The sequence below is a fragment of the Nonomuraea sp. NPDC051941 genome (assembly GCF_044593615.1).
Genome location: NZ_JBIUCF010000004.1, coordinates 282,321 through 339,991 on the forward strand (window position 1 = coordinate 282,321; position 57,671 = coordinate 339,991).

General features: G+C 70.8%; 42 protein-coding genes (2 of these 42 cut by a window edge). 14 read left to right on the forward strand and 28 right to left on the reverse strand.

All coding sequences use genetic code 11. The features are described from left to right. Positions 1–373, forward strand: the end of a protein-coding gene (locus ACIHFD_RS10500; RefSeq protein ID WP_397366532.1) for an NAD-dependent epimerase/dehydratase family protein. It extends 545 nt beyond the left edge of the window; only the last 373 of its 918 coding nucleotides appear in the window; its start codon lies beyond the left edge, outside the window; it ends in the stop codon at positions 371–373. Here ACIHFD_RS10500 and ACIHFD_RS10505 read toward each other — a convergent pair. The 8 genes from ACIHFD_RS10505 to ACIHFD_RS10540 all read right to left on the reverse strand — a co-directional run bounded on the left by ACIHFD_RS10505 (position 368) and on the right by ACIHFD_RS10540 (position 8,579). Beyond that, positions 368–1,453, reverse strand: a complete 1,086-nt coding sequence (locus ACIHFD_RS10505; protein WP_397366533.1) for a VWA domain-containing protein — start codon at positions 1,451–1,453, stop codon at positions 368–370. The genes ACIHFD_RS10500 and ACIHFD_RS10505 overlap by 6 nt on opposite strands. Beyond that, entirely contained in the window at positions 1,454–2,416 is a 963-nt protein-coding gene (locus ACIHFD_RS10510; protein WP_397366534.1) for a VWA domain-containing protein, read from the reverse strand. Positions 2,417–2,447: 31 nt separating this feature from the next. Beyond that, positions 2,448–3,335 carry a DUF58 domain-containing protein gene (locus tag ACIHFD_RS10515; RefSeq protein ID WP_397366535.1) on the reverse strand — a complete coding sequence of 296 codons (888 nt, stop codon included), beginning with the start codon at positions 3,333–3,335 and terminating at the stop codon, positions 2,448–2,450. 6 nt (positions 3,336–3,341) lie between these two features. Continuing rightward, on the reverse strand, positions 3,342–4,331 hold the full coding sequence (locus ACIHFD_RS10520; protein WP_397366536.1) for an AAA family ATPase: 990 nt from the start codon (positions 4,329–4,331) through the stop codon (positions 3,342–3,344). 26 nt (positions 4,332–4,357) lie between these two features. Continuing rightward, positions 4,358–5,152, reverse strand: coding sequence for a S1C family serine protease (locus tag ACIHFD_RS10525; RefSeq protein ID WP_397366537.1), 795 nt, complete (start codon positions 5,150–5,152; stop codon positions 4,358–4,360). Between the two features lie 158 nt (positions 5,153–5,310). Next, positions 5,311–6,477 (reverse strand): erythromycin esterase family protein, encoded by a 1,167-nt coding sequence (locus ACIHFD_RS10530; protein WP_397366538.1) that lies wholly within the window; start codon positions 6,475–6,477, stop codon positions 5,311–5,313. Between the two features lie 118 nt (positions 6,478–6,595). After that, positions 6,596–8,086, reverse strand: a complete 1,491-nt coding sequence (locus ACIHFD_RS10535; RefSeq protein ID WP_397366539.1) for a serine hydrolase domain-containing protein — start codon at positions 8,084–8,086, stop codon at positions 6,596–6,598. A 145-nt stretch (positions 8,087–8,231) separates the two neighbouring features. Continuing rightward, entirely contained in the window at positions 8,232–8,579 is a 348-nt protein-coding gene (locus ACIHFD_RS10540) for a DoxX family protein (protein WP_350727317.1), read from the reverse strand. A gap of 521 nt (positions 8,580–9,100) precedes the next feature. Here ACIHFD_RS10540 and ACIHFD_RS10545 point away from each other — a divergent pair. Continuing rightward, complete coding sequence (locus tag ACIHFD_RS10545; RefSeq protein ID WP_397366540.1) at positions 9,101–9,685, forward strand: hypothetical protein; 585 nt, start codon at positions 9,101–9,103, stop codon at positions 9,683–9,685. A gap of 164 nt (positions 9,686–9,849) precedes the next feature. Beyond that, on the forward strand, positions 9,850–10,644 hold the full coding sequence (locus tag ACIHFD_RS10550) for a lysostaphin resistance A-like protein (RefSeq protein ID WP_397366541.1): 795 nt from the start codon (positions 9,850–9,852) through the stop codon (positions 10,642–10,644). On the opposite strand, the gene ACIHFD_RS10555 is transcribed toward ACIHFD_RS10550, so the two are convergent. Then, complete coding sequence (locus ACIHFD_RS10555; protein WP_397366542.1) at positions 10,610–11,296, reverse strand: response regulator transcription factor; 687 nt, start codon at positions 11,294–11,296, stop codon at positions 10,610–10,612. The genes ACIHFD_RS10550 and ACIHFD_RS10555 overlap by 35 nt on opposite strands. Next, positions 11,293–12,570, reverse strand: coding sequence for a sensor histidine kinase (locus tag ACIHFD_RS10560; protein ID WP_397366543.1), 1,278 nt, complete (start codon positions 12,568–12,570; stop codon positions 11,293–11,295). The genes ACIHFD_RS10555 and ACIHFD_RS10560 overlap by 4 nt, the downstream gene beginning before the upstream one ends. A 93-nt stretch (positions 12,571–12,663) precedes the next feature. Between ACIHFD_RS10560 and ACIHFD_RS10565 the strand changes: the two genes are divergently transcribed. Both ACIHFD_RS10565 and ACIHFD_RS10570 read left to right on the forward strand, forming a co-directional pair. Beyond that, a complete protein-coding gene (locus ACIHFD_RS10565) occupies positions 12,664–13,254 on the forward strand; it encodes a DinB family protein (protein WP_363971542.1) in 591 nt (196 codons plus the stop codon). Positions 13,255–13,320: 66 nt separating this feature from the next. Further along, a complete protein-coding gene (locus ACIHFD_RS10570) occupies positions 13,321–14,010 on the forward strand; it encodes a DUF899 domain-containing protein (protein WP_397366544.1) in 690 nt (229 codons plus the stop codon). On the opposite strand, the gene ACIHFD_RS10575 is transcribed toward ACIHFD_RS10570, so the two are convergent. Together ACIHFD_RS10575 and ACIHFD_RS10580 are read right to left on the reverse strand one after the other, a co-directional pair. Further along, the gene (locus ACIHFD_RS10575) at positions 14,007–14,363 is read right to left on the reverse strand and encodes a hypothetical protein (RefSeq protein WP_350727313.1); all 357 of its coding nucleotides are present in this window, start codon (positions 14,361–14,363) and stop codon (positions 14,007–14,009) included. The two genes, ACIHFD_RS10570 and ACIHFD_RS10575, sit on opposite strands and share 4 nt — an antisense overlap. A gap of 6 nt (positions 14,364–14,369) precedes the next feature. After that, on the reverse strand, positions 14,370–23,975 hold the full coding sequence (locus tag ACIHFD_RS10580; protein WP_397366545.1) for a LamG-like jellyroll fold domain-containing protein: 9,606 nt from the start codon (positions 23,973–23,975) through the stop codon (positions 14,370–14,372). A gap of 160 nt (positions 23,976–24,135) precedes the next feature. Between ACIHFD_RS10580 and ACIHFD_RS10585 the strand changes: the two genes are divergently transcribed. Beyond that, the gene (locus ACIHFD_RS10585; RefSeq protein ID WP_397366546.1) at positions 24,136–26,826 is read left to right on the forward strand and encodes a LuxR C-terminal-related transcriptional regulator; all 2,691 of its coding nucleotides are present in this window, start codon (positions 24,136–24,138) and stop codon (positions 26,824–26,826) included. A gap of 15 nt (positions 26,827–26,841) precedes the next feature. Here ACIHFD_RS10585 and ACIHFD_RS10590 read toward each other — a convergent pair whose 3' ends face one another. Then, complete coding sequence (locus ACIHFD_RS10590) at positions 26,842–27,495, reverse strand: hypothetical protein (RefSeq protein ID WP_397366547.1); 654 nt, start codon at positions 27,493–27,495, stop codon at positions 26,842–26,844. Between the two features lie 215 nt (positions 27,496–27,710). Here ACIHFD_RS10590 and ACIHFD_RS10595 point away from each other — a divergent pair, with 215 nt between their 5' ends. The 4 genes from ACIHFD_RS10595 to ACIHFD_RS10610 all read left to right on the forward strand — a co-directional run bounded on the left by ACIHFD_RS10595 (position 27,711) and on the right by ACIHFD_RS10610 (position 33,938). Further along, positions 27,711–28,433 carry a sulfotransferase family protein gene (locus ACIHFD_RS10595; RefSeq protein WP_397366549.1) on the forward strand — a complete coding sequence of 241 codons (723 nt, stop codon included), beginning with the start codon at positions 27,711–27,713 and terminating at the stop codon, positions 28,431–28,433. Between the two features lie 49 nt (positions 28,434–28,482). Beyond that, on the forward strand, positions 28,483–29,091 hold the full coding sequence (locus tag ACIHFD_RS10600) for a TetR family transcriptional regulator (RefSeq protein WP_397366550.1): 609 nt from the start codon (positions 28,483–28,485) through the stop codon (positions 29,089–29,091). Between the two features lie 206 nt (positions 29,092–29,297). Continuing rightward, the gene (locus ACIHFD_RS10605; protein WP_397366552.1) at positions 29,298–33,479 is read left to right on the forward strand and encodes a hypothetical protein; all 4,182 of its coding nucleotides are present in this window, start codon (positions 29,298–29,300) and stop codon (positions 33,477–33,479) included. Between the two features lie 51 nt (positions 33,480–33,530). After that, entirely contained in the window at positions 33,531–33,938 is a 408-nt protein-coding gene (locus ACIHFD_RS10610; RefSeq protein WP_397366553.1) for an RNA-binding S4 domain-containing protein, read from the forward strand. Positions 33,939–34,283: 345 nt separating this feature from the next. Here the strand turns inward: ACIHFD_RS10610 and ACIHFD_RS10615 are convergent, their stop codons facing one another. Next, entirely contained in the window at positions 34,284–35,543 is a 1,260-nt protein-coding gene (locus tag ACIHFD_RS10615; RefSeq protein WP_397366555.1) for a cytochrome P450, read from the reverse strand. A 266-nt stretch (positions 35,544–35,809) separates the two neighbouring features. On the opposite strand from ACIHFD_RS10615, the gene ACIHFD_RS10620 reads away from it, so the two are divergent. Continuing rightward, entirely contained in the window at positions 35,810–36,835 is a 1,026-nt protein-coding gene (locus ACIHFD_RS10620; RefSeq protein WP_397366556.1) for a M36 family metallopeptidase, read from the forward strand. A 639-nt stretch (positions 36,836–37,474) separates the two neighbouring features. Here the strand turns inward: ACIHFD_RS10620 and ACIHFD_RS10625 are convergent. After that, a complete protein-coding gene (locus ACIHFD_RS10625) occupies positions 37,475–37,891 on the reverse strand; it encodes a DUF4189 domain-containing protein (RefSeq protein ID WP_397366557.1) in 417 nt (138 codons plus the stop codon). Positions 37,892–38,322: 431 nt separating this feature from the next. Then, on the reverse strand, positions 38,323–39,471 hold the full coding sequence (locus tag ACIHFD_RS10630) for a PucR family transcriptional regulator (protein WP_397366558.1): 1,149 nt from the start codon (positions 39,469–39,471) through the stop codon (positions 38,323–38,325). Positions 39,472–39,605: 134 nt separating this feature from the next. Between ACIHFD_RS10630 and glyA the strand changes: the two genes are divergently transcribed. The 3 genes from glyA to ACIHFD_RS10645 all read left to right on the forward strand — a co-directional run bounded on the left by glyA (position 39,606) and on the right by ACIHFD_RS10645 (position 42,853). Next, a complete protein-coding gene (gene glyA / locus ACIHFD_RS10635; protein WP_397366559.1) occupies positions 39,606–40,931 on the forward strand; it encodes a serine hydroxymethyltransferase in 1,326 nt (441 codons plus the stop codon). 35 nt (positions 40,932–40,966) lie between these two features. Beyond that, a complete protein-coding gene (locus ACIHFD_RS10640) occupies positions 40,967–42,133 on the forward strand; it encodes an acetamidase/formamidase family protein (protein ID WP_397366560.1) in 1,167 nt (388 codons plus the stop codon). A gap of 201 nt (positions 42,134–42,334) precedes the next feature. Beyond that, positions 42,335–42,853 carry a hypothetical protein gene (locus ACIHFD_RS10645; RefSeq protein WP_397366561.1) on the forward strand — a complete coding sequence of 173 codons (519 nt, stop codon included), beginning with the start codon at positions 42,335–42,337 and terminating at the stop codon, positions 42,851–42,853. Positions 42,854–43,095: 242 nt separating this feature from the next. On the opposite strand, the gene ACIHFD_RS10650 is transcribed toward ACIHFD_RS10645, so the two are convergent. From ACIHFD_RS10650 to ACIHFD_RS10705, 12 genes are all read right to left on the reverse strand, one after another. Continuing rightward, positions 43,096–45,510: a S8 family peptidase gene (locus tag ACIHFD_RS10650; RefSeq protein ID WP_397366562.1), complete on the reverse strand. Its 2,415-nt coding sequence runs from the start codon at positions 45,508–45,510 to the stop codon at positions 43,096–43,098. Between the two features lie 62 nt (positions 45,511–45,572). After that, entirely contained in the window at positions 45,573–47,183 is a 1,611-nt protein-coding gene (locus tag ACIHFD_RS10655) for a phospholipase A2 (RefSeq protein WP_397366563.1), read from the reverse strand. 53 nt (positions 47,184–47,236) lie between these two features. After that, entirely contained in the window at positions 47,237–47,641 is a 405-nt protein-coding gene (locus ACIHFD_RS10660) for a hypothetical protein (protein WP_397366564.1), read from the reverse strand. A 122-nt stretch (positions 47,642–47,763) separates the two neighbouring features. Continuing rightward, positions 47,764–47,910 carry a hypothetical protein gene (locus ACIHFD_RS10665; RefSeq protein WP_397366565.1) on the reverse strand — a complete coding sequence of 49 codons (147 nt, stop codon included), beginning with the start codon at positions 47,908–47,910 and terminating at the stop codon, positions 47,764–47,766. Positions 47,911–48,309: 399 nt separating this feature from the next. Further along, positions 48,310–49,734 carry an aldehyde dehydrogenase family protein gene (locus tag ACIHFD_RS10670; RefSeq protein WP_397366566.1) on the reverse strand — a complete coding sequence of 475 codons (1,425 nt, stop codon included), beginning with the start codon at positions 49,732–49,734 and terminating at the stop codon, positions 48,310–48,312. Continuing rightward, entirely contained in the window at positions 49,731–51,305 is a 1,575-nt protein-coding gene (locus tag ACIHFD_RS10675) for a GMC family oxidoreductase (RefSeq protein WP_397366567.1), read from the reverse strand. The genes ACIHFD_RS10670 and ACIHFD_RS10675 overlap by 4 nt, the downstream gene beginning before the upstream one ends. Then, positions 51,302–51,520 (reverse strand): hypothetical protein, encoded by a 219-nt coding sequence (locus tag ACIHFD_RS10680; protein ID WP_397366568.1) that lies wholly within the window; start codon positions 51,518–51,520, stop codon positions 51,302–51,304. Before ACIHFD_RS10680 ends, ACIHFD_RS10675 begins: the two co-directional genes overlap by 4 nt. Positions 51,521–51,571: 51 nt before the next feature. After that, positions 51,572–52,567 (reverse strand): dipeptidase, encoded by a 996-nt coding sequence (locus ACIHFD_RS10685; protein ID WP_397366569.1) that lies wholly within the window; start codon positions 52,565–52,567, stop codon positions 51,572–51,574. Beyond that, positions 52,564–54,423, reverse strand: coding sequence for a prolyl oligopeptidase family serine peptidase (locus ACIHFD_RS10690; protein ID WP_397366570.1), 1,860 nt, complete (start codon positions 54,421–54,423; stop codon positions 52,564–52,566). The genes ACIHFD_RS10685 and ACIHFD_RS10690 overlap by 4 nt, the downstream gene beginning before the upstream one ends. After that, complete coding sequence (locus ACIHFD_RS10695) at positions 54,420–55,916, reverse strand: S10 family peptidase (protein ID WP_397366571.1); 1,497 nt, start codon at positions 55,914–55,916, stop codon at positions 54,420–54,422. Before ACIHFD_RS10695 ends, ACIHFD_RS10690 begins: the two co-directional genes overlap by 4 nt. Positions 55,917–56,006: 90 nt before the next feature. Then, entirely contained in the window at positions 56,007–57,014 is a 1,008-nt protein-coding gene (locus tag ACIHFD_RS10700; RefSeq protein ID WP_397366572.1) for a dipeptidase, read from the reverse strand. A 55-nt stretch (positions 57,015–57,069) separates the two neighbouring features. After that, positions 57,070–57,671: the 3' portion of a dipeptide ABC transporter ATP-binding protein gene (locus ACIHFD_RS10705; protein ID WP_397366573.1), read on the reverse strand. Its footprint extends 1,300 nt past the window's final position; only the last 602 of its 1,902 coding nucleotides appear in the window; the start codon falls outside the window, past its right edge; it ends in the stop codon at positions 57,070–57,072.

Sequence of the window (57,671 nt, forward strand, 5' to 3'; positions counted from 1 at the left end):
GTACGCCCAGGCCCGCCACCACGTCGGCATGGTGCTCGGTCACCCCGACGGCTACGTGTCCTCCATCCATATGACCGACGCCGCCGAAGCCGTCGTCGCCGCGCTCGGGGCGCCCGCTGGCACGTACAACGTCGTCGACGACGAGCCGCTGACCAAGCGGGAGTACGCTCACACGCTGGCCCGCGCCGCCGGCACCCGCCTGTGGCTCAGCGTCCCCGGCCGCGCCGCCTACCTCTTCGGCCACCGCCTCACCTCGCTGACCCGCTCTCTCCGGGTCAGCAACGCCCGCTTCCGCGCGGCCACGGACTGGGCCCCGCGCTACCCCAGCGCCCGCGAGGGCTGGCCGGCCACCGCCGCCGTCCTCACCTCATGACGCCGACGGGGACCGACGAGGCCTGTCAGTGGTCCGGGGGCGGTTCCACCAGAGGGACAGGGACAGGGCCGCGGTGATGAGGACGGCGCCGCCGGCGGCGAAGGCGGCGGCCGTGTCGACCCGCTGGCGGATGACGGTGAAGGTGCCGGGCAGGGCGTCGAGGGCGCTCTGGAGCTGGCCGGCGTTCTCGGCGCGGTGGTAGGAGCCGCCGGTGGTCTGGGCGATCTGCTTGAGCGCGGGCTCGTCGATCAAGCGGACGTTGCGGCCGCGGTCGAATCCGCCGCGGCCACCGAAGCCGCCGCCCCAGCCGCCGAAGCCGCGGCCGTCGAACTGGGAGTTGTCGCAGACCATCGGGGCCGGGTTCGTGGTGCCGAAGCCGATGGTGAAGACGCGGACGCGGCGCAGGGCCGCCTCCTGGGCGGCGGTCTGCGGGTCGACGCCCTGGGTGTTGGCGCCGTCGGTGAGCACGACGATCGCGGCACCGGCGTAGCCTGCCCCGCCGCCGTCGGTGGGGTTCGCGCCGGTGGGGGCGACCGACGGGTCGACCTCCGCGATCGCGTCGATCGAGGTGAGCATGGCCTGCCCGATCGCGGTGCCGCGGGACACGGTGAGGCCGTCCAGCGCCTTGATCAGCGAGTCGGTGTCGTCGGTGGGAGGCACGAGCAGCCCCGCGTTGCCCGCGAAGGTGACCAGGCCGATGCGCGGCCCGCCCCGCTGCGACTCGATGAAGTCGGCGGCGGCCTTCCTCGCGGCGGTGATGCGGTTGGGGTCGACGTCCGTGGAACACATGGAGCCGGAGGTGTCGAGCGCGAGCAGGATCGTCGCCGACGTCATCGGCACCGGCACCGACGCCTGCGGTCGCGCGGCCCCGACCGCGAGCAGCGCGAGTCCGGCGATGAAGAGGGCCGCGGGGATCTTCCGCGTCCAGCGCGTACGGCCGGGCAGGGCGCTGCGTACGAGCGCGATCGAGGTGACCCGCACGGCGGCACGCCGGCGGCGGCGCCCCGCCCACCAGCGGATGGCGAAGATCAGCGGGATGATCAGGACGAACAGCAGCGCCCACGGCCATGACAACGACATTCAGATCACCCGTCCAGACCGGAGCACGGTGAGCGCCGCTCCGGCGGTGAGCAGCGCGAGGGCGAGCCCGATCAGGGCGCCGGCGAGGGGCAGCGGCTCGTCGGAGACGGTGAGCCGCAGATCGATCGTGTCGGCGATCCCGTCGAGCCGCGCGGTGTCGGAGGCGGGGTGGTAGGCGCCGCCGGTGGCCTGCGCGATCGAGGTGAGGGCGTCCTCGTCCAGCGAGGTCTGCAGGCGGTAGCCGTCGACCTGCACCGTCGCCCCTGCCGTGGTGCCGACCCCGACGGTGTGGATGTGGACGCCCGCCTTCTGGGCCACGGCGGCGGCCTGTTCGACGGCCGGATCGCCGGCCCCGCCCTGGTTCTGGCCGTCGGAGAACATCACGATCGTCGCCGACGGCCAGTAGCCGACGTCGGGCGCGGCGCCGTCGCGGCCGATGGCCACCTGCTTGCCGGTGATCAGCGTCAGCGAGGCCGTGATGGCCGTCCCCAGCGAGGTGCTGCCGGTGATCTTCAGCCGGTCGATGGCCTTGAGCGCGATGGAGTGGTCGGCATCGGGACGGGCGGCGGTGAGCCCGCCCCGTGCGAACGCGACGACTCCGACGTCGACGCTGTCCGGCTGCGCCGACACGAACGCGCGGGCCGCCCGCTGCGCTCCCGCCAGCCGGGTGGGCGTGACGTCGTCGGCGCCCATGCTGTTGGAGACGTCGATGGCGAGGATGACGGTGCCCGCGGTGCGCGGCACCGGCACCATGGCCGCCGGTCCGGCGGTGGCGACCGCGAGTACGGCGACGCCGGCGATCGTCAGGCCGCTGCCGAGGTACGCCCGCCGGGCGCCCGGTACGGCGACGCCGGCGGCGGCGAGCGCGGCCGTGCGGCGGCGCGCCGAGACGACGGCCGCCCAGGCGAGCGCCGCCGTGACGATCAGTCCGACGGCCAGCAGCAGCGGGGAGGACAGGGTCATGAGCCTCCTCCGTGCCCATGGGTGGCTTCCGTCATGACGACCGGTCCCGGGTTCGGGCGACGACCTCGACGAGCGCCTCGGCCAGGTCGCGGTCGGTGCCGACGCGGTGTACGGGCACCCCGGCCCGGCGCATGCCCGCCGCGAGCCGGGCGTCGCGGGCGTCGACGGCCTCCCGGAAGCGCACCCGCAACAGCGGGTCGGCGGAGTCGACGACGAGCTGCTCGCCGGTCTCGGCGTCCTCGACCACGATCAGCCCGGCCTCGGGCAGCACGTCGTCGGCCGTGTCCACGATGCGCAGCGCGACGACCTCGTGCCGCCGGGCCAGGCGCTGGAGCGAGCGCTCCCAGTCGCCGTCGCCGATGAAGTCCGACAGCACGACGACGAGCGCGCGGCGGCGCGCGAGCCGTCCGGCCGCATCGAGCATCTCCGCCAGGTCGGTGGTGGTGCCACCACGCGCCGTCCCGGCGGTGCGTTCCAGCTCGGCGCCGATCCGCAGCGCGTGCCGCCGGGAGGTGCCGGGCGGCACGACGCGCAGCATCCCCGTGTCGAACAGCAGGGCGCCGACGCGGTTGCCGCCCCGGCCGAACAGCCGGGCCAGGACGAGCGCGAGCCCGGCCAGCACGTCGTGCTTGCCGCGCCCCGGCCGGCCCGCCAGCATCGACGCCGACCGGTCGAGCACCAGCCACACCGTCAGCTCGCGGTCCTCGGTGAACACGCGCAGGTGCGGCTCGTCCAGCCGCGCGGTCACGTTCCAGTCGATGTGCCGGGCGTCGTCGCCGTCGCCATAGGGGCGCAACCCGGTGAAGTCGATCCCGGAGCCGCGGTGCGCGGTGCGGTGGGCGCCCTGGAGCCGGCCGTCCAGCCTGCGGACGACCTTCCACTCCAGGCGGAGCAGCAGCTTTTCGGGGGCGGTGGCCATGGCGGCTCAGCGGTTCTGCAGGACGACGTCGGGCGCCCGGACGGCCCCGAGCACCCTGGTGATGATCGTGTCGGCGTCGACGTCGTCCGCGAGGGCCTCGTACGACAGCACGAGGCGGTGGCGCAGCACGTCGAGCGCGAGCTCGGACAGGTCGTGCGGCAGGACGTAGTCGCGGCCGCGCAGGAACGCCAGCGCCCGGGCACCCGTGACCAGCGCGATCGACGCCCGCGGGCTCGCCCCGTAGGTGACGTACCGCTCCAGCTCCCCGAGCCCGGCCGTCGCGGGCGAACGCGTCACGGCGACCAGCCGGACCGCGTAGTCGACGATCGCCGGATCGACGTACACCTGCTGAGCGCGGGCCCGCATCGCGATCAGATCCTCGGCCGTCACCATCGCCTGCGGCGGCTCCGGCGGACGCAGCGCGCGTTCGACGATCGCCTGCTCCTCGGACTGCGTCGGATAGTCGACGACCACCTTCATCATGAACCGGTCGACCTGCGCTTCGGGCAGCGGGTAGGTGCCCTCCGACTCGATCGGGTTCTCCGTCGCCATGACCAGGAACGGCTCGGGCACCCGGAACGTCTCACGGCCGATCGTCACCTGATGCTCCTGCATCACCTCCAGCAGGGCGCTCTGCACCTTGGCGGGGGCACGGTTGATCTCGTCGGCCAGCAGCAGGTTGGCGAACACCGGGCCGAGCTCGGTCCTGAACTCCCCGGAGTGCTGGTGGTAGACCCGCGTGCCCACGAGGTCGGCGGGCACCAGGTCGGGGGTGAACTGGACGCGCTGGAAACTCCCGGCGATCGCGGCGGCCAGCGACCTCACCGCGAGCGTCTTGGCCAGGCCCGGCACGCCCTCGACGAGCAGGTGGCCGTCGGCGATCAGCGCGACGGCCATGCGCTCCAGCAGCACGTCCTGCCCGACGATCGTGCGTTTGACCTCGAACAGCACCTGTTCGAGCGGATGAGCCGGCTCGGGGGACTTGGTCGAGGTCATCGTCTTCCTTCTCGAGATGTGTCCGGTCAGATCTGGGGTCCTTCGCCCAGCGGGCCGTCACCGTCACCGCCGCCCAGGGCCACGCCGATCGGCACCGCGAACGCGATGCCTGCGAACGCCTCGTCGCCGCCCGGGTCGGCGATCGAGACCACGATCCCGATGACCAGGCCGCGAGCGTCCAGGAGCGGACCGCCGGAGCTGCCCGGGTTGACGGAGGCGTCGAACTGGATGAGCCCGCCCAGGTCGCGGTCGCCTTCTTCGATAGTCCGGTTCAGGCCCGACACGACGCCGGTGGAGACGCTGTAGGTCAGGCCGAGCGGGTTGCCGATCGCCACGACGGGCGCACCCACGGCCACGCCGCCGCCGAGCGTCGCCGGGACGACGATCTCCGGCAGCTTCGCGGGCCTGAGGGCCGCGACGTCGCGTTTGGGGTTCGACGACACGACCACGGCCTTCGCCTTGGTGCCGTCGGCGAACGTCAGGTTGACGTTCTTCGTGCCCTTGATGACGTGGTGCGCGGTCAGGATCGTCCCGTCCTCGGCCGCGATCACCCCGGTTCCGAGCGACTTCCCGGCCTGGATGACCACCACCGACGGCCCGGCCCTCTCGAAGACCTCGGCCGTCGTGAGCGTCGCGCTGGGGGTCGGCGTCGGGCTCGGCCTGGGCGCGGCTGCTTCGCCGTTCCCACCGCCGCTGCCCAGCCAGTACGCGAGCACCGCCACGAGGACGAGCACGCCGCCCCCGACGACGAACCGCCGAGCCCTCCCGGCCCCGGCTCCCCGAGCCTCGGCCGCATCGGCCTCCTGCGGCACGTGCTCCATCGCCCCATAGTCATAAAAGTCAGCTCAAAGTGCCACAAAATCCACCTGAGAACTCCATGAGAACCGGTGGAGCCTGCCGCGCGGACGCCGGCACGGATCCGGCGTCCGCGTGCTGCCCCGCGACTGGGTCGTCGCGCCTGCCGTGATCAACGGGCCTGTCAGCCCAGCTTTTTCAGGTTGACGGCCTGCTTGAGGAAGACGACGCCGTCGATCGTGTCGAGCTGGGCCGGGTCCAGCGGGAAATAGGCGAAATCATCGGAGACGCGCTTGGCGGGCTTCGTGACGGCCTCGGCCAGGCGGCGGGCGTCGATGAGAGAGTGGTCCCACGGGAGCGTGGACAGCATGCCCTCGACGGTGTCCGGGGACGGAATGTCGTCGCCGACCGTGCCGAAGGCCGAGGCCAGGAAGGCGAACCGGCCTCCCAGGTGCGTCGCGGCGATCGCCCCCGCGCTCCACCACTCCAACTGCTGGTCGCCGAACGGCATGAGGGTCTTGTTCCGCTGCAGGTGGAGGTTGGAGGAGAAGACCAGGGCCGGGCCGTGCTCGGCGACGGCGCGCAGGTTGGCGGCCATCATCACGGCCCGCAGCGCCGACAGCCGGGTCCACCGTTCCGGGGAGGCGTCGGCCATCCAGTAGTGGTAGCGGAGCAGGCCGATGGCGGTGCGCCCGTACAGTTCCGCCCGTTCCCTGTCCTCCGCGCTCAGCTGCGGCGCCTGCGTGTCGAGCGCCGCCAGCAGGTCGTCGGCGATCAGCCGCAGCCGCTGGGCGTCGGCGGACTGGCCGATCGACTGGGACGGGTCCATGGCGGTGGCCTCGTTCGACCACCGCTCGTCCGGGCCCAGCAACGTGTCGAGGGTTTCCCTGCTGCACAGGAGCGGGCCGTCGAGGAGGCCGTGGAGGCCGGTGAGCGCCTGGCGGGGGCTCGCCGCCCAGTACTCCAGAGGGCCGTCGAACCCGAAGAACCGGAGCTTTTCATCATGCTCCTCGTTGTAGGCCCGCATCCAGCGTACGAGCTCGCGGTTGGCCGGTGCCGTGCCGAAGGCGTGGCTGAAGCCGCGCTCCATGACGTCGTCGAGCGTGCCCGCGCCCGTCGTCACGTAGTCGTCCACCACGAGGCCCATGAGGCAGTCGCTCTCGATGGCGAACGACCGGTAGCCCTCGTGCTCGACCAGATGCCGGAAGATCTCGTTGCGCAACTCGCCGAGCTCCCCCACGAAGTGCCTGGCCTCGCCCAGGCCGAGCAGCAGGGGCTGGGCGGGAAGCGACCGGAGGAACGCCGAGATGTTCGCGCCATCGACCGGCCGGGCTGTGTCCTTGATGTCCATGCCTTAAACCGTATCGTTGAACACTCGATGTAAACTTTTTCCCGGAGATCCTCGCCATCGTCGCGATGGACCCTCAATCGAGGATGCATCCGCGAGGCGAGTGGACCCGGCGCGTTCCTCAGCTCGCGGCCTGCCCGTCGCAGAACACCTCGTTGACGAGCCTCCGCGTCGCCTTCTGGAACGCCTCCGCCAGGGACAGCTCGGCGTCGTCCACGTAGTTCAGCGCGGCGGTCAGGGTCCTGCCGCCGTCGGGCGTGCTGTACATCAGCGCCCCGTGGCCCGCGATGCCGCCGTTGTGGGTGATGACGGTGCCGCCGCACTCCGTGTCCTGCACGAACACCCCCAGCCCGTAGCCGACCTTCGGCTCCGGTGTGCACATCTCGGCCAGCAGCTCGGCCGGCAGGAGCTTGCCGCCCATCAGCGCGGAGATGAACGTGTGCAGGTCCTGGGTGGTCGAGATCATGTCACCGCCGGTGGAGATCCAGGAGGGGTTCTGGCGGGTGACGTCGACCGTCTCCTGCCGGCCAGGCTCCCCGTACCGGTAGTAGGCGTGGGCGTGCGGCTCGGGGATCTCCGGCGAGGTGTCCGGCACCACGGTGCCCGTCAGGCCGAGCGGCCCCAGGATCAGCCGCCGCATCTCCTCGGCGAGCGAGCGGCCGGTGACCTTCTCGATCAGCAGCCTGGCCAGCACATAGTTGGTGTTGGAGTAGCTCCAGTCGGTCCCCGGCTCGAACCGCGCCGGCTTGGACAGCGCCAGCCGTACCAGCTCCTCGGGCCGGTAGGTCCGGAACCGGTTGTCCACCCACTCCTGACCCGACCAGACGATCCCCGGCACGTGCTCGGGGTAGTAATCGCCGGTGAAGTTGAACACCCCGCTGGTGTGCTGCAGCAGCATCCGCACCGTGATCCGCCGGTCCAGCCCGAACTCGGGCAGGTAGTCATCCACCGGAGTGTCCAGCCCGATCCTGCCCTCGCCCACCAGCTGCAGCACCACGGTCGCGGTGAAGGTCTTGGTGTTGCTGCCGATCCGGACGTGCCCGTTGACCGGCGGTGTGGCGGTCTGGCCCAGCTTGCGCCGGCCGGCACTGCCGACCCACTCGCCCCGCTCGTCGTGCACGCGCAGCGTCACCCCGGTGAAACCGGAATCGACGATCTCCTGGATGGCCTTCTGCAGCTCCGGGCGATCCGGCCCGGACGGCAGGGTGACCGAAGCGGCGTCGAGGGCTCCGGTGATCTTGCGGACCATCTCCGCCACGACGGGGCCGGGCCTGCCCTGGTGGGTGGCTGCTTCGAGCGCGACGATGACGGTGCTGCGGAAGTTGCCGGCCTCGGCCGGGTCCTGCTTGTTGAGCAGGCTCATGGCGGCTGTCAGGGCCGGCAGCACGTGGTCGGCGAGCTCGGCCACGGACTTGCCGTTCAGCTTGATGTCTCTGGTCTTCGCGGCGAGCACGTGGCCGACCAGGCCGGTCGCGGAGGCCAGGGCGATGGAGCCCTCGGTGGCGATCCTGTGGGGCGAGCCTGCGGCGCCGGCGGCGGCCAGCAGCGAGACGGCACCGTACGCGGCGGTCCGCAGGGTGAGCTTGTCCTGGTCGGTGAGGGTGACGGACATGGGGAGGCTCCTTCAACACTGTGACAGCTGAACGGACAGGCGCTGAACCGTTCATGGCGTCCACCATCCCCGACCGCTCTGATACCGGACCGTCGCCGCCCTGACGCGACCGCTGACGCGAGACGGCGAGCGCGCCGGCGGCCCCTCAGGCGACGTATCCCAGGGCCAGGGCGGCGATCACCGGGCCCAGGTAGAGCAGGGGAAAGACGACGGTCGAGTACGAGCGCGCCCGGAGCACGGTGACGACGGCCCCGGCGAAGTACAGCACCAGGCCGATCCCGGCCAGGACGCCGACGACCGGCACGAACAGGCCGGCCAGCAGGCCGACCGACCCCGCGGCCTTGGCCGCGCCGAGCCAGGTCCACCACGAGCGGGGGACGCCGTAGTCCGTCAACGGCTTCACGACCCACTCGGCGCGGCGGAGGAGGGAGAAGGCGGAGAAGCCCACCCAGAGGGCGGCCAGGACGGTGACGACGGTTGCGGTGGTGGACATGGTGACGCTCCTCAGCTGGTGCTTTCTTACGACACCGATCCTGCGGGCCCCGGTTGATAGATCCGCGATACGTTCACGATGCGCGAGGGACCGGCCGCCAGCCCGCTGGGAACCTACGAAGGCCCTGCGGATAAAGACCTTCGTGACAATCACCTCAGAACGGGAGCTCGTTTTGGCGGACCCCGCACCTCCCGGCGACCGCCGGCCATCGGTACGCGGTCCAGCGGGGCTGGTGGATCGCCGGGACGACTCCGCCGTCATCGCGGCGTCCCTGGACGTACCGGAGACCAGCGAGGGCTGGAACACCGCGGTCACCGGGCCGTCGTTCCTGCTGCCGGGCGGCAGCCGTACCGGCGACAGCCTCCTGTTCTCGGGGGCGGGGCTGTGCGCCGACGGAGGTGAGGGGCGTTCGGGCTCCGACGGCGCCGCGACCGGCACCGCCACTCTCGCCAGGGCCGGGAAGGTGCTGGCCACGGCCGACCTCACCCGGCTGCTCCGTCTACGAGTCGCACAAGTGCCGATTGCACGCCGACCTGCCCGACGGGCGCGGGACGTACAGTCTGACCGCTTCCCTGCGCAGGCAGGTTCCGTACTCGGCGTTGTCGACCGGCGTGGAGTCCGTGTGGACGTTCCGGTCCGGCACCACGCCCGAGGAGCAGCCCCTGCCGCTGATGGCCGTCCGCTACAGTCCCGAGGGCCTCGACGACTCGAACCGCGCCGAACCGGGCAGCGTGACCCGTCTGCCCCTGCGGATCGAGCGCAACCCCGGCTCGACGAAGGCGAAGGCGACCTCGGTCCGGCTGAAGATGTCCGAGCTCTACTCTCACAGCAGGATCGCGGTGGAGACGGGGCTGCCGGACGGCGTCGTCGCGGGGCTGGTCGCCGGGCAACGGCCCCCGGAGCTGACGCGGGAGGAGTCGGTCGCGCACGATGTGGCGGCTCGCCTCAACGCCGGCGCGCCGCTTCCGGGAGCGCTCTACCGCTCCGCGGTCAGCGCCTTCGGCGAGTCCGGCACGGCGGAACTCGTCTTCCTGATCGCGCAGTACGCCGCCATCTCGATGGTGCTCAACGCCTATGACGTCCCGCTGCCACCGGACGCGGAGTGACACCGGGCGTCGTCGAGTGAGCGCCGGCTTCCTGGACCAGCGGTCTAGTCCCGCGGGCGGAAGGGGCAGGTCAGCGGCGGCCGAAATTCGGATCGCCGGTGGATGGCGGCGGCGACGCGTTCGAGAACACTGGCCAGGCCGATTCCCCGAAAGAAGGTCTGCCTGTGTTCGAACGGCTCTCTGATCGCGCCACGTCGATCGTCTTCATCGTCCTCGTGCTCACGATCTCGCTGGGCACCGCCGGCATCGCCGGAGGGCTCGTCCTCGCCCTCTCGCCGCTGCTCGTCGTGATGGCCATGCTGCTCGTCATCACCCGAGAGGGGTATTCCAGGGACGGGTGGCGCCGACTCGGTATGGGACGGCTCGGCCTGCGGACCTGGCCGCTCGCGCTCGCCACCACCGCCGGCGTCTGCCTGCTCGCCACCGCGGGTGCGGTCGCGCTCGGCTTCGGCCGGTTCACCGCGCCGCAGGGCGACTGGCTTCAGTCGGTGATCGCCGTGTCCGTCACCGGGCCGATCCTGTCGTTCGCGGAGGAGATCGGCTGGCGGGGCTACCTGCAGCCGCGGCTCGCGTTCCTGGGCGAGCGCTCGGCGATGCTCGTGGTCGGGCTGGTCTGGATCGCCTGGCACCTGCCGTACATCCTGTTCACGCCGTACTACCACAGCGAAGGAGACCGAAGCCTGGTGCTCCTGCTGTTCGGCGGCTCGGTGATCGCGTTCTCGTTCCTCTTCGGGTATCTGCGCGTCATGTCCGGCAGCGTGTGGCCGGTCGTGCTGGCCCACTTCGCACACAACGCCACCTTCGCCCTGTTGCTGGAGCACGCGATCTCGACCGAGCAGCCCGTGGTGGTGCGCGAGTACCTGGCCGGTGACACCGGGCTGTTCGTGCTCGCCGGCACGGCGGTCTGCGCCCTCGCGATCGGGATCAGCCGGTCAGCCCCTGTGTCTGCGCGAGGATGACCGCTTGCACACGGTCGCGTAGCTCGAGCTTGCGCAGCACCGAGCCGAGATGCGTCTTGACGGTCGACTCCGCCAGCTGAAGCCGCGCGGCGATCTCGGCGTTGGTGAGTCCCAGGCCGACGGAGGCGAGGATCTCGCGTTCGCGGGTGGTGAGACGCTCCAGTCTGGACGCGGCGGCGGGCGGGGGCTCGGCGGGTGTGGTCACGGGCGGTGCGAGGACGAACGAGTCGATCAGGCGACGTACGAGCCTCGGCGCGACCGGCGCCTCCCCGGCGGCGGCCGCCCGGATCGCCGCCAGCAGCTCCGCCGCGCCCGCGTCCTTGAGCAGGAACCCGGCCGCCCCGGCTCGAAGGGCGGCCAGGACGAGCTCATCGTCGTCGAACGTGGTCAGCATGACGACGTGTGGCGGGTCGGGTGTGGCCAGCAGCCGCCGGGTGGTCTCCACACCGTCGAGCCCTGGCATGCGGATGTCCATCAGGACGACGTCCGCACGGTGCTCCGGCCGCCGCAGCGCGTCCAGGGCCGTCTGCCCGTCGGCGGCCGATCCGACGACCCGCAGGTCCGGGGTGGCGTCGAGGATCATCTCGAACCCCGTCCGTACCAGCTCCTGGTCGTCCACGAGGAAGACGCGGACGAGGCGGCCGGGACTCATCGCTTGCCACTTCGCCCCGTGCCGCCCGGCGCGGCGGCAGAGCCCGCGGGTCGCGCGGAAGGCGGCAGAACGGCGACGGGGATCGCGGCATCGACCACGAACCCGCCGCCGGGGCGTGGACCTGCCTCCAGGGCCCCGCCCAGAGCGCGCAGGCGCTCCCGCATGCCGTCGAGGCCGTAGCCAGGCTTGGAGCCGTGGTCCGTGATCGCGTCGGCGACACCGACTCCGTCGTCCTCGACTCGTACCATGATCCCTCCCTGCGTCCTCGCGACCACCACATGCGCTGCCGCGTACGGGCCGGCGTGCTTCAACACGTTCGTCAGTGACTCCCGGACGACACGGAGCACAGCAAACCGTATCGCGGTGGGAACGTCGTCGAACGCGGCCGGCTCGGCTTCGACCTCCACGGCGAGTCCCGCCGCCCGTACCGAGTCGACGAGCTGCCGCAGCTCGGCAAGTCCCAGCCCGGCCCCGCGCAGTTCGTCCGGCCCGTCGGCGTCGGCCTCACGGAGAACCTCGATGACGCCACGCACCTCGGTGAGGGCCGACCGCGCGGTACGCCCGATGGTGGCGAAGACCCTTCCCGCGTCCCCGCGGTCCCAGGGGTGCGCGTGCTCGGCGGCGTACTCCGCGCCGTCGGCCTGCACGATCACGACGGTGAGAGAGTGGGCCACGATGTCGTGGATCTCCCGTGCCGCGGCGACACGTTGCTGCTGCACGACGAACCGTTCGCGGTGCAACCGGCTCTCCTCGAGCCGGGCACTCGCCTCACGCAGCGCACTCATGTTGGCCTGGCGGCCGCGGACGAGATTGCCGATGACCCAGACCAGCACCGACAGAATCCCCAGAACCGCCGCGTTCTTGAACACGTTGACCAGGTATTCCGGCGGCGTGCTCCATCGGAGACCGGCGAGCACGCTCCCGGCCAGCGCGGCACCGAGGGCGAGCAGGCGGATCGGCAGAGAGACGACGTGCGCGGCAACGGTGTAGACGACGACCGCTTGCGCGAGGTCGGCCGGCAACGGAATCGGCACCACCATGAGCTGGACGCCGAAGACCGCGGCCGACCAGAGGAGTACCGCGGCCGGGAAGCGTCGCCGCACGACGAGCGGGAGAATGGCCGCCGTCGCGACGAGGAAGGCGGGCAGCCCCGCAAGAGCGCTCGGCAGGCCGGAAACCAGCCACATCAAACCGGTCAGTGCCAGATCCAGCCGCCTGGGGTGCTCGCGTGACCACTGGTCGATGCGTGCGGCGAGGAAAGTCCGCTGTCTCAAAGGGCTCCCGATCCTTCGTGACCGTCCCGCCGAAGCGGCCGCCCCAGGATAGAGGCCCGGCCGCCGGCGCGGACACCTGGCACAATGCCCGACATGCAGACATCGGACCCGAAAGCGGACCTCCATCACTATCTCAAGACCGTCCGCGCGTCCCTCCTGTGGAAGCTCGACGGCCTCTCCGAGTACGACGTCCGCCGCCCCCTGACTCCGACCGGCACCAATCTCCTCGGTCTGGTCAAGCACCTGGCCGGCGTCGAGCTCGGCTATTTCGGCGACACCTTCGGCCGCCCGTCCGGCGAGCCGCTGCCCTGGCTCGAGCAGGACGCCGAGGCGAACGCGGACATGTGGGCGACGCCCGACGAGTCCCGCGAGCAGATCATCGCCCTCTACCGTCGCGCCTGGGCCCACGCGGACGCCACGATCGAGGAGCTGCCCCTGGACGCGACCGGTGAGGTCGCCTGGTGGCCGGCCGAGCGCAACCCCGTCTCCCTGCACCGCGTCCTCGTCCACGTGCTCGCCGAGACCAACCGCCACGCCGGTCACGCCGACATCGTCCGCGAGCTGATCGACGGCGCCGTCGGCCGCCAGGACAACGACCTCCTGCCGGGCGCCGACGAGACGTGGTGGACGGACTACCGCGAACGCCTCGAACAGGCTGCCCAAAAGCAGGCCGGCCACCGATGAGTTTGACGGCCGGGCCAGGTCTCTACCGATGCACCTGCAAACTCCGCACGTGATCAGTGAGGGACCATGAGCACGAACGCACTACCGCCCGTCGTCGACGCCGACACCTGGCAGCGTCAGCTCGAAGCACTGCGTGCCCGGGAGAAGGCCGCGACCCGGGAACTCGACGCCGTCGCCGCCCAGCGCCGCCGCCTGCCGATGGTGAGGATGCCGGACTACACCCTCGAGGGCGAGGACGGACCGGTTCGGCTGGCGGACGTCTTCGAAGGCAAGAGGCAGCTGATCGTCTACAACCACATGTGGTTCCCGGGCAAGGAGTGGCAGTGCCCGGGCTGCACGGGGTTCACCTCGCAGTTCACCCGGCTGGAGTTCCTGGACAGCTACGATGCCCGCTTCGTCGTCGTCACTCAGGGCCCGATCGACGAGGCGCTCGCCTACAAGCGGCGGGTCGGGAACACGATGACCTGGTACTCCACCGCGAACAGCCCGTTCGGCGCCGACGTCGGCGCACCGCCCGGAGAAGGCTTCGCCGTCAACGTGTTCCTGCGCGACGACGACACCGTCTATCGCACCTGGCACACCAACGGCCGGGGCACCGAGCAGCTCACCCACACCTTCGCGCTGATCGACCTGCTGCCGTACGGGCGGCAGGAGGTGTGGCAGGACTCGCCCGACGGCTGGCCGCAGTCGCCCACCTACAGCCGGTGGTCCACCTCCGAGGATCTGGCCGCGCTCTACGGCCCGGACACCGCCTAGGCCGCAGGGGGGACGAGCTCGTAGTCCGGGATCGTGGCTTTCAGCCGCTGGTACGCCTGCTCGTCCGCCTCCCCCGCGGCCGCCTCGGGGATCTCGACGCTTCCGAGGTAAGGCCCCTTCAGGCAGTGGTCGCACCAGAAGTGGGCCTCACCGACGAGCAGGTGAGGGATCCGAAGCCGGTACACCAGGCGGAGACAGGCCCGTCCGCAGTTCGGGCAAGGCCCGGAGATCGGTCCGGGTAGCTCGTCACGGGCCTGCTCGTAGGCGTGCAGCCAGCTCTCCCATCGGAGCGCCTGGTCATGGGTGTTCGGCAACGGGTCCGCCTCGGTGCTGTCCTCTGCGTACACGTCCATATTCCGTCACTGGTTACGTGGATGGTTGGCCCACCACTCGTCCTCGAAGGCGTAGGCCCGGTCCTCATACGGTCCAGCTTCTTCCTTGGACCTCGGATAGACGCCGCCCTGGCGCAGGTCCTCCACGTGGTACCGCTCGTGGGCGAGGGTGCGGGCCAGCAGTTCCTCGCTGCGGAAGGCCGCTCGCCGGAGCAGGACCGTCTGGTCGGGATAGGTCACCCCGGCCAGCCCGTCCATCCTCTTGTCGATCTTGATGGTCAGGTCGTCGATCCGGATGTCCCAGTCCTGGGCCACCCGCCGGACCGTGTCCATGTTCATCGGGAGCCTGGCGGCCCAGCGCGGCCGGTCGCCGGCGCGTGCCAGCACGAAGGGGTCGTCGTCGGCGAGCGGCCCGCGCGCCCCCGTGCCGGATCCGTCGCCGGCGCTCGCGGTCCCGAGCGGCCCGGGTGTGGAGAGGCAGGAGGAGCCGGCGCCCGTCACGCCGCGGCAGGGGTCCAGCCGCACCGACGGGTCCTGCGGGACGCCCGGGCCCGGATCGACGCGGCAGTCCTGCATCGCGTCCGCGCCGAACACCCCCGAGCACTGGCCGACGACGTGCGGGGCCGGGGCGAACCCGCCGTTGGGCTGCCCGTCGCCCGCCCCTGCCTCGGTCGGCGTGAAGGCCACGCCGACCTTGTCCAGGATCTTGTCGATGGCGTTGTCGACCCTGTGCGTGAGTCCCTTGTCGAGCGCGTCGGCCAGCGAGGTGCCCGCCGGACCGGGCAGCCGGTCGTGGTCGATGGGACCCGGCCTGGTCGCGCGCGTCTTCGCGGCGATGTCGGCGAGCTCCTGGGGCGTGGGCGGCGGAGGCGGTGGCGGAGGATCCGTCTTGGGTGTCTTGTGCGGCCCCTTCCCGCCCGTGCCGGGGGTGTCCTCGCCCGGGCCGCCGCCGGTCTTGCCCTTGCCCGGCGAGCTGCCGCCGTCCGGATACTCGATGTACGGCCCGCTGCCGTCCGGCCAGCCCTTCCACCAGTTGTTCTTCCACCACTTGCCCGCGAAGTAGCCCAGGCCCGCGCCGACGCCGACCGCCGCGAGGCAGTAGAGCCAGACCGGACCGCAGACCCGTGAGCCGCGCGCGGCCGCGCCGACCTCCCCGCCGCCGACGAGGATGTAGTCGGCCGCGTTCCAGATCGGCCTGGCGATGTCCACCTTGACGACCTTGATCACTTCTTTGGCGGTGCCGCACACGAAGGCGGGGCAGCCGAAGTGGCCGGTCGGGTCCACCCGGTTGAGCGGGTCGCCGTCCGCGTAGGTGAAGCGGTTGCCCTTCATCGACGGCACCGGATCCACCTCGAGCGTGTCCCTGCTGGGGAACGCGCCCGTGCCGGGGTCGTACCAGCGGGCGGCCATGTTGACCTTGCCGCTGGCCGGGTCGGTCCAGCCGCCCTGGTAGCCGACGCCCCGCTTGGTGCCCGAGCTGGCGACGACCTTCCCGTACGGGTCGTAGGCCACCGAATCGGTCAGCGCGCCCGCGCCGGTGAAGGTGGCGGTGAGGTCGCCGTGCCGGTCGGTGTAGGCGTACAGGCCCGCGACGGAGACGAGGTCGCCCGCCGGGTCCCTGCCGTAGAGCTCGGCGCCCGCCGCGGCCGGGGTGTTGCCCAGCCCGGAGTAGCTGAACGCGACCCCCGCGGTGGACGCGAGCCGGTCCAGCCCGTCGTAGGCGTAGGTCGTGGCGCCGTCGCTGATCATCCGGTCGAACGCGTCGTAGCTCGTCGCGCTCGCGCTCCCGCCGGTCGGCGTCCTGGATCTGAGGGTGCCGCGCGCCGTGTAGGCGTAGCCGGCCGATCCGTCGGAGACCAGTTGGTTGCGCGCGTCGTAGACGGCGGCGGCCGGGCCGGCCTTGGTCCGGTTGCCCGCGTCGTCGTACTCGTAGGCGACCGAGTTCCACGAGGTCAGCCTGCCCGCCAGGTCGTAGCCGTAGGTGCTGGCCCCGGCACCCGCCGTACCGGTCGTGGTCTTGCTGGTGAGCCGGTCGGCGTCGTCGTAGCCGTAGCCGATGGCGGCCAGCGTCGCGCCCGCGGTGGTCTTGAGCGTGTCGGAGGTGGGCCGGTGCAGCGCGTCGTACTCGAAGGAGCGCTTGGCCCCGCCGTAGTCCACGCCCTTGAGCTGGTCCATCGAGTCGTAGGTGTAGGTCGCGGTCCCGCCGGTGAGCGGGTCGCGGACCGTGGCGAGGCGGCTGCCCGCGTCGTAGTCGTAGGCGGCGGTGCCCGCCTTGTCGGTGCGGGTCTTCATGCGGCCGTCGGCGTCGTAGGTGAAGGACGCCGTGCCGGACGGCCCCGCCGTGCTGACGAGATGATCGCGATCGTCGTAGCCGAAGGTGTCGCCCCCGGCCGAGGTCAGCCGGCTCACGGCGTCGTAGCCGAAGCTGTGGGCGGTCGTGGCGCTCTCGGCGCCCGCGCCGGTCTCCGCGGTGAGCCGGTCCAGCGCGTCGAAGGTGCGGGCGACGGTGACCCCGCCCGGCTTGGTGACCTGGAAGGGGCGGCCGGCCGCGTCGTAGTCGGTGATCGTCTGGCGCTGGGCGGGCGTGGTGTACGCCGTGGTCGCCGGGACGAGCATCGCCGTCTGGAGGTTCCACGGGTTGTAGGCGTACGAGGTCGCGTTGCCGTTGCCGTCGGTGAAGCGGGTCCGGTTGCCCACCGCGTCGTAGCCGAAGGTCGTGGTGACGGTGTGCGTGGACGTGGTCTTCTCGTGCTGGCCGGTCATCCGGTTCAGCGCGTCGTAGTCGTAGGTGGCGACCCCGCCGCCGGGTCGGTTGACGGTGACCGGGTTGCCCCCCGCGTCGTAGCCGATCGTCATCGACCGCAGCTGGCCGCCCGACGCGTCGAGATCGGCCATCGCGGTCGCCCGGCCGGCGCCGTCGTACGCGAGGGTGCTGCCGGTGCCGTCCGGGTTGACGACCTTGGTCACCCGGCCGGCGTGGTCGCGGGTGTACCAGCGGGCCTGGTTCAGCGGGTTGACGTCGACCACGACCTCGCCCGCCGCGTTGTAGCCGAACTGGCTGCGCGCGCCCGACGGCGTGTTGACGTAGGTCAGGTTGCCCGCGTCGTCGTACTCGTAGGTCGTGGTGTACCCGGCCGCGGCCGGTGTGCGTTCGACGGCGGTGGTGGAGATCCGGCGGCCGAGGTCGTCGTACGTCGCCCCGGTCACCCGGCCCGCCTGGTCGCGCGTCCAGAGCCATTCGCCGGCCGCGTCGAAGCCCGACCGCGACCGGTTGCCCGCCGCGTCCGTGGTGGCGACCACGTTGCCCAGCTGGTTGTAGGTGTAGGTGTCGCCGTGGCCGAGCGCGTCCACGACGCTCGTCATGCGGCCCAGCGCGTCGTACGTCCTGGTGGTGCTCCCGGTCACCGTGGCTCCGGCGCCGAGCTGCGTGTAGGCGGGCAGGGTGAGGACGAGCGGCCGGCTCATGGCGTCGTAGGTGATCGTGGTCCGGTAGCCCTCGGCGTCCTCGCTCGTCACGACGTCGCCGAAGCTGTTGAAGCCGGTCCGCGTCGTCGGCCTGACGTTGTACGGCGCGCCGCCGAAGTGCTCGATGGCCACCGTCGGCGCCTTGGTCGTGGTGAGCCGGCCCGCCTCGTCATAGGTGTAGTCGGTCACCGCGCCGCGCGGGTCGGTCATCGTCCGCGGCAGGCCCCGCTGGTCCCTGGTCCAGGCGGTCGTGAGCCATTTGTCGCCGTCCCAGACCTTCTGGGAGAGGGGCCGGCCCAGCGCGTCGAGGTCGTACGTGGTCCAGGTGTAGGCGCTGTTCTGGGCCTGGACCAGGGTGATCAGGTGATCGTCGTCGTCGTAGCCGTACGTGGTCTTGCGCTTGATGCCGGTGGGGTCCAGCAGGGCCTCGGTGGTGCGGTTGGCGGCGTCCACGGTGTACGCGGTCGTGCTCTTGCCGTTGCCGGTGATCCGCTGGATGAGGTTGCCCGCGCTGTCGTAGGTGTTCTGCTGGAGCGGGATGTCCCGGGTGGACCCGTCGGCGTTGCGGAAGCCCTCGGCCCAGACCGATTCGAGCAGGTTGTCGTCGAAGTAGCGGTAGCGGGTGGTACGGCCCATGGCGTCGGTGACCGTGGCCAGGCGCCCCGCCGGGTCGTAGGCGCGGGATTCGAGGACGAGCTCCTTGGGGGCGTCGTTGTCCAGCGGGTCACCCACCCAGTTGGCGATGCTGGTGGTCAGCAGCAGGCCGGTCGGCCCGTAGGTGCGCCGGTGGTCGGCGCCGGTGGCGTCCACGGTGCTGGTGAGGTTGCCGTAGGAGTCATAGCCGTAGGTGGTGGTCTTGCCCGCGGCGTCCTTGACGGACGAGACGCGGGCCGCGGAGTCGTAGGTGTAGTTCGTGGTGCGGGCGGCGTCCTTGCCGGTGGGGTCCGTCTGCTCGACCTTGGAGACGTTGCCGTCGACGTCGTAGGTGTAGATGACCCACGGCAGGTGCTTGACGCCGCTGATCGCGTCCGTGGTCGCGGGGCCGACGGTGGCGGTGAGGTGGTTGAGCGCGTCGTACCCCATCGAGGTGACGACGCCGTTCGGGAACGTGTCGGAGACCTCGGTCACGGCGGTGGGCCGGCCGGCGCCGTCGTAGTCGTACTTCGTGGTGAGCCCGGCCGGGTCCACCACCTGGGCGAGGTCGCCGTTCTGGCGGTAGCCGTAGCGGGTGGCCTTGCCGCCGGGGGTGGTCACGGAGGCGAGCAGCCCGTCCGGGGTGGTGCCGCCGTCGACGGCGGCCTCGCTGCCGTCGGTGTAGGCGTATTTCGTGGTCCGGCCGGCGGATCCGCTCACGGGAGGCGTGGTGACGCTGAGCAGGTCGCCCGAGATGTCGTAGGTGTAGCTGGTGCGGTGCGCCGGGTCGTTCCCGGCGCCAGCCCGGGCGTCGTACGCGCCGGTGAGCTTGTCGTTGCGGGGGTCCAGCGGGTCGCCGGAGTCCAGATAGTAGGTGAAGTAGGAGGTCTGGCAGGAGCGCGGGCCCCGGCAGGTCACCTTCATGACCGGGTTGCCCCGGTCGTCGTTGAACAGCTGGGTGGTGTGCCCGTCCGGGTCGGTCACCGAGGCCAGGTTGCCGTTGAGGTCGTAGCCGTACCGCGTGGTGCCGCCCGAGGCGTCGTACAGCGAGGTCGGGCGGCCGCCGTGCCGGGGGTCGAAGCTGTAGACCATCGGCTTGTCGCCCGGATCGGCGGCGAGGACCGTGGTGGCGGGGATGCCGAACGTCGCGACGTCCTGGTAGTGCGCCTCGATCGCGTCCGTGCTCAGGCTGCTCCAGTAGATCGCCACCTCGTCGATGGTGCCGGTGAAGTGGCCCAGGGTGTCCGAGGGCTTGGCGGGCCAGTTGCCGGCGATGAAGCCGGCGCCGACGTAGACGTGGTTCTGCGCGACCGTGGACACCGGCCCCTTGGACCTGGTCCCGACCACGGCGCCGTCCAGCCAGAGCCACTGGGTGCCGCCGGAGGCCGTCAGCACGACGTGGTGCCAGCTCGCGTCGGTCACGCTCTTGCTCGTGGTGATCGGCGCGACCGCGGCACCGTCCCAGAACTGGCCGCGCAGCTTGCCGTCCGTCCCGACGTACAGCGCGGGCGTGTAGTTCGCCTGCGGCCCGGCCGGGTCGGTGATGGCCTGGGCCTGGTAGGCGAGCAGGACGCCGGGCTTGGCGGTCTTGAACCACAGCTCGGCCGACAGATCCCCGCCACCCTTGATCTCCCCGTCGGGGAGCTCCAGGTAGGAGGTGGTGCCGTTGAACCCGGCGGCCGTGTCGCCACCGGTGGCCAGGAAGATGGGCGCGGTCTGGTTCAGGGAGACGTTGTGGTAGGTCGCGTCGGTGTCGCGCCCGTCGCCGTACGCCGCGCTGGCCGCCCGGGTGCCGGAGTACTCGGCCAGGCGGTAGTACTCGCGCGGCCGGGCGCCCAGGACCGCGCTCGGGTAGTACTCGGTGCTGGCCTGCGTCTGGGCGGGGTAGACCCGCCACTTCCCGCCGCCCGCGTCGGTCACCGAGGCGACGCGGTCGTTCTGGGCGTCGTACGCGAGCGTGGCCTGCAGCTTGCCCGAGGGCAGCTTGACCGTCTCCAGCACGCCCGTGTACTGCCCGGCCGCGTACTGGGCGGCGACCGACGTGGAACCGAGCGGGTGGGTGTAGAAGGAGGGGTCGTCGATCTGGCCGGTGAAGTGGCCGCGCGCGTCGGCGGGCGCGGCGGGGCACCAGCCCGAGGTGGTCGTGTAGCCGGCCCCGACGCTGGCGTACGGCAGATGGGTGGCCTTGATCTGCTTGGTGCGGCTGGCCACCATCGACCCGTCCACGTACAGGCTCTGCCAGGTCCCGCTCGAGGTCAGCACCACGTGGTGCCAGGCGCCGTCGTTCACCGCCGCGGTCGACGCCATCGATCCGCAGCTGCCGTCGTCGGCCATCTGGCCGTGCAGCTTCCCGTCGGTCCCGACGTAGAGCATCGGCAGGAAGCCCCAGGGCAGCGGGCCCCGGGAGTCCTCCAGCGTGTTCAGCTGCGCGCCGTACAGCACGCCGGCCTTGGTGGTCTTGAACCACATGCCGACCGCCGCGTAGGTGGTCTCGTCGGTGACGCTGTACGGCATGCGCAGGTACGAGCTCGTACCGTTGAACGTCGCCGAGCCATCCGTGGTCCCGGCCGGGGCGCCCGCCGCGCCGTAGGAGAGGTTGACCGCCTCCGCGTCGTCCTGGCCGACGAACAGCCGGGCCTCGTTGGACGCGCTCTGGTGCAGCCGGTAGTACATCGCGGGGGCGGCGTCCACGACGGCCGTGCGGTAGTGCGACACCATTTTGTAGGAGTATTTCGTGCAGGCCGTCGTCGTGCCCGGCGGGCAGACCTGGGCGAGCAGGCCGTAGCCGTAGCCGTAGGTCCACGCGGGCGCCCCCTGGGCGGGATCGGTGGCGACCGAGGTCACCACCCCGCTGTTCCAGGTGAAGTAGAGGCCGCGGCCGCTGACCTTGTTCACGACCTTGGCGAGGGTGCCGTCGCCGTTGTAGGTGAGGTACTCGGCGTGCTGGTCGTCGTCGTAGATCGCGGTCAACCGGCCGTTCGGGTCGAACACGTACGCGCCGCCGGACTTGTCGCGGAGGAACCAGGCCAGATCGGTCTTCACCAGGCTCACCGACCGGCCCTCGGGCGGCGCGTACGTCCCGTCGGGGTTGCGGCCGAAGCGCGCCTGCCGCCCGTCGGGGTAGGTGACCACGACGTTGCCGGTGAAGTCGTTGTCGGTGACGATCTTCATGTCGTAGGCCGTGGTCCAGCCCACGCCGAACATCCCCGTGCGCGAGTTCAGGCTGCTGTACGAGCGGGTGACCGCCAGCGCGGGGCCGGCGGTGGTGAGGCTCGCGTCCGTGGTGGTGGCCGCGTACTGGCCGGTCAGCGGGTCGATGCCCTTGACGGCGGCCGTGCCCGCGCTGTCGGAGACGTGTGAGGAGACCAGCGGCTGCGGCACGACCGTGCGGAACGTGCTCCACCCGGACGCCGGGCTGGAGTCCTTGCCGTCGGTGACCAGGACGCGCCACATGTACTGCTCGCCCCACTTGAGCTTGCCCTGCGGCACCGCCCAGCTCGCGGTCTGGGCACCGGTGTTGGAGTCGCCCGTGACCAGACCGGCCGCGGGGCACGTGTCGGGGTCGGAGACCAGGCAGACGTTGAAGATGAAGTTCAGCTCCCCGCCGGGCCACTCGTCCCCGTCATGGCCGGAGGCCGTGAACTCCGGCGTCAGCGTGGACTCCACGTACCCGCTGCCCGGCCACATCGAGTCGATCTGGGGCGGCAGGTTGAGCACGGTCAGGCTCACGCACCAGACGGGTACGCCCCAGTCGGAGAAGAACTGCCCGTTCGTCACCATGTCCCAGCAGATCTGGTACGAGCCCGGGTTGAGCGGGTCGATCGTGGCGCTCACCTTCGCCGAGCCGTTGTTGCCGATCGTGGAGGGCAGCGCGGCGGCCGCGGTGGAGCTGCCCACGAAGGTGCCGCCGGTGGTGTAGACCTTGTAGCCCAGCTTGACCGTGCCGGGGGACCAGGAGTTCATCCCGTTGTTGATCACCGTGACGGGGAGCCGGCCGGCGCTGTTGGCGGTCACCGGCGGGTCGATCGTGGCGCCGGAGTCGATCGCGTACAGCGCTCGCCAGGGGCTGTAGTCCACCTGGAGGTACGGCGGGTTGGCCGAGTTGGCGCTGGCGAACTCCTTGAAGCTGTCGGCGGTCAGCGCCAGGCCGTTGTTGCCCGCGCCGTTGGCCCAGTCCGACAGGGCGGACAGGCCCGCGCTGTTGATCCCGATCCACGCCCAGGCGGCGCCGCCGCAGGTGACGCCGCCGGTGAAGCTGGCCGAGCCCCAGGTGTCGCCGAGGGTCACGCCGGGATAGGAGGCGATCGTGCCGACGTTCCAGCTGCTGGTGATGGCCTTCACCGTGACGGGGTTGGCCGAGCAGGAGTTCGACAGGGTGTTGTAGAGGAAGAGCGCGGCGCCGGTCACGTAGGCGTGGGGGATCTGGGAGGCGAGGCTGAAGTTGATGTAGGCGTTGTTGCGCTTGGTGCCGTCCTGGGAGCCGACCAGGAGCTGGTCGCTGCCGGAGTGGTTCGCGCCGGAGTGGTTGTCGACGTACGTGTCGGAGGCGGCGCCGCTGGTGGTGCGCACGTACGAGGAGGGGTCGACGACCACCGGGAACGCGCGGTCCTTGTCGCGCAGCCACTTCTGGTCGGCGCTGACGCGTAGGACGTCGCCGACGAGGGTGTAGCGGACCGCGTCGGAGCGGGCGCCCTTGGCGTCGAGCATGAATCCGGCGGGGACGGTGATGCGGACGGCGCCCCGCTCGTCCACGAACTCCACGCCCTGCGACGAGCTTCGCGCCGTCAAGCCCTTGGCCTGGAAGGGGAAGTCCCAGGGGCCGGTCGCGGCCTGGCGCGAGGTCAGGACCAGCGACTCCTTGATACCGTTCCAGGTCGCCTCGACCTCGATGTCCGTCTCAGGCAGCACTCCACGATATTTCGCGATATTTCGCGAAATAGTGGCCTTGGTGCTTTTTGCGCCTTGGAGGGCGAAGGACAGGCTGTGCTCCGCGTCCAGGGTGAGCGATTGGAGCCTGGGGTCGGCGGCGTCGTCGGCCACCTCGACCCCGACGTCGTTGGCCGCCTGCCGCCAGCGCCCGTCCGCGCCGGTCAGGTTGACGTCGATGTCCGCCCACTCCCCCGTGGCCGTGCGATAACGCACTGGCCTGGAGTACGTGCGCACGGTGTAGGTGTGGTCGGGGTTCTGGAAGACCTTCGACGTCGCGTCTCCCAGCGTGGGCACCGCCTTGCTCTGCTCGGCGACGAACCCGTGGGCTTCCCTCTTGCCCGGTTTGCCGGTCGCCTTGCCCACCCGCTGCGGGGTGTTCGACAGCCGGGAGACAGGCTCGGGCGGCTTCGGGGCCTCCCGCGGCACGGTCCCCTTGGGCGGCTTGGCGGTGGCCCGCTCCGGCAGCTCGGTCTTCGCCCGGGTCGCCTCCGCCGTCGCCTGGTGGGCGCGGTTCGCCGCCGAGCCCAGCAACTGCTCGGGGAGCGTGGGCTCCTCGGGAGCCGCGTAGGCTGCCTGACCTGCTACGCCGATGACAAGAGTGGTCACCGTCAGTGCAGCGCAAAGACGGGTGGCCCAACGGTTCCTCACGGCGGCGACCGTAATCGCGGCCCGTCCGTCCCACATCAGTACGGATGACGTGGATCAAGCACGTCTGAATGTTCCCGGTTAGGTATGAGATCCACTACGAGTCCGGTACTCTCGCCTCGTGCTGCACGGGCGCATCGCGGAGCAGGCCGGAATCACGCGACTTCTCGCTGGTGAGAGCGGCGCCTTGATGGTCCGCGGGGAAGCCGGGGCGGGCAAGAGCGCGTTGCTCGACTTCGCGGCCGAGATCGCTGGTGATCAAATCGTGCTGCGCGCCTCCGGCACGCCCGAGGAGTCCCACCTTCCGTACGGCGGCCTGCACATGCTGCTGGCGACCACCCGCCCGCACTGGAAACACCTGCCCGCCGGGCAACGCGACCTCCTCGACCGCCTGGGCGAGCCGGAGCCCCTGGAACAGGTTCCCGGCGAACCCGCCTGGCCGCGCTCGCCGTACCTGCCGGTCTGGAACCTCCTGCGCCACCTGGCGGGACGGCGGCCCGTGCTCTGCCTGATCGACGACGCGCACTGGCTGGACCGGGAGAGCCTGGCGGTCCTGTCCTTCTGCGTCCGCCGCCTCGCCGCCGCGCGCGTGGTGATCCTGGTGGCCGCCGAGGGCGAGCTGCCCGCGCTGCGGGAGATCGACGAGCTGGACCTGCGGGGTGTCGACAGGCAGGCGGCGCTGGACATCGTCGCCGAGTGCCGGCCGGGCATCGTCCCGCAGGTGCGTGAGCGGATCGTCGCGGATGCTCGCGGCAATCCGCTGGCCCTGCGCGAGCTGGCCGCGGGGATCGGCCCCGCGCAGGTCGAGGGCAGGCTGTCGCCGCTGGGCCTCCACACCGGCTGGCCCGGACGTTCGCGGCGGGCCGACCAGCTGTACGGCGAGCGCTTACGCGCGCTGCCCGACCGGACCCGCTCACTCCTCCTGCTGGCCGCCGCCGACCCCGCGGCCTCCCTCTCCGAGCTCCTCGCCGCCGCCCGAGCGACCCCGGCCGATCTGGGGCCTGCCGAGACCGCCCAGCTGGTCGAGGTGCGGCCGACCGGGCTCACCCCTCGCCACCTGCTGATCCTGGTCGCCGCCTACCAGTCCGCGCCGGTCTCGGCCCGCATCGCCGCACACCGGGCCCTGGCCGAGGCGTCGCCCGAGCGGCGGGTCTGGCATCTCGCCGCCGCCGCGCTGGAGCCGGACGAGGAGATCGCGCGCGAGCTGGCGGCCATCGGGACGTCGTCGGCGCTGGAGCGCGCGGCCGAGCTGACCGCCGACCCCGAGTTACGCGCCCGGCACCATGCCGCCGCCGCCCTCGCCGCGTGCGACGCGGGGCACCTGCGCCGCGCGGCGGACCTGGCGACCCGCGCGTCCAAGCTGAGTACCGCACCCTCGACGCTGGCCTCGGCCGCCCGCGTGCTGGCCACCGTGGAGGCCGAGATCGGCTCGCCGGCCAAGGCCGCACGAATGCTGCTGGACTCGGTGGCCAGGATCGACGACGACGACCACGCGACGGCCATCGTCATGATCGCCGACGCGATCCGCCTGTTCGGCTACAGCGGCGACGAGGGGCTGGCCGGCCAGATCGCCGCCGCCGTCTGGGCGGCGCCGGCGGCTTCGCAGGTCGCGTGGCCGGAGACCCAGCCCACCTGGTCCGCTCCCCTGGCCCGGTCGCTCCCCCCGCTGGCGAAGATCATGGCGGGCGGCCCGTTCAGCGGCTTCGCCGCCATCGGCGAGCTGGTCGAGCACACGCCCGCCCTGGCCACCCAGCAGGCCATCACCGCCACCTCTTTGGGCCTGATGGCCGCCGACGCCGGCGCGGCGCTCCGCCTCACCTCCACGCTGGTGGCCGACTGCCGTCACCAGGACCTGATGGGGCTCCTGCCGTACGCGCTGCAGCTCCAGTCCCACGCGCTCCTGCTGAGCGGCCGCAACGCCGAAGCCCTCAGGCAGGCCACCGAGGGGCTGAAGCTCGCCGGCGACCTCGGCCAGACCCACCGGGTCGGCCACCTGAGCGGCGTGGTCGCGCTGATCGCCGCGATGAACGGCGACGAGAAGCGCTGCCGGGCCTACGCCGAGTCGAGCCTGGCCCACTGCGCCGACCACGACGCGCCGGCCAGCGCCGCGCTGGCCACCTGGGCGCTCGGCCTGCTGGAGCTGGGGCTGGGCCGGGCGGGCGCCGCTGTGAACCTCCTCGAGCGCGTGGTCATCGGCCCGGCGCACCACCCGGTGATCGCGGTCCGCTGCGCGGCCGACCTGGTCGACGCGGCGGTCCAGGCCGACCTGCCCGGCGCCGCCGTCGAGCCCCTCGCCCTGCTGGAGCAGTGGGCGAAGGACACGCGCCAGCGCTGGATAGGCGCGGTGGCGCTTCGGTGCCGGGCGCTGGTCGCGCCGGACGGCGAGGCGGAACCGCTCTTCGTCGGCGCGCTCGACCTGCACGGCCCGCCCCAGGCGTCCTTCCAGCGGGCCAGGACCGAGCTCGCCTACGGGCAGTGGCTCCGCCGTACCAGGCGCAGGTCTGAGGCCCGCTCCCACCTGCGGGCCGCGCATGCCGCGTTCGAGCAGCTGGGCGGGCTCCCCTGGGCGGAGCGCGCCGCGACCGAGCTGAGCGCGGCCGGGGAGCCGAGCCCGGCGGAGCCGCTGCCGGAAGCCCTGCGCGGGCTGACGCCGCAGGAGCGGCACGTGGTGTTCCTCGCCGCGCAGGGGGCGTCCAACCGGGAGATCGCCGCCCGGCTCTTCCTCAGCCCGCGGACCGTCGGCTACCACCTCTACCGCGCCTTCCCCAAGCTGGGCATCACCTCGCGGACCGAGCTGGCGAATCTGCTGTAGGGGCGGCGGGCGGCCTCAGGGGTAGTACGCGGCCAGCTTGGCCTTGATCTTGGCGACGGTGCCGTCGAAGGGCATGAGCTGCGGGTCGCCGTGCCGGTAGTCGAGGAGCTGGACGGCGTACACGGCGCGACCTTGGCGGACCACGGCGACCCAGAAGTGGTAGGTCAGGGTCGAGTACGGGTTGGTGGCGGCGGTGACCCGCAGGACCTTCACGCCGTCCGCCTCACCCGCCTGGGTGATGTCGAACACCGCCGAGCCGCTCTCGCCCGGCTGGTTGCGGTCGACGCAGGTCGCCAGGTCGGCCCGCCATTGCCGTTCGAAGGCGGCCGCGTCGTCCGCGCTCGGGAAGACCCAGACGTCGTTGTAGGAGTGGAACCACGTCGGCGTGGAGAATCTCGCGCTGACGCCCGCGCTCGCGCCGGTGTCGCGCCCGTACTCCCAGCAGGTCGGGCCGGTGACGCCGGGCTCGAAGTACGGGTTGACCCATGGGTCCCCGTACGACTCGCCGGCCGGGGGCTGATCCGCCTTGGTCAGCAGCACGCCGCGGTCGACTCCGGCCTGGGCGGTCGAGGCCAGGGGGACGGAGGCGGTCGCGGGGAGGGCGGTGAGGAGCATCGCGCAGACGACGGTGGCACCGCTCAGAGCAGCCCGGACTGCGGATAAGTGCATGTGGTGTCCTCTCTCTCCGAAGCTTGACTCCATTGATCATCCGATGTCATGCGAGAGAGTCATGCAGATTCGGCAATCGTGATCGAAGCGCAACAAAGATCACGGGCATCGCGGCATGATCCCCCACCGGCGGAAAAATGTACAGCCGTTGAGATTTGTCGCCCGTCCTCCTAGCCTGAGGGCGACCGTCATCGCGGACGACAGGGGAACTCGGCATGATGAAAGTCATCGGCGCGGGCCTTCCACGCACCGGCACCACGTCAATGAAAGCCGCGTTGGAGCGGCTGGGCTTCGCCCCCTGCTACCACATGGTCGAGGTGATGACCCATCCCGGCCACGTCGATCACTGGCTCGAGGCCACCGCCGGGAAGGTCCGGACCCGGGAGGACTGGGACCGGGTCTTCGAGGACGGCTACCAGGCGGAGGTGGACTGGCCCGCCAGCTTCTACTGGCGGGAGCTGGCCGACGCCTATCCCGAGGCGAAAGTCATCCTCACCGTACGTGACCCGCACAAGTGGGACCCGAGCATCCGGATGCTGCTCTCCGGCGAGAACCGTCCGGCCCCTTCGGACGAGATGCCCGAGCAGATCCGCCAGCTCTTCACGACCATGCAGCGCATGCGGCCCGCTCTGGACCAGATGGGGCGCTCCCTTTTCGGCCCCGACTGGACCTTCGGGAACGACCCCGGCGACGAGGAACTGGTCGTCGCGGCCTTCAACCGGCACGTGGAGACGGTGAAGCAGGGCATCCCGGCGGATCGGCTGCTGGTGTTCGACGTGCGGGAGGGGTGGGAGCCGCTGTGCGCCTTCCTCGGCGTGGACGTCCCGGCCGGCGAGCCGTTCCCGCATCTGAACGACGCCGAGTCGATGCGGCAGGCGTTCGAGCGGATGAAGGCGGGCGACATGTCCGGCTTCCCGCTCGGCCGGCCCGGCGGCTGACAGGCCGGTAGTCGATAGCATCGGCCTGCGCAGGAAGAGGTGACCAGCAGTGACCGATGTCATCGAGCAGGCCGGCAACGGTGAGAGAAAGGGCGAGCGCACCCGCCGCCGCATCCTGGAGGCAGGGCGGCGGGTGTTCGGCGAGGTGGGCTACGACCGCGCCACCATCCGGGCCATCGCCGCCGAGGCGCAGGTGGACAAGTCCTCGGTGATCCAGTATTTCGGCACCAAGGAGCAACTCTTCCGCGAGGCCCTCGACCTCCGCATCAACGTGGACGCGCTCACCGTGGAGGGTGACCCGGCGGCCTCGGCGGAAAGGTACCTGCGCGCCATGCTCGAACGCTGGGCCGCCGCCCCCGACAGCCCCATGGCCGTGCTCCTGCGTACCAGCCTGACCAGCGAGGAGGCCGCCGACCTGCTACGCAGGCACATCACCGCCGAGGCCATCGACCGCATCGCCTTCCACCTGGAGGGCCCGGACCCGCGGCTGCGGGCGGCGCTGGCCGGGGCCGTCATGTTCGGCATCACCTTCCACCGCCACCTGCTGCGCACTCCCGATCTGGCCGGCGCCCCGCTGGACGACGTCCTGCGCCTGGCCGTCCCGCTCATCCACGAACTCCTCGCACCGCCGCCCGCGACCGCCACCCAAGAACCCTGACGGCCCGCTCGCGCGTGTCCTCACGCACCGTGGGGCGCTCGGCTTCCACGACAAGACCACCACACGACTCGCCGACGAAGCGGGCGGAACATGGAGCCGCTACCCTCTAAACGATCACGCCCGGGGAGGAGTGCCGGCGCCGCACCGGCAGGACACCGCGACCGTAAACCCCGGCGGAGGGAAGTGCTTTCTGCGACGATGGCCGCATGGACGGGAGGGGCCAGGACCACACGGTCAATGTCGTGACCGGCGACGTACACGGGGCCCTCGTCCAGGCCGGGTCCGTCAGCGGCGGCGTCCACGTCCACATGCCGTCGCACCGCTCCGCCTCGCCGCGGAGCCGGGCTGCCGAGCGGCCGTCGTGGCTGGCCCGTCTGTCCGACGGCACGGCCGGCGTACTGCTGGGCCCGCGCCGGATTCTCGCCCTCGGGTCGCCGTCGTCGGACGAGACAATGGTCGACCTGCCTTTCGGCGGGGTACACGGGCGTACGGCCACGGTCGCGCTGCGCGGGTCCACCGCCACGGTGCTGGAGTTGACCGAGCCCGTCGACGTCATCGGGGCGCCGTTGGCCGCGCCGGCCCTCGGCGAGGGGCACGAGTTCGTCACGCACGGGTTTCCGGGCGGCGGGAACGACATCGCCCAGGTCCGGGGTGTCCTCGACGGTCCGGCCGGGCCCGCAGGACAGTGGTTCGGCGTGCGCCCGGTCGCGGCGTCGTGGCAGTCCGACGCCGGGTTCGCCGGGGCACCGGTGTTCGACCGGGAGGCCGACGCGGTCGTGGGTCTGCTCGCTCCGGGGTCGGGCGGCGCCCGGGTGCTTCCGCTCGCGACCCTGCTGGAGCCCTGGCCGTGGCTGCGCGGCCTGCTGGGGTGGCGGCTCGACCACGACCCGGCGCTGCGTACCCACTGGTTGCCCCGGGCCCGCGGGTCGGAGGTCGAGTCGGACTCCGGCGCCTCGTACTTCACCGGCCGCACCGAGGCCCGGCGGGAGGTCTGTGGCTGGCTCGAGAGCGGTCCGCCACTGCTGGTGGTCACCGGCGGCCCGGGGACGGGCAAGTCGGCTCTGCTCGCCCATGTTCTCGTCGGCACGGATGCGCGGTGGGCGACGAGCGTGCCGGCCGACGGGCCGCGACCGGCCCTGGGCGCCGTCGACGTCGCCGTCCACCTCAAGGGCCTCACCTTCGACGAGGTCGTGGACCGGCTCGCTGTACTGTCGGACGTACGCGCGGCCGATCCGGGGGAACTGCTGGTCGCGCTGCGCGAGCGGCAGGCGGCCGCCGGTCGGCCGGTCACCGTGATGTGCGACGCGCTCGACGAAGCCGCCACCGTCGAGGAGTCGCTGAGGATCGCGCGGCTGCTGAGCGAGCTGGCCGGCGCGGGCGTGGCGCGCGTCGTCGTCGGGGTCCGGACCGCGCCGGCGGGGAGCACGCGCGCCCGCGTCCGGCGAGCCTGGGGACGCTCGACTCCAACCATCGATCTGGAGTCCGAACGTTACCTGCGCCGCGACGACATCGCCGAGTACGTCGCCCGGCGTCTGGCCGGCGAGGACACCGAGGGCCGCTACCGGGACACGCCCGCCCTCGCGGGCATCGCGGCGGAGGTCGCCGCGCGCTCCCGGCACAACTTCCTCGTCGCCCAGCTCACCAGCCGCTGGCTCCTCCTCCCGGGCACCCCGGTACCCCAGGTCGGCGTCGCCCCGGACGAGGAGCTGCCCGCGACCGTCGGCGAGGCCATGGAGAAGTACCTCGACGCGTTCGGCCCGGACAAGGCCCTCGTCGAGCGGATCCTCACGGCGCTGGCGTTCGCCGCGGGCGGTGGACTGCCCCGCAACGACCTGTGGCTCCGGCTCGCGGAGGCCCTCAGCCCGGGGTACACCGCGTCGGCCGCCGACCTCACGCGGGTGTTCGACTCCGCCGCCTCGTACCTGGTCGAGGTCACGGTCCGCCCGGACGGCTCGCCGACCTACCGCCTGTACCACGAGGTCCTCGACGAGCACCTGCGTGAGAACTGCCCGGTCCGCGCCCCGCACAGCGCCGTCGTGCGGACTCTGGCGGGCTCGGTCCCCGTACGGGAGGGCCGCCGGGTGTGGACGGACGCGGACCCGTACGTGCTCACCCAGCTCGCCGGGCACGCGGCGCGCGCGGGCTCCCTGGACGACCTGATCACGGACGGCGGCTTCCTCGTTCACGCCGATCCGAGCCCGCTGCTCGCCGTCCTGCACGAGGCGGTGACCACGGAGGGCCGCCTGGCGGTGGCGTGCTATCGCGCCTCCAGCGCCGACCACCGGCACCTCGACCCGAGCGCCCGCGCCCGGGTGCTCGCCCTCGACGCCGCGCGGCTCGGCGCCCCGGACCTCCATGCGCAGTTCACGCGGGAGTCGCCGGCCTGGCCCGTCCGGTTCGCGACGGGAGCTCGCCAGCACGGGGCCCTGCTCGCCACGCTCAACGCCCGCCAGGGCAACATCAGCTCGATCGCGGCCGGGATGTACGACGGCCGCCCCGTCGCGCTCAGCGGCAGCGAGGGCGGCCGCATGCGCCTGTGGGACGTCGCCGACCAGCGCCCGATCGGCAGCGTCATCGAGGGCTTGCCGTGGTCGTCCTACCAGTCGCCGGAGCTCGCGCTGGCGACGCTCGACGGCTGCCTGCTGGCCGTCGTCGGCGGGTCGAACCGGGTGCAGGTGTGGGACCTCCTGGCGGCGCGCCTGATCGCCGAGCGGACCATCGCTCGCGGCTCGATCCACCAGGTCGCGGTGACGGAGCTCGACGGCCGGCCGCTGTGGGTGTGCGTCGGCGACGAGGGCATGCATGTGTGGGATCTGCGCACCCACGACCTCATCGCCGGCCCTCTGGGGGAACGTCTCTACTCCGTCGCCTGCGCCGAGCTGGACGGCGATCCCGTCGCGGTCACGGGAGGGCGGTCCGCCATGCGGGTCTGGGGTCTGCGATCAGGGCGCGAGATCGGCCCGGCGATGGACAGCCCGGAGCCGGTCTTCCACCTCGCGGTGACCGAGGTGGCGGGACGACCCGTCGCCATCACCGGGAGCGGGGACGGCTCCGGCACGCTGCGGCTCTGGGATCTCCGCGAACGCCGCGCGATGGGCGAGCCCCGGACCGATCATGGCTGGTCGGTGTCCGGCATCGCCGTCACCGAGCTCGACGGCCGTCCCGTCGCGGTGACCTCGTCCGGGCACAACCAGCCGGGTCCCGACGACGAAGACACCACCTTGCTGGTGTGGGACCTGCTGGACTGGCGTCTCCTGGGCCGGCCGCTGACCGGGCACACCCAGGGGACCCAGGCCGTCGCGGTCACACAGGTCGAGGGCCGTCCGGTGGCCGTGACCGGAGGCGGGTGGGACGGCACCGTACGGCTGTGGGACCTGACCCTCGCCGACCAGCAGCTCGGCACCCCGGCACCCGGACACGGGCAGCACATCATGGAGTTGGCCGTGCTCGACCGCGGCCGGCACCGCCTCGCCCTGTCGGTCGGCCTGGACGAGACCGCGTTCCTGTGGGACCTCGAGGCGCGCCGTGTCATAGCGCGGGCGCCCGTCGGCTTCACCCAGGTCGCCGGGATCGACGAGCTCGACGGCCATCCCCTGGTGGTGCTCGCGGGGATCGGTTTCGCCGAGGTCCAGCACCCCGGCACCGGGCTCCGTGTACCCCTCACGACCCGTGACCCGGCCGAGCCGCCCTACGCCGAGAGCGTCGAGGCGGGAACGACCGGACGGCTCAACGGGCGGCCGGTCGCGGCGCTCGTATCGGCGGGAGAAGTGCTGCGGCTCTACGACCTCGCCACGGGAGAGCTCCTCGGCCCGCCGGTCGACGTCAGCGTCCAGGACGAGCAGCGCGAGCCGGTGGACCGGCCGGCGGCCGTGTCGCTGCTGGCCGTGAACGGCAGGCCGGCCGCCGTGGTGCTGACCGGGCACCAGTACACGGGCGAGAGATTCTTCGTCGGCCTCTGGGACCTCACGGACGGTTCGCACCTCGACTGGCTCGAACCGGCGGCCTCCCCGGCCGTCGCGACCACGACCGTCGCCGGCCGGCCGGTGGTGGTCACGGCCGGCGCGCAGGGAACCCTCCGCGTGTGGGACGCGGCCGGGCGGCAGACCCTGCGCACGATCCCGACCGGCGCGGACCGCATCCGCTTTCTCGCCGCCGGTGTGCTCCACGGGCGTCCCGTCGTGCTCGCCGCGAGCCACGACGGCCCCGTGACCACGTGGGACCTGACGACCGGCACGGCCCTGGACGAGATCCGGCTGCCCGACACCTGCCGGGGATTCGCCCTCGGCGAGCGCGGCGTGCTCGTCATCGGGATCCAGAACGACATCGCCGTCATCGAGACCGAGATCCAGGGCGTCGTCCCGGAACTCGGCACGCCGTCCGAGCCGTGAGCCTCCTCCCGCGCGATCGACGGGTGTCACGTCACTCAGTACAGTGTCGGGGTGTCAGGTGAGCAGGTGAGTGCGCGGGTGGACAGCTGGATCTGGTCGGTGCGGCTGACCAGGACCCGTTCGATCGCGTCCGACGCCTGCCGGGGCGGTCACGTCCGGGTCAACGGGGTACGGGTCAAGCCCGCGCACGTCGTCCGGGTCGGTGACGAGATCCGGCTGCGGCACGAGGGGCGCGAACGCATTGTGGTCGTCTCCCGGATCATCACCAAGCGCGTCGGCGCCGCCGTGGCCGCCGAGTGCTACGTCGACAAGAGCCCTCCGCCTCCTCCGCGCGAGGAGGCTGTGACGGTGGCCGTCCGGACTCGTGGCGCGGGCCGTCCCACCAAACGCGAGCGCCGCAGCATCGACAAGCTGCTCGGGCGCCGGGCGGCCGAGGGGCGGGGGCCCGCCCCCGAGTGAACGGTTGGCCGCGTCGCTGAAGCGGGTGAGACCAGGGCGTTAACGTCTTGTCGCCGTGCTGGTCCCAGCGCTGGGTGCCGTTCTCGTTGGGCCCCCTGATGATCGCGCTGGCCCTGGTGACCCGTCTGTCGGAAAGCAAGATCTTTTAGTGTCGCGCAGTGACGTTAGATGATGGTTCGTCCCTTCGCGTGTCAGGCGGTGCCGGGTCCTGACGGCGTATGACAGGGCGTACGAGCACGCACCGAGCACGGCCGACAGCACTCACGATCGTTCCACCGATGACGACAGCTACCCCTGATCCTGTCTCCGCTGTTGCAGTCGGTGGTCTCGCCCGAGTCGGTACGCTCAGACGTCCTTCATGACGTAGCGGATGGGGAGGCGTTTGAGTCCGCCGACGAATGTGGTGGCGGTCCACACGGGCTCGCCGTCGAGCTCGACGCTCGCCAGCCTGGGGACGAGTTCGGCGAAGAGCGCGCGGATCTCCATGCGGGCGAGCGCGGCGCCCAGGCAGTAGTGGATGCCGAAGCCGAAGGCCAGGTGCCTGTTGGGGTCGCGGCCGACGTCGAAGCGGAACGGTTCGGCGAAGACCTCCTCGTCCCTGTTGGCCGACGGGTACGACAGCAGCACGGATTCGCCCTTCATGATTGGCGTGCCGTTGACCTGGCTGTCAGCGGAGGCCGTGCGCATGAACTCCTTCACAGGGCTCACCCACCGGATCATCTCCTCGACAGCCGTCGGCAGCAGGCCGGGGTCGTCCCGCAGTCGCCGCAGCTCGTCCGGGTGCCGGATTAGCGCCTCCAGGCCGCCCGCGATGGTGGAGCTGGTGGTGTCGTGCCCGGCCGTGGCAATGAGGATGTAGTAGGAGGCGGCGATGTTGTCGTCCAGCGGCCGGCCGTCGATGCGGGCGTTGGCGATCTCCGAGGCGAGGTCGCCAGTCGGCCTGGCCCTGCGCTCGGCCGTCAGCTCGTGGAAGTAGGCGAAGAGGTCCTCCAGCACGGAGGTGTGGCCCTGCGGGCTGCCGCCGCGCCCGGTCTCCTCGTCGTGCTGGCCGAACAGCTCCTGCGTGAGCCGCAACATGCGTGGGAAGTCCGACTCGGGCAGGCCCAGCAGCGTAAGGATGACGTAGAGCGGATAGTGCACGGCGACCTGGCGGGCGAAGTCGCACGCGCCGCCGTACTCTGCCATCCGGTCCACGTGCAGGCGGGCGAGCTCTCGGACCCGCATCTCCAGGGCGCGCATGGCCTTGGGGCGGAACCAGTCGGCCCCGACGGCGCGCAGGACGCGGTGCTCCGGATCGTCCATGTGGACGATGCTCCTGAGCGCGGTCCCCCGCGCCCGGCGCGTTTCGAGTGCGGCGTCGAGGTCCGCGGTCCTCAGCACGGGGCGCGGGGCGCTGAGCCACAGAGCATGGTCCCGCTCGATCTCCAGCACGTCAGCGTGGCGGGTGACCGCCCAGAACGGGGTGTATCCGGGGACCTCCACGCGGTGGACGGGAGATTCACGGCGCAGCAGCGCGAGTGCCTCGTGGAGGCGGGTCTCGTCGGTGTACGCGGCGGGCCTGGCAAACGTTCGCCCGGCTTCGCTCACGGACATGGTGGGGTTCACGGTGAAGCCTCCTGTCTCATCGGGTGGCGCGACGGGGGCAGTACACCCAGCCGGGTCCCTTCGGCGCCGTACAGGCCAGGAGGTGCCATTCCCGCGGCGCCGTGTCCCCATGCGGGGAGTCGATTCGATCAGGACCAGGGATCGACTGCTGACCCGGTTCTCTCTGAACGTCGATGGGGACAAACGTTGCCGCACCGACACGGGGGTGACAAAAGGATCATTTATCCCGTAAGTTCACCGGATTCCCACCAATTGGAGGATCTACGGTGAGCACCCCCCAACGTCGTATGGCTGCGGCCTGTTTGGCGTTCGGCACCATCACGGCGCTCCTCGCGCCGGGCACCGCCCAGGCCACGACCGAACCGACCGCCACCGTCTTCTACCCCAACGCGGTCCAGAGCACGGGCGACGAGTCCCTCGTCGACGACCACGACCGCGACGGCGCGGCCTTCGCCCCGGCGTACCGCACCGTCACCCTCACCGACCTGGACAGCTCCGGCACCCTCACCGGGCGCTACGTCACGGTCAAGAGCGAGACCGGCAAGCCCGCCCAAGCGGTGAACGGGGCCTTCCCCGCCTGGCACCGCGACAGCGACCAGTTCGAGCAGGTCATGGGCTACTACTGGGTCACCACCGCCCAGCACTACATCCAGTCACTGGGCTTCGGCTCCCGGCTGCGCCCGGTGAACCAGCGCCAGATCGAGCTGCGGATCAACCAGTACGGCGGCGACAACTCCTTCTTCAGGGAGGACAAGGCCAACATCACCCTCGGCAAGGGAGGCGTGGACGACGCCGAGGACGGCGAGGTGATCGTCCATGAGTACGGCCACTCCGTGCAGGACGGCCAGGTGACCGGCTTCGGCACGACCCTGGAGTCGGGCGCGATCGGTGAGGCCTTCGGCGACTACCTCGCCGTGGCCGTCAGCAGCTGGAAGACCGGCGTACCCACGCGGACTCCCGAGGCATGCGTGGCCGACTGGGACTCGGTCTCCTACACGTCGAGGGCCCCGCACTGCCTGCGCCGACTGGACGGCACCAAGCACTACCCCGAGGACATGGTCGGCGAGGTGCACGCGGACGGCGAGATCTGGTCGTCAGCCCTGTACGACATCCGCACCAGGCTTGGTGACACGCTGGGCAGCACGGTCATCATCGACGCGCAGTTCGACTTCGCCAAGGACACCACCTTCAAGGCGGCGGCCGAGGCCTCGGTGAACGCGGCACAACGGCACGGCGGCGACACTGCCGCGGCAGCCGTACGTGCCGCGTTCACCTCCAGAGGGCTTCTCTAGCTCTGCCGGAGCGCGGGCATCGAGATCGGGATGGAGTAGGCGGTGGCACCTCCGCCTACTCCACCCTCACAACCTCCAGCCCATGGCCGAAGACGGCCCCACCTTCACGAGGAGCGCTGTTTTGACCTGCGAGGCTCAGAAACTCGAAGCACTTCCGGTGCGAAGCCTTCGTCCGAAGAGCATGGGGCTGAGGAGCGCCAAGCTGCTGGTCAGGGTCGCCTGGGGCCGTTACTCGGGGCCTGCGTGTTCACCGACGCCGGCCTGCGGGTCATCAAGAGTCCACCGCAGGGCCATCCTCGGCGGCCTCATCCACGAGTACCAGATCGGCAGCTGACGAGGCGTTCAACAACCGGCATCGGGCCCATCAAGCCCTGGCTCAGGCGGGCTCGGCTGAGCGCCGTCCCGGATCCCATCACCGATCCGGCTGGAATCGTCGACCTGAACGTACGCCGACGAGACCGGCTGGGTGGAGTCCTTCACGAATGCTCCCGTGCCGCTTGAACTGCACGGACGGAGTTTTCGGCAGGCGCACTGTTCAACGCCGCCACCAAGCACGCGCCCGCTGATTCCATCACCGAGCCCGCCTGACCACCGCATACATCCAGCTCAACCAACCAAAAAATGGCTGCCGTACCAGCGTTATCCCCATCGCCTGGTGCACTGATAGGCGATCCAGCGACCGCCGCCCGCATTGGCTACGGCGTTCCTCTTCGCCCTGGCGGGCGTGCTCCCCCTACCGCCCCAAAAGACGTTTCTCCTGGAATTGTAGGCGACAGCGCCGCACCCGTTGACGAAGGTGACAAGGACTTTGCAGCTGGAGCGGCCGCATTCTCTCAGTGCCCGCCGTTTGGCGGAAGCCACTGTCCCGTAGTCCCAGGACCTGCCGGTACGGCCGTTCCGCGCCACAGCAATGGCACCGTAATAGTAACGTGCTTGACTTTCCCCCGCAGTAGCCGATGTAGCCGCAACAGCTGCCGCGGGAGACGCCGTAGCCAGCACCCCGCTGGCCATAAAGGCGCAAGCGGCCATGGCCGTGAGCTTCTTGCCTAGCTGCATGATGTCTTCCCTTCGTGCCGTCCAAGCGGACGGCAGCGTGCTTCGTGAGGAGAGTCTGTATTGTGCCACTTGCAAACCACTTAAACCGATAGATGCTCAAGGGAGCCATGTGAAGGCCGTCAGCGGAACGGGCAGGAGTTGAGCCGCTTGCGCGCCTCGCGGAGCGGCGCCGCGCCAATCCCGTTGCACAGGGCTTGAGCTGCACGTTCTTCAAAGCGCCTATGCGTGTCCCACTCAGAAACACAATTTCGTGCTCTGAACTGGGGTTTTGCTGTGCGCGGAGGTGTTCCTGGTCACCCCTGCGACACGCTTTGCGCCAGTACCGCAATCTTGGGAGGCTCTTGTCCACGTGACAGGACCTGAGCCACGGCGGCGCTCCCGCAGCGGGGACCTTCAACGACCCGCCAGGGAGGACATCGTGGCGGTCACGATCAATGTCTCCGCTCAGATCGCCAGGAGTGCCCGTTTGAGGGCCAGCCGCTGAGACGACGTGCCTTCAAGGCGAGGTGCAGGTGGGAGCGCACCAGCCCGTCGCGAAGATCCGCCCCGAGGGTCGTGGCTATCCGGTCGAGGCGGTAGTACACCGTGGTGCGGTGCAGATGCAGCGACGCCGCCGTGCGCTGGACATCACAGCCGGCATCGAGGTACGTCTCCAGGGTCCGCACAAGCTCTTCATCATTTTCAAGCGGGACGAGCACGGGATCAGGCCCCGGCGCGACGGGAAGCAACATGCGGTACGGCCCGGCGCCCGACCACGGTAGAACGCGCGGCAAGGCCGGATCCAGCGCGGCCACCCCGGCCGCCGCCCTGGCTTGTCCGTACGCCTCGCGCACCGCGCGAACTTCGAAAGGCACCGGGTCACCGATCCCGATGGCGAAGGGACGACGGGCGGACCTGCGCAGCGCCTCGTCCAAGGCCGTGGGACCGCCGGGACCCGACAAGAGCAGGGCGGTCACGTGCGTGGGAGCGACGAAGCAAGGAAGCGCCCGCGGTAGAGCCGTGCCGAGGCGGTCCAGTTCGGCGGCGGACAAGGCGGGCACCTGTTGGCGGTGGCGACTGATCGGCACGCCGGCGCAGATGAGAACCTCGGAGGAGAGCAGCGACGGCTCGAGCACAGCCAGCCGATCACGGGCTCCTTCTCCGGTTCGGTCCGGATCGAGCAACCAGCGGATCAAGTCCTCGCGCTCGTCGCCCCGCCCTGCCAGGACCCGGGCCAGTTCGGCGGCGGCACCCTGCAGCGCGCCGAGCGCAGTCTCGTCGAGCGCCTTACCGTCCGCGGAGGCCCACAGATAGCCGAGGCATCGCCCATCCCGCCGGATGGGGACGCAGAAGCGAGCCCGTATGCCGAGCTCGGCGTTCGGGGGCAGGCGGACGACCTCCGTGGCCTTGGAGATCCCGTACCGGTTCTGCCACTCACGAATCTCAGGCGCGACCCGGCGCGACATGACCGAGGCGACGCGGGCCGGGTCCGCGTGCGCGTCCTGCTTGCTGTAGCCGAGCATTCGGCCATCCGTCGAGTCGACGAACAGTCCGCGGCCCAGCCGCTGAGCGAGGTCTTCGAGCAGGTCTTGAAGATCCATGCATGACTCTCCCTCCACCGTGCGACAAATGTCGAGACCGATACGGCACGATCTCGGCGTCGATCCGATGTGCCGGCCGCCTGTCGCTGCTTACCGTCGAACCGCACGAGCCCGAACCGGGAGATGAGACCGTGATGCGTGCCCGCTTTCCCCGTCCCTGGATCTCCGCCGCGACCGAACGGCTGACACGCGAGGTAGCAGGCGCCGTGGCCGGGCGATCCCCCGCCGCCACGTTGGAGGAGATCGGCCGCCTGGTGGCCTGGAACGACCGCATTCACCACGCTGAGGCGGTCAATCTCAATCCTGCGACGAACGTCATGAATCCCCGGGCCGAGGCGCTGCTGTCGGCTGGGCTCGGCACACGTCCCTCACTCGGCCATCCGGCGGAGAAGTACGAGACGGGCCTGGAAGCCATCGAACGGATCGAGATCATCGCCGCCGAGCTGGCCGCGCAGGTCTTCAACGCCGACTACGCCGAGGTCCGCGTCGGCTCCGGCGCGCTTGCCAACCTGTACGCCTTCATGGCGACCTGCCGCCCCGGCGACACGATCATCGTTCCACCCACGAGCGTCGGCGGCCACGTCACCCACCACGCTGAGGGCGCCGCCGGACTGTACGGACTCACCACCGTTCCCGCCCCCACCGACGTGGGCGGCTATACGGTCGACCTGACTGGGCTGCGGGAAATGGCCATGCGGCTCCGTCCGAAGTTGATCACCATCGGTGGCAGCCTCAACCTCTTCCCCCACCCGATCGCGGCCGTGCGGGAGATCGCCGACTCCGCCGGAGCACGCGTGCTCTGCGATGCCGCCCACATGTGCGGCATCATCGCCGGTGGGGTCTGGCCGAACCCGCTGCGCGAGGGCGCGCACCTGGTCACGATGAGCACGTACAAGAGCCTTGGGGGGCCGCCCGGCGGGCTGGTGGTCACGGACGATGAGGAACTGGCGCAGCGTCTTGACGCCATCGCCTACCCCGGGTTGACCGCCAACTCCGACGCCGGTCGCATCGCCGCATTGGCCGTCACGATGCTCGACTGGCAGGCGGAGGGGGCCGCCTACGCGCAGGCCATGGTGGCGAACGCGGCCCGGCTCGCGGCCGAACTGCGAGCACTGGATGTGCCGGTGTTCGCGGACGGGACCAGGTCGCACCAGTTCGCCGTGCCCGCCCACCGCTTCGGTGGAGGGCAGTGCGCCTCCCGCCGACTGCGAGTCGCCAACCTGCTCGCATGCGGCATCGGCCTGCCTATGGCGCCGGTGGCCGGCGACCTGAACGGCCTGCGGCTCGGCACCCCGGAGATCACCCGCATCGGCATGAACGAGGACGACATGCCCGCTCTGGCCGCCTTCATCGCCCGTGCTCTCGCGTCCGACAGCGTGCCGGCCACGCTGGCGGCCGAGGTCACCGCATGGCGTGCGCCCTTCACCGAAGTGCGCTTCACAGCGGTCCCTCACCAGTAAGGACCGCGTCACGCCCCCTTCGACCAGTAAGGACCATGATGGAGCCGCTTCCCCGTTACAGCGACCGCTATTTGGACGTGCCCCGGCTGACCTGCCAGGTCGGGGTCCCGCTCGCCGATCAGCCCAAGATCGGGCACAACCGCTGGCATCCCGAGATCCCACCGGCCGTGACGGTGGATCCAGGCGGCGAGGTGATCCTGGAGTCAGCCGCTTATGACGACTACCAGATCCACGACAACGGCAGTCTCGACGAGTTGCGCCACGTCGATCTGTCCCGCATGCATCCGCTGACCGGCCCGGTGCACGTCGACGGCGCACGGCCCGGTGACGTGCTGGTCGCGGAGGTGCTCGGCGTCGAACCGTTGAGCGGCATCGCCTTCGCCAACATCCTGCCCGGCACGCCCGGACTACTCGGCGAGATCTTCCCTGACGGTTATCGCTCGACGTGGTACGCCCGCGGCGGCATCGCCGAGTCGCCGGAGGTGCCAGGCGTGCGCATCCCCGCCCAGCCCCATGCCGGAACCATGGGGGTCGCGCCATCGTACGAGCTGATGCGCCTGTGGGACGAACGCGAGAAGCCCCTGTACGCCGACGATCGCGCCTTCCCCCCGGATCCGCGCAACGCGTTGCTGCGCGGCCTCGGAGCCGACGCCGCCCGGATGGCGGCCCGAACCCAGCCGCCCCGGGAGAACGGCGGCAACATGGATATCAACACTCTCGGTCCGGGGGCCACGGTCTACTTCCCCGTGTTCGTGGAGGGCGCACTACTGTCGCTCGGCGACCACCATCTCGCGGCAGCGGACGGGGAGTGCAGCTTCAACGCGATGGAGATGGACGGCCGCACCTGGCTACGGCTGCGGCTGATCAAGGACGGCATGGCCCGTCACCGAATCACCACGCCGATCGTCCGTCCGGCGCCCCTGGTCGCGCAGTTCGGTGCCGACCGCTATCTCGGCTTCACCGGTTTCTGCTTCCGCGGCAAGGAGCAGCGGTACCAGGACGCGAGCTTCGCCGCCCAGGAGGCGGTGCGCCGGGCCGTGGACTACCTGACAGGGCTGGGCTACAGCGGCGAGCAGGCGTACGTGATCCTGAGCGTCGCACCCGTCGAGATCCGCGTCAGCTGCATCGTCACCATTCCCAATCCGACGGTGACGCTCTACCTGCCGATCGACATCTTCGACCGGGACGTCTTGCCGAGTTGACATCCAGCCCCGTCCAGGTCGGCGATCACACCGTTCTCAGGGCCTCTGTCGGTGACAGGCGTGCGGCGCGCACGGCGGCAGGAGGCCCGCGACGATCGGCCCCGGCGGCTTGCATCGCCTGCGAGTTGTGAGCGCGGTCCTCCCGCCGGCGCGTCGAGACCCGCACGAGCTGCTGTTCCGGCCGCCACCCCGGAGCACGCCGTGGACCTGCGGGGCACGGTCCGGCTGGTCCGCGAGGTGCCAGGGTTGATGGCACTGATCGACGCTTACGGACTGTCCCTGGTGTCGGTGCAGGTGGGGGGGCTGCTCTGGGGCGTGCTCAGCACCGGCCTGATCTTCGGCGGACTGCTCGTGCCGTACGCGGAGGCCGCCGAGCAGACGATCCTGCAGAAGGTGGTGCCCTACGAGCGGCAGGGCCGGGTCTTCGGCTTCGCGCAGAGCGTCGAGCAGGCCGCCTCCACGCTGACCGCGTTCCTGATCTCACCGATCGCCCAGTTCGTCTTCATCCCGCTCATGACCGACGGTGGTGCGGGCGCTCGGACGATCGGCGACTGGTTCGGCAGCGACTGCGGCCTCGCTCTCGTCTTCATGCTGACCGGCGTCATCGGCCTGATCGCCACCACCCTGGCACTACGCAGCCACCCGTATCAGCGGCTGAGCCGCCGGCTCGACTCGGGCCCGGCAACCAGGGCAGCCACCGCAGCGTCGCTTCGACCTTGAAGCCGCCGTCGGGCAGCGACTCACCCCACGCCGTGCCGCCGAACAGATCGAGGACCATGACCAGGGGCTTCACACCGCCGACTGGCCCTTGTAGCCGCGAGATCGCGGAGTTTCCGGTGGCACGGCCATGTTGACGGATCGACGGTCCGCTGGGGCGGCCGGACGGTGTGCTGGTGGCGCAGAGCAGGCAGCTCCTGCGTTTGCACGCTTCCGGCCGCCCCGCAGTGGGGACTCCCGAACGGTCACCTCGTTCCGAAGTACGCGTACGCGCCCACCGAGACCGTCACCTGCGAGGCGCCTTCGTTCTTCAGCACGACCGTGCCGTCCGGCCGCAGCGCGGCCGTGGCGGAGCCGATGGTGTCCTTGCCGCCGCCGTAGGCTACGACCCGGACTCCGCTCGTGCTCCCGGCCGGTATGACCGCGACGGCGCCGTCCGCGCTCCCCCGCGCGGCGACGGTGAGTCCGAGCGCCGACACCCCGGACGAGGGGATCCCGCCCGTGCCCGCGGGCGTCAGCGTGCGCGTGCCTCCCGGCGCGATCGTCACCTCCCCGGTCAGCGGCGCCGGGTTGATCGCCCTGATGGTCGCTCCGCGTTGCGTGGAGGTGTAGTAGCCGGACACGTCGACGGACAGCTCCACCGGTTGCCCGCCCAGATTGTGGATGTTGACCTTCCCGCCGGTGCCGGGTTTCACGATGGTGAAGAACTGGGCCGACGTGTTGGCTGGATAGTCGATGTTGGCCTCGGCGGGGAAGACGTCGCCGGCGGCGTACGCCCGGATGGTGCCGGTCCCGGTGCTCCTCAGCGTGGCCGTGAGGGCGACCGCGTCCACGCCGGTCGTGGGGATGGCGCCGGCGCCGCCGGTCGCCAGCTCGTAGTTGCCCCACGACGGTACGACGACCTTGTTCGCGATCCTGGCCGGCGCGAGCGGCATGTACGTGGCGCCGATCGTGGCCGCCGCGTGGTCGAGGGTGTAGCCGTGGACGTCGAGGTAGACCTGGACGGCCTGGTTGCTCCGGTTGACCACCTTGATCTTCCCGTCGGCGCCCACCTTCGCGATGATCATGGTGGAGGCGGTCCGCGTGGTGTCGTAGAAGACGGCGTCGCCCTGCGGCTCCGCCTCACCCGACGGGTAGACCGCCACCGAGCCGGTGTTGAACCAGGCACCCTTGGCGCTGACGTTGAGCGCGACGGCGGCGATCCCTTGCGCGGGCAGCCCTGACTTGCCGGTGACCGGGACCGTCATGGTGGAGTTCGCGGTGATCTGGACGTTGTCGGCGATGCGTGCCCGGGCGTAGAAGAGCTGGTGCGGGCCCGGCCGCAGCGTCGGGCCGAGAGCGGCGTCGTCGAGCTGCACCCGCGGCGTCGTCGCCCTCTGGTAGGCGATGCTCCTGCCGGTGCTCTCCAGCGCCGACTCCAGCTCACCCACCGGCTGGCCGGGGAACGCCTGTCGCATGACCGCGAAGGCCCCAGCGACGTGCGGGGCGGCCATGGAGGTGCCGCTCATGGAGGCCCACCGGTCGCCGGGTACCGAGGAGACGATGCCGGTGCCGGGAGCGAACAGGTCCAGCAGCGCGCCGCGATTGCTGAAGCCGGACACCGCATCCTCGTCGGTGACACTGCCGACGGCGACGGCCGAGGAGATGCAGGCGGGGGCGCTGACCGCGTCGGTGTAGCCGTTGTTGCCGGCCGCGATCACCGTGGCGACCCCGGCCGCCAGCAGCTTGTCGACGGCGAGCTTGCGCGGATCGCTGTCGCAGGGGGCGGTGTAGTAGCCGCCGCCCAGGCTGAGGTTCGCTGCGGCCACGGGTATCCCGGAGTCCTTCAGCTCCAGGACCTTCTCCAGCCCGGCGAGCTGGGCGCTGGTGAAGCTCAGGACGCACGGCGCGGCGCCGAGCCCGCAGTAGTCCTCGGAGTCGACCTTGCTGAAGACCTGGACGGCGACGAGGTCGGCCGACGGGGCGACCCCGCTGCCGCCGTCGCCCTCCACGCCTTCACCGTCACCCGCGACGATACCGGCCACGTGGGTCCCGTGCGCGCAGTCGAGTTGCCCGCCCGCGCACGGACCGCTCTCGGAGTCGGCCGAGCCCGGCCCCTCCTGCCGGTCGGTGCCGTCCGGGCACAGGCTGGTCGCCGCGTAGTCCTCGTCGATCGGGGAGAAGCACGCCTCGTCGACGACACGGCCGCCCAGGAAGGGATGGTTGACCGCCACGCCCGTGTCGAGCACGGCGACCACGCTGCCCTCGCCCGTCAAACCGGCGGCCCGGGTGCGGTCGCCGCCGATGAGCGGGACGCTCTGCGCCAGCACGGGTGGCACCGGCCGGTCCTCGGAAACGCTGACCACGCCCGGCTGGGCGACCAGCCGCTCCAGCGCCGCCTGGTCGGCGCGCAGCGTGACCACCGGTAATCGAGACAGTCTCTGGAGCACCTGTCCGGCGCTTGCCGCGGCCGCGAGATCGGACGTGGCCTTGGTCACCACGTTCACCCTGACGCGGCCTCCGCCGGCGAGCTTCCGCGCGAGGCCCGGCTCCACCCGCGGGTCCGCCGACGACGCGGCGGAGACACCGGCGGTGACCGCCAGGGAGGAGAAGATGACCGCCAGGGAGGAGAGCAGGACCGCCGCCACGGCGGCGATACGGCGAATCGGGGATCGGTTCATCACAATCTCCGCTCATAAGCTCCGCGGACGCCGCCGTGGCGACGTCCGCGGAATTCACATGGTCAGGGCCTGGTCGCGTTGGCGCCGTTCTTGGGGTTGCCCTTGCGCACACCCTGGCGGTAGGTCCACGCGATGGACTTGCACAGGCCGCGCTTGTACCAGGCGTAGGCGTTGCACGTCCAGTCGCGCAGGGTCGTGTAGAAGAGCACGTCCACGTCGTTCTTACGGCTCCGGTCGAGGTGGTACGGGTAGTACGAGCTCTTCCAGGTGTTTCCGATCAGCCCGTAGCCGTAGTCGTGCATCATGCAAGCCGCGCGGAAGTTGAAGCCCGACGGAGCGTCCGGCGAGCTGTCGCAGATGTCCTTTCTGAAGTAGATGCCCACGACCCAGCGGCGGCTCGGAAGCTGCCGCCAGGCCGGCTTCTGCCAGCCGTAGTGTGCGGCGTAGGCGGCGCAGCCGCTGCGGCTGTAGTACATCCAGTGCACGGCGGCCCAGCAGTAGGAGGGGTAGGCCGTCGGCCCGGAGACCTCGCCTCCGGGCGTACCCGTCGGCGGGGTGACATCCATGGCCGGCGGCTCGGAGACGTCCGGCGGCCTGGTGCCGTCGGCCGCCGTGGCGCTGGGCAGCGCGGAGTCTCCGCTGTAGGCCAGTGTCCACTCGCCGTTGAGGTGCGAGTCGACGGCCGTCAGGCGTCCGGCCCCGTCGTAGGCGTAGGTCGCCGGCTCGTTGCCGCTCTCGCGCGGGTCGCTCATGCTCCGCAGCAGGCCGGAGGCGTCGTAGCCGTACGCGGCCACGGTCTCGGGCGTTCCCGAGCCGGTTGTCTGCTTGATCTGCTTGAGCCGTCCCGCGTAATCGCCGGAGGTCGAGCCGGTGGCCGTGGTGGAGGTGGCGTAGGTGAAGGACAGCGCGCTCTGCGGATCCTCACCCGCGGCGGGTTCCGTGACGGTGGAGACGCGGCCTTGCGGGTCGTAGGTCACCGTGGAGTTCCCGAAGGCGGTCGTGCCGACACCGGTCACCCTCCAGGTGTCGCCCTGGGAGACTCCCACCTGTTCCCAGGTGTAGGTCTGGTTGAGGTCGGCCGCGCTGATCGGGTTGCCGGCGTCGTCGGTGAACCCGGTGTCGTCCGCTTCCGGCGTTCCGAAGTCGGTCGCGACCGTCTCGCTGACGGTGGTGCGCATCGCGCCCGCCGTCGAGTCCCAGCGGGTCGTCTGGGTGAGTTTCGAGCCGTCGTCGGCCTGGTAACGTTCCACCCCGCCGCCGCCCGGGAAGGTGGCGCTGCTCTTGAACGCGTAGCGGACGGACTGCCCGGAGTCGAGGTCGGTGACGAGGACGGCGCCGCTCTGGGTCTCCAGTTTGCGGCCCGTCATCCCGCCGAGGAACTCGGCCTGCCAGCCCGGCCCGAACACCGACAGGTCGACGCGGGAGGCGGGGACCGCCTTCGGCTGGGCCAGTGCGCCGTCCACGGCGGCCACGCCGTGCTTGCGGCCGATCGCGCCCGACGCGGCGTCAATCTCGCTGATCTCGAAAGTCTTGGCGTCGGCGAAGTACTGGCCCGGCCCGACGGGCTGGTCGCTGTCGGCCGCTGCCGCGGCGACGGCCGACAGCCCGGGGACGACGGCCAACAGCGGGAAAATCACCGTGGTGACCGCCGTGACGATGGTTAATCGCCTCATGATGCTCTCCTTACGTCGCAGCACTGAAACGGTGCTAAAAATGTAAAGAGAGATCAGCGGCCGGTCTTCAACCCCTGGTTAGAGCCGGAAGTCCACCATCCGTGGTAGTCATTTCTACGCCACCCGTTTACTCCGGAGGCGAAATACACTTCCGACCTACCGTCGAACGCCGTACGCGAAATTCGCGCTGTTTCGAGCGGACCAGGTCCACGCGAATTCAAGCCAGGTCCCGTGGCCACGTTCGTGATCAGGTCCGGCGGTCTCGTGCGGGGGCCGGTGCTGCGGGTGTCGGCGGCGGGGTGACCGGTTTCGCTGATGTGCACCTTGTAGCCGTTCCACAGCAGTTCGCTGCCCTTGGCCACCCAGCGGGTGTCGAGGTCGTAGGGCGAGGCCAGCCGGTATCTGCCCGGCGGCGGGCCCTCGCCGCCCGATGCGAGGTCCTGCCGCCGCTTGATCACCTGCCGTCCCCGCCGGTCGGTAGTGCTGAATCAGCATGACGCGCAGCGCATCGATGGCCGGCAAATGCCGAAGCCAGGTCGGAGAGAACGGCGCATAAACGGCCTCGACCAGCGCATATCCATCAGCCCCGCAGACCTGCGCGAGTTCCTCCTGCTTGGCCTTCCCAGCCGGGAACCTCCAGCACCTGCCACACCCAGCCGGGCGCGGCCACCGCCAGCGCCTCCACCGCGGCCCGCGCGCATTCCCCCGCCAGCTCCACCCGGTTCACATCCGAGTTGAGCAGCAGAGTCGCCCTTGTACGGAGTGATGACCGGGCCTTCAGCGCCTTGATACGCCTTGTCGGCCAGGGTGATGATGCCGGCCTGATCCAGCACGCAGGATGCCCCAGATGCGGGCGGCGCTCAGGTCATGGGCCTTGCCCGGCGGTGCCCCGAGGTCACCGGATCGTCCCGTCGGGTGAGGCGATGACCTGGACGTTCATCCCGTGTGCACGGTGCCTCCGGAGAAGTACGGGCGGTCGGCTTTCACGCGGTCGGTGTGGATCAGCGTGCCGTCCAGGACCAGAGAGCCCGGAAGGCTGGAGTGCCTCACCAACCCGTACACGAACGGCTCGACGGCGGCATCCGGATGTCCCCGAAAAGCTCGTGACGTGGCTACCCGGTATCCGTCACCCGACGAACCGGGATCCGCTGAAGAACGCCGGCCCATGCCACGTACCGATCTCACCGAGACCACTGATCCCCCACATGCTGGCCACGAGCTCGACGTCCGGGGGGCCGTACGCCGAGTTCAGCCGCACCAGACCGGCCCGCAACCGCCGGCCCACCGCGCGCGCGGCGTCCCGGTCTGCGCCGAACACGTACCCGGCCAGCCCGTACGGATGGTCGTTGGCCACGGCGACCGCCTCGTCGAGATCCCGGTAGGTCCGTACCAGAAGCACCGGCCCGAAGACTTCCTCTCGAAGGTCCGGCGCGTCATCCGCGAGCACCACGGCAGGAGCCGAGAAGTGACCGGATGACTCCGGGAGCTTCCCGTACCGGCGTACGTCGCAGCCGCGCGCGGAGAACTCGGCGAGTTGCTCGTCGATCCGGCGGCGATGCGGCTCGTGCGACAGCGGCCCCAACTTTGTCTCCGGGTCGGTGGTGACGCCGATCCGCACGGCGTCGAGAGCGGCCCCGAGCGCTGCCAGGTAGTCGTCGACCCGGGCTCGCGGGACGATGATCCGTCGCGGTGCGACGCAGTACTGCCCGTTCAACGTGAGCGCGGCCGTGACGACCTGTTCGGCGACCGCCTCAGGATCGGCATCGGGAAGCACGACGACCGGATTGTTGCCGGACAGCTCGAGGTCGACCGGCTTGAGGAGCCGCCCGCACGTCTCGGCCACGGCCGTCCCACCCCTGACACCACCGGTGTACGAGACGGCCGTGATCCGGTCGTCACCGACGAGCGCCTCGCCGACGGCGCGGTCGCCGTGGACGACCTGCACGACACCGGCCGGCAGCGCGGCCTGCACCGCCTCGGCGAACACACCGGAAGAGTGCGGCGCCCACTCCGATGGCTTGACGATCACCGGGCAACCGGCGACCAGGGCGTAGGCGGTCTTCACGATCGCGAGGTGGGCCGGGGCGTTCCAGGGCACGAACACGGCTGCCGGGCCCCAGGGCAGTCGCCACTGGTCGCACGCCCCGGCGGACGAGGACTGCTCTGTGTGCTCGAAGTTCTCCTCGATCTGGGTCGCGCCGAGTCCCAGCACCTCGGTCACGGCGTGGATCAAGGCAGTCGTCGTCGTCCGGGGGACTCCGCTGTCCAGGCTGTCGGCGCGTCCCAGCTCGTCGCTGCGCGACGCCAGCTCCTGCTGCAGGTTCCGCAGCGCGACCGCTCGCTCCCGGCGGGCCAGACCCGACCAGAGGCCGTCGACATGGGCCGCCCACGCCGTCGCGATCGCCTTCTCCACGCTCTCGGGTGCGCTGGCGCGCTGCGGGTGCAGGGTCTCCCCGGTGTCCGGGTCCGTCAGCAACGGCTCCAGGCTCTCGGCCGGGACCGCCGCCGTGGCCCCTACCAGTTCCCGGATCGTGCAGTCATGATCGGTCACGATCCCTCCTCGCGCATCGATGCCGCGACCTTCTCACCGACGAGGATCGCGGTCAGGTTGGTGTTGGCCCGGGTCACCCACGGGAAGATGCTCGCGTCGGCGACCCGGAGCCCGTCGATCCCGAGCACCCGGCCGGCCGGGTCGACGACCACCTCGGGATCGCTCGGGTCACCCATCCGGCAGGATCCGCTGGCGTGCACCGTGTCGGAAACGATGGCGAGGGCGAACCGGGCGAACTCGTCGTCGGTCATGGTCTCGGCAGGATCCGCGCTGACCGAGCCGGTGCCGCCGAGGCTCATCGCGGCCGCGAGCTTCGGGAACTCCGGTTGCGCGGCGAACATCCGCAGCTCGTCGGCCACGGCGCGGTACCGACGCAGGTCGTCGGGGTGGGAGAGGAGATCGAAGTCGACCACCGGATCGACCGTCGGGTCGGTGGACGCCAGCCGCACCCGGCCGGTCGAGGTGACCCGGTTGACCCAGCCCACCACCCCGGCCGCCGGGACGCCGATGCCCAACGCGCCGGTCACCGCGATCATGGCGTCGTTGACCTCGTCGCCGACGCCGGTGGTGAACCGCACACAGATCTGGCCACGCCGGGGTACGCCCCCGTAGTCCAGCTCCTCGCGCAGGGCGAGCGACAGCACCACCGACGGATGGTCCTGCAGGCCGTGCCCGACGGGCAGGCCCGCGACCGGGGTCACTCCCAGCCGGCGGAGCTCCGCGGCCGGGCCGACCCCGGACCGCAGCAGGATCGCCGGCGAGTGGATGGCGCCGGCCGACACGACGACCTCGGCGGCCCGGAACTCGGTGACCTCGCCGCCGACGATGGCGCGGACGCCGACCACGCGGCCACCGGCGAACAGGATCCGGTCGACCAGCGCGTCACCCAGGACGCGCAGCCCGGGACGGTCGCGGGCCGGTTCGAGGTAGGCGTCGTTGGTCGAGACCCGGACCCGGTCCCGGCCGGCGTAGGCGTAGGGGGACACCCCGGTCGAACCGGGCGCGTTGTGGTCGGGCGCCCACGGATGACCGAGCCGCCGGGCCACCTGGTCCACGGTGGCGTCGACGGTGACGAAGTCGTCCTGCCGCGGACGCACGATCGGGATCGGGCCGTCCCCGCCGTGGTACGGCTCGGCGGCGAAGTCCAGGTCGCACTCGAGCCGGTTCAGCAGGGGCAGGACGTCGTCGAAGCCCCAGCCGGCGCAGCCCTGGGCGGCCCAGCCGTCGAAGTCCTCGACGGTGGCCCGGATCGCGAAGAGCCCGTTGATCGCGGAGCTTCCGCCGACGCCCCTGCCCCGCGGGTACGGCAACGGGGACTGCACCGCCGACCTCGACGCCTGCAACCTGGGGAACATGTGGGTCGCCGCGAGGCTCGCCGTCGGCTGCACCATCATCGGCTCGATGCTGCGCACCTCCAGTGGGGAGTCGGCCGAGCGGTAGTCGGGCCCGGCCTCGAGAAGCAGCACCCGGCGGCCGTCGTCCTCGGTCAACCGGGACGCGAGTGCCGCTCCCGCCGAGCCGGCGCCGACGACGATGACGTCGTACCCGGGGTCGTCCTGGACGGGCGTCACCGCGAACCCTCCCCGACCAGGCCACCGAGGTACTCATCGTGGGTCACGCAGACCGCGTCGGTGTGCTCCTCGTCGATGCCGCGGACCCACACGTTCGTCCGGCCGTACTTCGGCGCGAGGCACGCGATCGGCGTTCCATCGGGGGAGATCGACGTGCCGGAGAACTCCGGATCGGCGAACGACGTCTCGATATCGATCAACGGCGGCGGGGACATGTCGGGCTCTCCTTGTTCGTCAGAATCGTGCGATCGGCGACCGCCCGGCCGTCAAGCCGTCGTCGGCCGGGCCCGCTCCAGCATCGCGAGGTAGGAACCGCCGGTGACGAGGTCGAGCTCGTCCTGGGTGAGACCCCGCTCGGCGAGGCCGGCGACCAGGTTGCCGAGCCGGCTCGCGTCCTCCATGCCCGCGGGTCCCACCGCGTAGACGTCGGGGCCGGCCTCCTTCAGGTCGTAGGCGTTGTCCGGGTCGGCCTCCTTCAGGCCGTAGGCGATCATCTCCATCGGGGCCCCGGAGTAGTCCGCCCCGATCGCCAGGTGCTCGGCACCGACCAGGTTGTAGATGTGCATGGCGTGATCCAGCACGTCCGACAGCGTCGCCTGGTACGGGTCCTGCGCCACGTAACCCCGGTAGGTGGTGATGCCGATGACGCCGTTGCGCTCCGCGACGGCCTTGATCTGGTCGTCGGTCAGATTGCGGCGGTGCGGAGAGACGGAGTCGCTGTTGGCATGGGAGACGAAGATGTCGCCGTCGTAGATGTCGAGCGCGTCCCAGAACGACGCCCGCGACATGTGGACCAGGTCCACCATGAGCGGCAACGACTCCAGCTCCTTGAGGACCTGCTTGCCGAGGTGGCTGAAGCCGCCCTCGCCGAACCGCTCGTTGCAGCCGGTGCACAACAGGTTCTGCATGTTGTGCGAGAACGTGAACGTGGTGACACCCAGCTCGGCCAGCGTGTACAGCGCCTCGAAGTCCCCCGCGAGCGGTCCGTACCCCTCCACCGACAGGAAGAGACCGAACGAGCCGGGCGGCCGGTTCTCGAACTCCGTCCGGTTGCGGACGAACACGATCTCGCCCTCCGAGCGGCGCACCTCGGACAGCAGCATGCCGATCGTGCTCCACTCGGAGACCTGCATGATCGCCCCGGTCAGGCCGCCGGCCCGCCACGACTCCAGGTAGTGCTCGCGCAGGATCTGGGAGTGGCGGTCGGCCCCGTGGCCCCGCATCACGTGCACGATCGTGGGGCCCACGTAAATGTTGATCATCTCGTTCCTCCTGCTGTCGATGAGCCCTGCGCGGCCAGGACGCGGGCGTAGAAGTCCCGTTCGGCCTCGAGGGCGTGGACGAGGTTCTCCGCCTTGGCGAACAGGTGTCCCTCGCCGGCGTAGACGTGGTGCTCGTGGTCGACGCCGCGCTCGCGCAGGACCGCCGCGATCGCCTCGGCCTGGTCCGCGGGCACGACGTCGTCGGCCTCTCCCTGGAGGAGGATCAGCGGCGCGGTGATCCGGTCGGCCGCCGTGACCGGCGACCGCTCGTCGTACAGCTCACGTGCCTCCGGCAACGGGCCGATCAGCGAGTCCAGGTAGCGGGACTCGAACTTGTGGGTGTCCGTCGCCATCGTGTACGCGTCGGCGACACCGTTCATGCTGCCGCCCGCGGCGAACACGTCGCGGAACGCGAGCGCGCACAGGGTCAGCCACCCGCCGCCGCTGAGACCGCGGATGACCAGCTTCGATCCGTCGACCAGCCCTTTCGCCACGAGGTACTGGGCACCGGCCACCGCGTCGTCGACGTCGACCACGCCCCAGGTGCCCTTGAGCGCGTCGCGGTAGGCGCGTCCGTAGCCGCTGCTGCCGCGGAAGTTGACCTCCAGGTAGCCGTACCCGCGGCTGGTCCAGTACTGCTGCCGCAGGTCGAGCACCGGCACGACCTGGCTGGTGGGGCCGCCGTGACAGTTGACGATGAGCGGGGGCGGGCCGTCGGTGGGCACGGTCGGCGCGTACCAGAACGCGTGCGCCACCGCGCCGTCCGTCGTCGGGTACGTGATCGCCTCCGGCACCGCGACCGTCGCGGGCACCTCGACGCCGTTGCCCCGCACCACCTCGCCCCTGCCACCGACCGCGGGATCCAGCAGGAGCACGGCCGGGGCGTGCCGGTGGCCCGCGGCCACGACGGCGATCCGGTCCCCGACGACCGTCGGCGAGACGAACTGCGTATAGGGCGTCGAGACCTCCTCCAGGCGGCCGTCGAGATGGCGTACGCCGAGATGCTCGACGCCACCGATCATCCACTTCACGACGAGTCGCCCGTCGGCGAAGACGTCGAGGTTGCGCAGGCCGAGGAACCACAGGGGGCCACCCATATCGGCCTCCATGGCCACCAGCGGTTCCGTGTCGCCGAGCCGGTACGGGTTCCACCAGCCGCTGCGGTCGCTGAGGAACACCAGGTCGCCGTCGGAGGTCCAGGTCGGCTCGACGACGGACTCGGCCGTCGAACCGGCGACGCACGTCGGCGTGCCGATGCCTTTGGGAGTGAGGTCGGCCACCCACAGCTGCGTCCCGTCCCACGGCATCCGCGGGTGGTCCCAGGTGATCCAGGCCAGCCGGGACCCGTCGGGAGAGACCCGTGGCGCGCCGACGAAGTCGTGGCCGCTGTCGAGGGCGACGCAGTCGTGCGGAGCCTCGCGGCCGACCCGGACCAGCTCGTTGGCGACCCGGCCGTCGTCGTGGTGCTGCTCGCGCACGGCGTAGACGTGATCGTCGGCCACCACGAAGTCGCTCCACCGGATCGATTTTCCCGGTGCGGCCGGCGTCACCGCGATCCCCCGCCGCACGCTGTGGATGCGCTGGTCCTCGCTGTCGCACGCCAGGATCTCGCCGTCCGGCGCGACACCGTACGGGATGCCGCCGTAGCCGACGATGTTGCTGCACGACCGCCCCGGCGGGGTCAGGTCCACCGGTTCGCCGCCCGGCTCCCAGCGGACCAGGACTGTTCGCGCCTCTGACGGCCTGGTCTCGGTCCACAGCAGGGCGTCACCGTCACGCCGGAGCCAGTTGAACGTCCGAGTCTGGGCGAACACCGCGGTCGCGGGCAGCGCGCCGGCCTCCGCCTCGGCCGTCACGCCGCGTCCGCCCCGCGGAGCGAGGACAGGAAGCCGACCAGGTCGGCCCGTGTCTGTGCCAGGGACGGCTCGTGCAGGTAGATCATGTGCCCCGACTCGTAACGGGTCCTGGTGACGTTGCGCGCTCGTTCGGGCTCGAGGTGCAGGTGATCGAAGGTCAGCTCGGCCGGGAAGTACGGGGTGCCGAGGTCGTAATACCCGCTGAGCAGGAGGACCTTCAGGTGGGGTGACCTGTTCATGGCCGCGCGCAGGACGGTGGCGACCTCGAGTTGCGGCGTCCAGATTCCCATCTGCTCGCTCTCCCGGTGCTTCCACTGCTCCCGGGGCCGAATATGCCGGTAGAGGAGGGGACGGTCGGCCTCCCAGCCGAGATCGGCGCGAAGGTACTGGTTCAGGGCCCGCGTCGCGGGATCCGTGGGCGCCGAGTAGCTGGCGTCGTCCTCGAACGTCTCACCAGCGGTGTCGGAGTCGATCCCGGTCCAGCGGGTGTCGAGGCGGCCGACCGTGCGGTGCCGGTCGCGCAGGAGCTCCTTGACGTACCGCCACAGGTTCACCCGCAGGTTCGACCGGAGGATGAACTCCACCGAGATGCCGGTCAGCTCGGAGAGCCGCCGGGCGATGCGCTCCCGTTCCGCCCCGGTGAGGCGGCTCCCCTTCAGCAGGGCCACGGAGTAGTCGTTCAGGGCGAAGTCCTCGGCCTCGGCGATGACCGTCGGCAGGTCACCGGAGATGACCCCGTGGTACAGGGCGGTCGCGGCGTAGCTGGGCAGCTGGCCGACCGCGCCGTAGTTCACGCCGACGCCGAAGGTCGTTCCGGCCACGTCCATGAGAGACGACAACAAGATGACGCCGTCGACGAAGAGGCCCGGCACCTGCTGCAGGTAGTCGGCCACGAGTGGTGCGCGGATCGTGCCGTAGCTCTCGCCGAACAGCACGATCGGACTGTCTCCTCGGTTCTCGCGCGCGACGAACTCGGTGACGAAGTCACCTATCACGGCGGCGTCGGCCTCGGCACCGTGGAACTGCGCGGGGTCCTCACCCGGCACCACCCGGCTGAACCCGGTGCTCGGCGCGTCGACGAACACCAGGTCCGCCACGTCCAGGAGTGAGTGCACGTTCTCTCGCAGTTCCCATCGGGACGTGTCGAACAGCGGATCGCCGTCGAACACGACGCGCCGGGGTCCATAGCTGTACATGTGCAGCCAGATCGTCGAGGACCCCGGGCCGCCGTTCCACAGGAAGACCAGCGGCCGGTCCCGCTTCGACGGCACGTCGTCGCGCACGTAGGCGGTGTAGAAGATGGCCACCTTCGGGGTGGAGTGCTCCTCGTCGTCGTGCAGGACGATCCTGCCGACGTTGGCGGTGTACTCGATCCGCTCGGTGCCGATGGTCACGGCGTGCCTGGTCGTGAACCGCTGGTCCGCCAGCGGCTTGGCGTCGGCGGCCTTGCCGGCCTCCGATGCGGTCGTCTCACTGGTGGCGGTGTCCGGCATGGAGGCTCCTGAGAATCGACGGTGCTGGCACGCTAGATGGATCGTAAAAGCTAGGCCAATAGATCGTCAATACACTAGGCTTTTTATTGCCTAAGCGCTTAGGGCAATGGACGGGCGGGACCGCTCGAGCATTCGCAGGTAGGACTCGCCACAGATGAGATCGATCTCGTCCTGCGACAGGCCCCGCTCGGCGAGCCCGGTCGGGATCGCGCCGAGGTTGCCGGCGTCCTCGAGACCCTCGGGCCCGTAGGTGTAGAGCTCGCGGCCGCGGCCCTTGATGCCGTGGGCCCCGTCCGGATCGATCATGTCCAGGACGGGCAGAAGCATCTCCACGGGCGACTCGCAGTAGTCGGCGCCGATGCACAGGTGCTCCGGGCCCACGAGGTCGTACATGTACATCGCGTGGTCGAGCAGGTCCGACAGCGTCGCCTTCATCGGCTCGGGCGAGACGTAGCCGCGGAAGGTGTTGAGGCCGATGACCCCGTTGCGCTCGGCCACCGCCTTGATCTGGTCGTCGGTCAGGTTCCGCGGGTGTGGGCACAGGGCGTCGGCGTTGGAGTGCGAGACGAACAGGTCGCCGTCGTAGAGGCCGAGGGCGTCCCAGAACGATGCCCGCGACATGTGGACCAGGTCGATCATCATCGGCAGCGACTCGAGTTCCTCGAGCGTCTGCTTCCCGAGGTGGCTGAAGCCGCCCTCGCCGAACCGCTCGTTGCTACCGGTGCAGAGCAGGTTCTGCAGGTTGTGCGAGAACGTGAAGGTCGTGATCCCGAGTTCGGACAGCGTGTGCAGGGCCTCGAGGTCGCCCGCGAAGGACCCGTGGCCCTCCAGCGACAGGAAGATCCCGAACGATCCCTCCGGACGGTTGTCGAAGTCAGCCCGGGTCCTGCAGTACGTGATCTCGCCCTCGGACCGGTCGAACTCCGCGAAGTACGCGTTGATGGCCGGCCAGTTCGAGACCTGGACGACGGCGGCGTCCAGGCCACCGGCCCGCCACCGCGGAAGGTAGGTGTTCCTGAGCGCCTGCGCCTTGTTGCCCGGGATGGCGTGCTGGGCCATGACGTCGTAGATGACGCCACCGACGTAACTGTTGATCATGGTGTCCTCCTCAGGTGGATGCGGAATCGGCGAACACGGTCGGCGGCCGGTTCAGTCAGTTCGGCAGCATCGACCTCTCGTGCCGTGACGTCTGCGGGACGTCCGGCCCTCCCGTGGTGAGCCACTGCTCCTCGAAACGCGGGACGGAGCTGAGCAACTGGGCGGTGTAGTCGTGCTGCGGGTGATCGAGCACCGACTCGGTCGGCCCGGATTCGACGACCTTGCCGTGGTGCATGACGTACAGGTACTCCGACGCCTGGCGAACGATGGACAGGTCGTGGGTGATGAACAGGCAGCTGATGCCGCGTTCGGTCCGGACCTGCTGCAGCAGGTTGAGGATCTGCGCCTGGACCGACATGTCCAGCGCCGACACGGGCTCGTCGCAGATGAGCACCCGTGGTTCCACCGCCAGCGCCCGCGCTATCGCCACCCGTTGCCGCTCGCCGCCGGACAGCGAGGCCGGGCGGCGCCGGGCGTAGTCGGACGAAAGACCGACGGACTCCAGGAGCTCGCCGACCCGGCGTTCGACGCTCGTGCCACCGCGATCGTGCGTCACGATCGCCTCTTTCAACGCCCAGCCGACGGAGCGCATGGGGTTGAGGCTCGAATAGGGGTCCTGGAACACGGTCTGCACCGTCCGCCGGAGCCTGCGGCGGT

Excerpts from the sequence above, each read along its gene's own strand:
- ACIHFD_RS10505 (WP_397366533.1), bottom strand. The coding sequence starts at position 1,453 with ATGTCGTTGTCATGGCCGTGGGCGCTGCTGTTCGTCCTGATCATCCCG.
- ACIHFD_RS10510 (WP_397366534.1), bottom strand. The coding sequence starts at position 2,416 with ATGACCCTGTCCTCCCCGCTGCTGCTGGCCGTCGGACTGATCGTCACG.
- ACIHFD_RS10515 (WP_397366535.1), bottom strand. The coding sequence starts at position 3,335 with ATGGCCACCGCCCCCGAAAAGCTGCTGCTCCGCCTGGAGTGGAAGGTC.
- ACIHFD_RS10520 (WP_397366536.1), bottom strand. The coding sequence starts at position 4,331 with ATGACCTCGACCAAGTCCCCCGAGCCGGCTCATCCGCTCGAACAGGTG.
- ACIHFD_RS10525 (WP_397366537.1), bottom strand. The coding sequence starts at position 5,152 with ATGGAGCACGTGCCGCAGGAGGCCGATGCGGCCGAGGCTCGGGGAGCC.
- ACIHFD_RS10530 (WP_397366538.1), bottom strand. The coding sequence starts at position 6,477 with ATGGACATCAAGGACACAGCCCGGCCGGTCGATGGCGCGAACATCTCG.
- ACIHFD_RS10535 (WP_397366539.1), bottom strand. The coding sequence starts at position 8,086 with ATGTCCGTCACCCTCACCGACCAGGACAAGCTCACCCTGCGGACCGCC.
- ACIHFD_RS10540 (WP_350727317.1), bottom strand. The coding sequence starts at position 8,579 with ATGTCCACCACCGCAACCGTCGTCACCGTCCTGGCCGCCCTCTGGGTG.
- ACIHFD_RS10555 (WP_397366542.1), bottom strand. The coding sequence starts at position 11,296 with ATGAGTCCCGGCCGCCTCGTCCGCGTCTTCCTCGTGGACGACCAGGAG.
- ACIHFD_RS10565 (WP_363971542.1), top strand. The coding sequence starts at position 12,664 with ATGCAGACATCGGACCCGAAAGCGGACCTCCATCACTATCTCAAGACC.
- ACIHFD_RS10570 (WP_397366544.1), top strand. The coding sequence starts at position 13,321 with ATGAGCACGAACGCACTACCGCCCGTCGTCGACGCCGACACCTGGCAG.
- ACIHFD_RS10575 (WP_350727313.1), bottom strand. The coding sequence starts at position 14,363 with ATGGACGTGTACGCAGAGGACAGCACCGAGGCGGACCCGTTGCCGAAC.
- ACIHFD_RS10590 (WP_397366547.1), bottom strand. The coding sequence starts at position 27,495 with ATGCACTTATCCGCAGTCCGGGCTGCTCTGAGCGGTGCCACCGTCGTC.
- ACIHFD_RS10595 (WP_397366549.1), top strand. The coding sequence starts at position 27,711 with ATGATGAAAGTCATCGGCGCGGGCCTTCCACGCACCGGCACCACGTCA.
- ACIHFD_RS10605 (WP_397366552.1), top strand. The coding sequence starts at position 29,298 with ATGGACGGGAGGGGCCAGGACCACACGGTCAATGTCGTGACCGGCGAC.
- ACIHFD_RS10625 (WP_397366557.1), bottom strand. The coding sequence starts at position 37,891 with ATGCAGCTAGGCAAGAAGCTCACGGCCATGGCCGCTTGCGCCTTTATG.
- ACIHFD_RS10630 (WP_397366558.1), bottom strand. The coding sequence starts at position 39,471 with ATGGATCTTCAAGACCTGCTCGAAGACCTCGCTCAGCGGCTGGGCCGC.
- glyA (WP_397366559.1), top strand. The coding sequence starts at position 39,606 with ATGCGTGCCCGCTTTCCCCGTCCCTGGATCTCCGCCGCGACCGAACGG.
- ACIHFD_RS10640 (WP_397366560.1), top strand. The coding sequence starts at position 40,967 with ATGATGGAGCCGCTTCCCCGTTACAGCGACCGCTATTTGGACGTGCCC.
- ACIHFD_RS10650 (WP_397366562.1), bottom strand. The coding sequence starts at position 45,510 with ATGAACCGATCCCCGATTCGCCGTATCGCCGCCGTGGCGGCGGTCCTG.
- ACIHFD_RS10655 (WP_397366563.1), bottom strand. The coding sequence starts at position 47,183 with ATGAGGCGATTAACCATCGTCACGGCGGTCACCACGGTGATTTTCCCG.
- ACIHFD_RS10680 (WP_397366568.1), bottom strand. The coding sequence starts at position 51,520 with ATGTCCCCGCCGCCGTTGATCGATATCGAGACGTCGTTCGCCGATCCG.
- ACIHFD_RS10685 (WP_397366569.1), bottom strand. The coding sequence starts at position 52,567 with ATGATCAACATTTACGTGGGCCCCACGATCGTGCACGTGATGCGGGGC.
- ACIHFD_RS10695 (WP_397366571.1), bottom strand. The coding sequence starts at position 55,916 with ATGCCGGACACCGCCACCAGTGAGACGACCGCATCGGAGGCCGGCAAG.
- ACIHFD_RS10700 (WP_397366572.1), bottom strand. The coding sequence starts at position 57,014 with ATGATCAACAGTTACGTCGGTGGCGTCATCTACGACGTCATGGCCCAG.